The organism is Kitasatospora sp. NPDC114501 (assembly GCF_055633695.1).
The window spans coordinates 63,805-121,475 of sequence record NZ_JBVKDS010000001.1 but is presented as its reverse complement, the minus strand read 5'-3'; the positions used below and the strand labels follow the sequence as shown (position 1 = coordinate 121,475).

Sequence of the window (57,671 nt, the reverse complement as noted above, 5' to 3'; positions counted from 1 at the left end):
CACCGTCCCGAACCACCCACCTGGCCAGGACAGTTGGCCGCCCGGCAGCTCGGCGCCGCGGCGCGCCACCAGGGCGAGCCAGCCGGCCGGCACCCCGGCCGGTTCCGCGAGCAGACGGGCCAGGGCCGGGAGCAGCGGCTGGAGGACGAGCACTCCGAAGCCGAGCAGCGTCGCCGGGGCCACCGCCAGCTCGGCCAGCAGGTTGCAGGGGATGCCGACCAGGCTGATGTGCCCGGACAGCACCACCGTCACCGGCGCGCACAGCGCCTGAGCGGCCGCCGTTGCCGCGAGCGCGCCCGCCAGGTGGTGGGGCCAGCGGCGGGCCCGTAGGGCCTCGGCCCAGTGCGGTCCGAGGATGAGCAGCCCGGCGGTGGCGAGCACCGAGAGCAGGAAGCCGAACGAGCGCGCCAGGAACGGGTCCAGCAGGACCAGTACCAGGACCGCCCCGGCGAGTGCGGGCACCGCCTGGCGGGGACGGCCGGTGGCCAGGGCGAGCATGCCGATCAGCCCCGTCCCGGCCGCCCGCAGCACGCTGGGTTCGGGTCGGCAGACGGTGACGAAGGCCAGCGTGAGCGCGGTGCCGAGCAGGGCGCCGGTGCGCAGCGACAGCCCCAGCATCGCGGCCACCCCGCGCCGCTCCGGGGTGCCGGCCTGCCCGGGCGCGCCCAGCAGCGCGCCGAGGACGATCGCCAGGTTGGCCCCGCTGACCGCCACCAGGTGGACCAGGTCGGTGGCCCGGAAGGCGTCTTCGAGGTCGTCGGGCAGTAGCGAGGTGTCGCCGACGACCAGCCCCGGGAGCAGCCCGCGCGCGTCCGCCGGTAGTCCGTCGGTGGCCGAACGCAGGCCTTCGCGCAGCCGGCCGGCGATCCGCTGCGGCAGACTCGGCGGCGCCAGCTGCCGGGGCGGCCCGTGGACGACCAGCAGCGCGGCGGACTCGGTGTCGTGGCCCTCCCCCGCCGGCTGCACCTCGGCCTCCACCACGACCCGCTGGGACGGGAGCAGCCGTTGCCAGGGCCCGCCCTCCGCTCCTCGGGCCATGACGGTCACCGGCGTACGCGTGCGGGTGGCCGGCCCGGCCGGGAGCAGGGTGACGCGGTCGGCCACCGCGTCGACGGTGAGGAACGGCTGCCCGCCGGCGGGGCCGCCCCGGGAGATGTGGATCTTCGGGTCCCCCGCGACGGTCAGCTCCACCTCCACCGGGGACGGCGCTCGCGGCCCGGCGGCCACGGACGCACGGGCGAGTTCCGGCAGCGGCCCCCGGTGGAGGTCGGCGGTGTGCAGCGGGGTGGCGATCGCGGCCGCCGCGCCGGCGAGCAGGACCGCGGCCAGCGTCGCCGTGGGCCCGCGCCGACGCAGCGCCCCCGGCCTGGTGAGCAGCAGGCCGCCCGCGAGCACGGCAAGGCCCGCCGCGGTGAGGACGAGGGCCTCGGACCCCGGATCCGGGCGCAGCAGCGCCGCCGTGACCGCCCACGCCGAGACGGCCGGCAGCAGCAGCCGGAGGTCGGCGCCGGGCGAGCGGGGCGCCGCGGCCGGACCATCCGGTGTGGTGGCGACGGACACGGTGGCACCTCCCTTCGGTGGCCGGGCGAGCGGAAGCGGGCAAGGAAGCAACGGGCAGAGCCGACGGGCGTGGCAGCGTCAGAGTGTGAGCAGCGGGCGGAGTTCCGCGTACGTGCGGGCGCCGATGCCGCTGACCTGCCGGAGCTGGTCGAGGGAGCGGAAGGAGCCGTGCGAGGTGCGGTAGGCGAGGATGCGCTGGGCGAGGGTGGGGCCGACGCCCGGGAGGGTGTCGAGCTGTTCGAGCGTGGCGCGGTTGAGGCTGACGGGTGGTCGGGGCGCGGCGGGGCCCGGAGGTCCGTTCCCGTTCCCGCTCCCGACGGCCGGGGCGGGGGCGGGGGCGGGCGCCTGTTCGCCGACCAGGATCTGCTCGCCGTCCACCAGGACGCGGGCCAGGTTGAGGTTCCTGGTGTCCGTCTCCGGTAGCGGACCGCCTGCCGCCCGCAGGGCGTCGGCGACCCGGGAGCCGCCGGGCAGGGTGTGCAGGCCGGGGATGTGGACCCGTCCTCCGATGTCCACCACGACGCCCGCCCCGGTAACGGAGGCGGCCTGGGCAGCGGTGCCGGGCCCGGCTCTGGAGTCGACGGCAGCGGCATCGGCGGGGACGGACGGCTCGGCCCCCGACGGTGCCGCGACCGCCGCCAGCGCGGGCACGGCGACCGTCTCCGGCCGGGCCAGCCAGAAGTGCTGCACGGCGTAGCCGACCGCGAACAGCAGCAGGATGGCCAGCCCGGCCACCGCGCGCCGGTCGAGTGCCAGCGCCGAGGCGTACGAGGGCAACCGCGGGCGCGCCCCCGCCGGGGCCGCCGCAGCATCCGCATCCGACGGCACCGGCACGCCAACCGCCGACGGCGACGTCGACGGAGGCCCGGTGGCACCCGCCGCCCCCACCCCCGTCGGCGGCGGGGCCGCCCCCGGCGAGCCACCGCCCGAGCCGCCGCCCGAACCACCGCCCCCACCGTCCGAGCCGCCCTCCGGCTCGTCACCCGCCGCCGGCAGCAGCGCGGCCATCCGCAGCCGTACCGTCTCGTTGATCGCATGGCGCTTCGCCGCGCCCAGGCCCATGGTCGTCATGCCGAGGACGGTAGGAGTCCTCCGACGAGCGCGCGGAGAATAACGAAACCCTGTGGATAACCCAGGGGTTGTGGATAAAAAGTGTCACTCACAGGAGTGAGCGGGACCGCCCCAAATTGACCGCCGCCGGGCAGCCTGACCAACCGGCACCACGGAAACCGCCCCCTCAGCGCGGCGCGACCACCACCGCGAGCAGCCCCGGCCCGACGTGCGCGCCGATCACCGCCCCCACCTCGCCCACGTACAGCTCCCGCAGCCCCGGCACCCGGGCCCGCAGCCGTTCCGCGAGCGGTTCGGCCCGGTCCTCGGCGGCCAGGTGGTGCACGGTGATGTCGACCTCCTGCTCCCCCGACCGCTCGACCGCGATCTCCTCCAGCCGCGCGATCGCCCGCGACGCCGTCCGCACCTTCTCCAGCGGCTCGATCCGCCCGCCGTCCAGGTGCAGCAGCGGCTTGACCGCCAGGGCCGAACCGAGCAGTGCCCGCGCCGCCCCGATCCGGCCGCCCCGGCGCAGGTGCTCCAGGGTGTCGACGTAGAAGAACCCGCTGGTCCCGGCCGCCCGCCGGCCGGCCGCCTCGGCCGCCTCGGCCAGGCCCTGCCCGGCCGCGATCGCCTCGGCCGCCGCCAGCACCCCGTACCCGAGCGCCATTCCGACCAGCCGGCTGTCCACCACCCGCACGGGTACGGGCGCCTCGGCGGCGGCCAGCCGGGCGGCCTCGACGGTGCCGGACAGTTCACCGGAGATGTGCACGGAGACGATCCCCTTCGCCCCGGCCTCGGCGGCCGCCCGGTAGGCGGCGGCGAAGGTCTCCGGGTTCGGCCGGGAGGTGGTCACCCGCTGTCTGCCGCGCAGCGCCTCGGCGACGTCCTTCGGGGAGATCTCGACACCCTCGCTCAGCACCGAGTCACCGACCGCGACGCTCAGCGGGACCACCGTGATCCCGTGCCGGTCGAGGGTCTCCTGCGGCAGATAGGCCGTGGAATCGGTGACAAGCGCGAGGTCGGAGGGCATGAGCCGGAGGTTACTCCCCGTCGGTCCGGGAGGACAGCGCCCGGTCCGGACACCGGCCCGGGGCGCCGCGGCGCACCGCCGGCTCAGCCCGCGGAGGGTCCTGCCGAAGGCCCGGCCGAGGGCTTGCGCAGCCGCTGCGCCAGCTTGGCCAGCGGATCGGCGAGCCCGAGCAGTTCCTCCGCGCTCGGGCGCCCCTTCCCGTCGGTCAGCCCGGCCCGCGCCGCACCCGCGGAACCAGCGGGGCCCGACGAACCCGACACCCCAGAAGCAGACGGAGAGGACGAAGCGGAAGTCCCCGACGACCCCCCGGCCCCTGCGGCATCCCAGTGCCGCAGCGCCCCCGCCTCACTCTCGCACTCCTGGCTCAGCCGGCTCAGCTCGTCGTCCGCGAACCGGTGCATGCGGTCCTGCGCCGCCCAGCGCATGGTCTCCGCCGAGTGCGTGATCCGCTCCGCCCGCTCGCGCAGCTCCGGCAGCTTGGCGGCGACCCGCGCGGTGTCCGGCTCGCGCTCCAGCGTCCGCAGCTCGCCGTCGAGCTCGGCGGCGTGCGCGTCGAGCCGGTTGAGCAGGGCGAGCGCCTCACCGAGCTGGCCGTCCTGGGCGAGGCCGCTCTCCAGCACCTGCCGGGTGCCGTCGAGCGAGGTCCGCAGGCCCAGCCGGACGGAGGCGATCTGGGCGGGCGGGCCGACCTTGGTGTACGTCTTCGCCTTGAGCGTGGCGTTCTCCACGGCGCGCCGGGCGTTGGCCTCGTGCTTCTCGATCTTCGCGCCGACGGCCTTGGCGGCCTTGACCGTACCGACCACGGCCAGGACCATCACCGCGACCCCGAAGAGCAGGACCAGGCCGATCATCACGCCGAACACGTCCATCGCGCGCCACCTTCCGCCGTCGTTCCGGCCCTCACCGGGCCCAACGCGGGCCGACTCGCCGAGGGTTCCACGGTAGCCGCCGGAACCCGCCCGGGGGCAGCCCGAGAGGCCCCGGCGAACGGAGATCAGGGTCAGATCCGGGATCTCCCCGAGGGCCCCCGACCCTCCCGAAAGCCCCGGAGAACACCGAACACCGAACCCCCGAACGCCCGAACCCCCGAACGCCCGAACGCCCCGACGAACACCGAACCCCCGAAAACGCCGGGCGGGCGCCCCGAAGGACGCCCGCCCGGTCACTCCCGGGGCAGCACTCAGCCGGTGACGATGTTCACCAGCTTCGGCGCCCGCGCGATCACCTTCCGCACCTCGGCCCCGCCGATCGCCGCGACGACGGCCGGCTCCGCCAGCGCCAGCGCCTCCAGCTCGGCGTCCGAGATGCCCGGCGCGACCTCCAGCCGCGCCTTGACCTTGCCCTTGATCTGGACCACGCAGGTCACCGTCTCGTCCACCACGTACGCCGGGTCGGCGACCGGGTAGTCGGTGTGCGCCAGCGACTCGCCGTGGCCCAGGCGGCGCCACAGCTCCTCGGCGACGTGCGGGGCCAGCGGAGCGACCATCAGCACCAGCTGCTCGGCCACCGTGCGCGGCGTGGAGCCGCGCTTGACCAGGTAGTTGTTCAGCTCGATGGCCTTGGCGACGGCCGTGTTGAAGCGCAGCCCGGCCATGTCGCCGCGGATGCCGTCGATCGCCTTGTGCAGGGCGCGCAGCGTCGCGTCGTCCGGCTCCTCCTCGGTGACGACCAGCTCGCCGGTGGTCTCCGAGACGATGTTGCGCCACAGGCGCTGCAGGAAGCGGTACGAGCCGACGACGGCGCGGGTGTCCCAGGGGCGGGAGACGTCCAGCGGGCCCATCGACATCTCGTACAGGCGCAGCGTGTCGGCCCCGTACTCGTCGGCGATGTCGTCCGGCGCGACGGCGTTCTTCAGGGACTTGCCCATCTTCCCGGCCTCGCGCTTGACCGGCTCGCCCTGCCAGGAGTACCGGCCGTCGCGCTCCTCGACCTCGGCGGCGGGCACCGGGAAGCCGCGCTCGTCGCGGTAGACGTCGGCGGTGATCATGCCCTGGTTGAACAGCTTGTGGAACGGCTCGACGGACGAGACGTGGCCCAGGTCGTGCAGCACCTTGTGCCAGAAGCGCGCGTACAGCAGGTGCAGCACGGCGTGCTCGGCGCCGCCGACGTACAGGTCGGCGCCACCGGCCGGCTTGGTCTCCGTCGGGCCCAGCCAGTACTTCTCGTTGGCCGGGTCGACGACCTTCGCGGTGTTCGACGGGTCGACGTAGCGCAGCTCGTACCAGCAGGAACCGGCCCAGTTGGGCATGGTGTTGGTCTCGCGGCGGTACTTCCTGACGCCGTCGCCCAGGTCCAGTTCGACGTTGACCCAGGCCTCGTTGCGCGACAGCGGGGTCTCCGGCGAGGAGGCGGCGTCGTACGCGTCGTAGGTGCGCGGCGAGTAGTCGTCGACCTCGGGGACCTCGACCGGCAGCATCGACTCGGGCAGCGCGTGCATGACGCCGTCCTCGTCGTAGACGATCGGGAAGGGCTCGCCCCAGTACCGCTGGCGGCTGAACAGCCAGTCGCGCAGGCGGTAGTTGACGGTGCCCTCGCCGATGCCGCGCTCGGCCAGCCAGGCGGTGGCGGCGGCCTTGGCGTCGACGACGCTCAGCCCGTTCAGCGACAGGTCGCCTTCGGTGCGGGCGGAGTTGACGATGACGGAGTCGTAGGTTTCGAACGCGTCGTCCCACTCGGCCGGGTCGGTGCCGCGGCCGTCGGTCGGCTCGACGACGCAGCGCATCGGCAGCGCGAAGGCGCGGGCGAAGGCGAAGTCGCGGTGGTCGTGGGCGGGGACGGCCATGATGGCGCCGGTGCCGTAGCCCATCAGCACGTAGTCGGCGATGAACACCGGGACGGACGCGCCGCTGACCGGGTTGACGGCGTAGGCACCGGTGAAGACACCGGTCTTGACCTTGGCCTCGACCTGCCGCTCGACGTCCGACTTGGCGGCGGCCGCGGCCCGGTAGGCGGCGACGGCCTCGGCGGGGGTGGCGGCGCCGCCGGTCCACTCGGCGGGCACGTCCTCGGGCCAGGCGGCGGGGACGATCGAGTCGACCAGGCCGTGCTCGGGGGCCAGCACCATGTAGGTGGCACCGAACAGGGTGTCGGGCCGGGTGGTGAAGACGGTGATCTTCCGGTCGCCGGGTGCCGCGAAGTCGACCCGGGCGCCCTCGGAGCGCCCGATCCAGTTGCGCTGCTGGAGCTTGATGGCCTCGGGCCAGTCCAGCAGGTCCAGGTCCTCGATCAGCCGGTCCGAGTACGCGGTGATGCGCATCATCCACTGGCGCAGGTTGGACTTGAATACCGGGAAGTTGCCGCGCTCGGAGCGGCCGTCCGCGGTGACCTCCTCGTTGGCCAGCACGGTGCCCAGGCCGGGGCACCAGTTGACCGGCACCTCCTTGGCGTAGGCCAGGCGGTACTCGCCCAGCACCTCGTCGCGCTCGGCGACGGTCAGCGACGCCCAGTCGCGCCCGCCCGGCAGCTCACGCGCGCCGGACTCGAACTCGGCGACCAGCTCGGTGATCGGACGGGCCTTGCGGGCGTCCGCGTCGTACCAGGAGTTGAAGATCTGCAGGAAGATCCACTGGGTCCAGCGGTAGTACTCCGGGTCGATCGTGGAGATCGAGCGGCGCGGGTCGTGGCCCAGGCCCAGCCGGCGCAGCTGCTGGCGCATGTTGGCGATGTTGGCCTCGGTGGAGACCCGCGGGTGGGTGCCGGTCTGCACCGCGTACTGCTCGGCGGGCAGGCCGAAGGCGTCGTAGCCCAGCGTGTGCAGCACGTTGTGGCCGGTCATCCGCTGGTAGCGGGCGAAGACGTCGGTGGCGATGTAGCCCAGCGGGTGGCCGACGTGCAGGCCCGCGCCCGAGGGGTACGGGAACATGTCCATGATGAAGCTGTGCGGCTTCGCGGCGACGTCGCCGGCCGCCGGGTCGGCCAGCGCACCGGTGGGGTTGGGGGCGTGGAAGGTGCCCTCCTTCTCCCAGATGTCCTGCCAGCGGGACTCGATCTCGGCCGCCAGCGCGGCGCTGTACCGGAACGGCTCGGTCACGGTCTCGGCCGCGCCGGACGCAGGGGTCGTCTCGCTCATGGTCCTTCAAGCTCCATCGATGTCAGTTGGCGAACCGCACAGGCGGCCGGCCCGGAGGACCCGGCCCGGGACGGGGTCGGGGGCGGAAAACAAAAAATCCCCTCGCAGGAGGGGACGCCACGCCGACTCCGGCACCGCCCGAGGGCTCAACCGGTCCTGGTCAGCGCGGCCGGCTAAGGAGCAGGCGCACGGTTCGCATGGGCTCAGGGTACCGCAAGCGGGTCGACGCGCTCCCGGGTGCACCGCCCGGCCGACGCGGCCGCCGCACCGCCGACCACCGACAGCCCCGCACCCGGCCGCCCCACCGCCGACCACCGCCGACGACCGACGGCCCCGCGCCCCCACGCCAGGTCACCGCGCGCCCGCCCGCCCTGCCGCGTCGAACTCCCGCAGCGCCTTCGCCAGCCGCTCGGACTGCATCCCCGCCGCCAGCGAGCGCGCCAGCGCGGCGGTGCGGGCCGCCTCCCGCTGGTCACCGAGCCTGCGGTGGGCCTCGGCGAGGCGCACCATCAGCAGCGCCTTGGAGCGGGCCCGCCCCGGCCCGAGCCCGGCCACGGCCTCGGCGAGCAGCACCTTGGCCAGCCGGTGCTGGCCGAGCGCGAGCCGACCCTCCCCCACCATCCCGGCGAGGGCGGCCCGGGCCTCCTCGGCGCCGGGCAGGCCGTCCAGCTCGGCGAAGGCCCGGGCGGCGGCGGCCTCGGCTCGCTCGGGCTCGCCCCGGCGGCCGTACGCGCGGGCGAGCCGGCCGTACTGGCGGGCCCGGGCGGTGGGGCTGAGCGCGGCGCCGTGGGTGTCCAGGGCGGTGGCGAGCGCGGAGACGGCGTCCAGCCCGCGTCCGCCGGGGCCCTGGGTGGCGAGCACGACCAGCGCGCCGAGCACCGCGACCCCGAGCCGGGGCTCGCCGCCGACGTGGGCGGCGCGCAGCGCGGCGACGAAGGCGCGCTGGGCGGCCGCGTCGTGGCCGAGGTCGTACGCGGCCCAGCCGGCCAGCCGGGCGAGTCTGCTGGCCGTGCCGTACAGCTCGCGGCCGAGCCGTTCGTCGTACGCGCCGAGTTCCAAAAGCTTGGCCAGCATGGCGAGTTCGGCCCGGACGGGGCCGAGGACGAGGCCGCCGCCGCAGGCCCGTTCGAGCTTCTGCTTGCTGCGGTAGGACAGGCCGAGTTCGCCGACCAGTCCGGGTTCGACGCGCAGCGCGCCCTCGCCGCCGCCGACGGGCGGTGGCGGGGAGTCGAGGCGGGCGGCGGCCTGGTCGAGGTCGGCGCCGCGGAACAGGTCGGTGAGGCGGACCGGTCCGGCGTCGGTGGCGGCCTCGCGCAGCGCGGTCTGGGCGGTGTCGGCGGTCCACGGGTCGGTGAGCAGCCGGGGCGAGAGGATCTTGGCGCCGCGGTGGCCGCCCATCCGGCCCCAGAGCTGTTCGTAGGTGACGGCGATGCCGAGGGTGCGGCTGAGCACCTCGCAGACGGCCTGGTCGTGCGGGCTGCGCGGCACCATGCCGCGGTCGCGCCACTTGTACGGGGCGGTGGAGCTGATGGCGAGGCCCGGCGGCAGGGCGAGGCTCACCTCGCGGGCGAGCCGTTCCGGACTCCAGCCGAGCTGGTGGAGTATCCGGGCCAGTTCCTCGTTCCGCCTTCGCTCCAGATCGGCCATGGCACGACGGTAGCGGGATTCCGGGGACGCCGACCGGTGGCACGGGCAGAACGGCGAAGAGCCGCCCCCCGTTTCCGGGAGGCGGCTCTCGACTGCTGTGGAGCTATGGGGAATTGAACCCCAGACCTCTTGCATGCCATGCAAGCGCTCTACCAACTGAGCTATAGCCCCTTGACCTGCGTTGTCACCGTGGTTCCCGGTTGTTTCCGGCCGTTTCCCTCGGCGACATCGACTACTTTACACGGTCCGGGGCGTGCTCCAGAAATCCGTTTCCCGAGGTCCGCACCACACGCCCGGGGAGCCCCGCGCGACCCGTGCCCCGGGCGTACACCTCCCACCCGGGGCGCGCAGCCACGAACATGCGCCCAGCCCGCCCTCCAGCAGCCGCCCCCGCTACCGCACCGCTACCCCACCGCCCGCCGGCTGCGCGCCGCGAAGCCCGCCGCGACCAGCACCGCCGCGGCGTCGACCAGCAGGGTGGTCCGCAGCGCCGCCCCCGACGCCGCGGCCGGCGCCGGCAGGTCGACCTGGCCGAGGAACACCGAGCCCAGCACCGCGACCCCGATCACCTGCCCGAGCTGGATGACCGTCACCATCACGCCGCTGGCGTCGGCCGCGTCCTCGGGCGCCACCCCCGCGAGCGCCCGGGCGAACAGCGGCGCGTAGGCGCAGCCGGCGACCAGGCCGAGCCCGGCCATCTCCACCAGCGGCGCGGCGCCGATCCCCGCCCCGTCGCCGAGCATCAGCCCGAGCAGCAGGTAGCCCCCGCCGAGCAGGGCCCCGGCGATGGCGGGCAGGGCCCGGTGCAGCCGGCCGGGCAGCCGGTGCCAGTGCATGCTGGACAGGCCGAAGCCGACGGCGACGGGCGCCGAGCAGAGCCCGGCCTTCAGCGCGGTGTGGCCGAGCCCGGACTGCTGGTGCAGGGCGAAGGCGAACATGAAGCCCGCGAAGGCCGCCATGATCGCGAACAGTCCGGCGGCCGCGGGCCGCAGCCCGGGGGCGCGCAGCACCCGCCCGGAGATCAGCGGCTGTCCGCCGCGTCGGGCGACCCGGCGCTCGACGGCCACGAACAGGCCGAACAGCAGCACACTGGCCGCGATCATCGCCCAGCCCCAGCCGGGCCAGCCCAGCTCGTGGCCGAGGACGAGCGGGACCACCAGCAGGCCGAGGGCCGCGCCGAGCACCACCAGGCCGGGGAGGTCGAAGCCGCGGGTGGCGTCGCCGGGCAGCCGGGGCAGCAGCCGGGCGCCGGCCGCGAGCAGCAGCACCCCGATCGGCACGTTGACCAGGAACACCGGCCGCCAGCCGCTGCCGAACAGGTCGGCGCTGACCAGGACGCCGCCGAGCACCTGGCCGAGCGCCATGCCGCCGGCCAGCACCGCCGAGTAGAGGCCGAGCGCCCGGGTGCGGGCGGCGCCGGTGAAGGTGCGCTGGAGCAGGCTCATCACCTGGGGCACCATCAGGGCGGAGCCGGCCCCCTGGAGCAGCCGGAAGGCGATCAGCCAGCCGGTGGTCGGGGCGAGGCCGCAGGCCAGCGAGGCGGCGGTGAAGCCGGCCAGGCCGAGCTGGAAGAGCCGGCTGTAGCCGTACCGGGCGCCGAGCCGGGCGCCGGTGATGAGCAGCACGGCGTAGGCGATGGTGTACCCGGCGATGACCAGTTGGAGGGCGGCGCCGGAGGCGCCCAGGTCGGTGCGGATGGTGGGGACCGCGACGTTGACGATGGAGAGGTCGAGCACGGCCATGAACTGCCCGCCCAGGACGAGCGCGAGGAGCAGCCCGGGCCGGATCGCCGGGGCCCCGGTGGTGCGTCCGGCCGCGTCGGGCCGGATCTGAAGGTCCGTCATGGCAGCCAGCCTGGGGCCGTGCCGGTACTGGTGGTTAGAGCCTGCCGATCCTGGTACTGGCAGCACCTGTATCGGTGGGCCCGGCTGCGGCACCATGGGGCCATGACCGTCCTGGAGGAACTGCCCACCGCGACGGGCGGGCGCGACCGCCGCCGCACCGAGCTGGCCCGCTTCCTGAAGGCCTGCCGGGCGCGGGTCACCCCCGAGGACGTCGGGCTGCCGCCGGGGCTGCGCCGCCGTACGCCGGGGCTGCGGCGCGAGGAGGTCGCACAGCTCGCCGGGGTCGGGGTGACCTGGTACACCTGGCTCGAACAGGGGCGGCCGATCAACGCGAGCGAGCAGGTGCTGCTGGCGGTGGCCCGGGCGCTGCGGCTGGACGGCACCGAGCACGAGCACCTGTTCCGGCTGGCCGGGGTGTCCGCCTCGGCGCGGGCGCTGCCGGCCGTACCGGAGCTGTCGCCGTCGATCCAGGTGATCCTGGACTCGCTGGCCCCGCTGCCTGCGGCGGTCTCCAACACCCGGTTCGACGTGCTGGGCTTCAACGGCCCGTACCGCGCGATGTTCGGCACCGACCGGATGCGCCCGTCCCGCGGGGTGGTGTTCAACAGCCTCTGGTGCATGCTGACCGCCCCGCCGTGCTGCAACCCGTGCGAGAACCGGGAGGAGACCCTGCCGCGGATGGTGGCGGTGCTGCGCTCCGCGTACGGCAAGCACGTGGGCGAGCCGGCCTGGGAGGAGCACGTGCAGCGGATGTCGGCGGGCAGCGAGCTGTTCCGGGAGCTCTGGGACCGCCAGGAGGTCGCGCCGCCGGAGGCCTGGCCGCGGGTGTTCCGCCACCCGGAGGTCGGCGTGCTGCGGCTGAACGCGACCTACCTGACGATGCCGGGCGTGCCCGAGTGCTACATCGTGGTGTACGTGCCGGCCTCCCCGGAGGACCGGGCGCGGGTCGAGCTGCTCGACTCGCTGCCGCCCGGCGGCTGGTCCCACACCTGCGAGGCCTGAGGCGCGGAGCCCGGAACGCCGGAAGGCCGCCACCCCTCGGGTGACGGCCTTCCGAACCACTGTGGAGCTATGGGGAATTGAACCCCAGACCTCTTGCATGCCATGCAAGCGCTCTACCAACTGAGCTATAGCCCCGCGACACGGGCGACCCTGGCTGACCACGACCGCCGATGCGGAGTGGAGCTATGGGGAATTGAACCCCAGACCTCTTGCATGCCATGCAAGCGCTCTACCAACTGAGCTATAGCCCCGCACTCACCGGATCTCCCGCTTCCCTTCCGGGCCGCGTTCCTTCCCTGCGAACGAGGAAGACTCTAGCTGGTCAGGGCCGGAACTGCGAAATCCGCTCCCCCGGCCCCGGTCGACGCCCCACCGAACGCCCCACCAAGCACTCCACCGAGCGCCCCGGGAGACCCCCCGCCGGACCGGCGCCGGGACCGGGACCGGCCCCGGGGCCTTCACCCGGTGCCGCCCGGTGCCTTCACCCGGCGCCGTCACCCGGCGCCGTCACCCGGTGCCGTCCGCGCCGGGACCGCTCAGGTGTCGTCGCCGATGACCGGCTGCGGGAGCGTGCCCGCGTTGTGCTCCAGCAGGCGCCAGCCGCGCGCCCCCAGGCCGAGTACCGACCAGCAGCAGTTGGACAGCCCGCCGAAGCGCTCCCACTGGGTCGGCTCCAGGTCGAGCAGCCGCCCGAGCATGGTGCGGATCGTCCCGCCGTGGCTGACCACCACCAGCGTGCCGTTCTCCGGGAGCTTGCCGACGGCGTCCAGGACCACCGGCACCGAGCGGTCGGCGACCTCGGTGGCCAGCTCGCCGCCACCGCCGCGCCGGACCGGCTCGCCGGCCGACCAGGCCTCGTACTCCTCCGGGAAGCGCTCCCGGATCTCTGCGTTGGTCAGGCCCTGCCAGGAGCCCGCGAAGGTCTCCCGCAGGCCCTCGTGGTGCTGCACGTCCAGCCCGGTGACCTCGGCCAGCTCCGCGGCGGTGCGCCGGGCGCGCTGGAGGTCCGAGGAGATCAGCAGGTCGGGACGGAGCCCGGAGAGCAGCCGGGCCGCCCGCTGGGCCTGCAGGACGCCCTGGCCGGTCAGCTCGATGTCCGTGGTGCCCTGGAAACGCGACTCGAGGTTCCAGGAGGTCTGGCCGTGCCGCCAGAAGACGATGCGCGGGCCGCGCGCACCCCGGCTCAGTGCAGGTCCTCGGGCTTGCCGAAGTCGTCGGCGGGGGCGAGGGCGTTGCCGGCCTCGTCGGTGTGCGCGTCCGGACGGTTGCGCGAGGCCAGGGCGTCCTCGGGCAGCGGCAGCTCGGGACAGTCCTTCCAGAGGCGGTCCAGCGAGTAGAAGGAGCGCTCCTCGGAGTGCTGGACGTGCACGACGATGTCCAGGTAGTCGAGCAGGATCCAGCGGCCCTCGCGCTCGCCCTCGCGGCGCACCGGCTTGATGTCCAGCTGCTCGCGCAGCTGGTCCTCGATCTCCTCGGCGATCGAGCGGACCTGGCGGTCGTTGTTCGCGGAGGCGATCAGGAAGGCGTCGGTGATCGACAGCACCTCGCTGACGTCGAAGGCGATGATGTTGTGCGCGAGCTTGTCGGCCGCCGCCTGCGCGGCGACGGTGATGAGCTGCTGGCTGTGGTCGGTGACGGTCACGGTGTTCTTCCGGCTCGGCGGCTTTGGGGCGCCCCGGCACGGGGCCGGGGTCGCCTTCCAGGATCTCACGCCGCCCGGGCGGGCCCGGAACCGTTTTCCGCGCCCGCCCGGGCCACCGCGCCGGGGCTCCCGGGCCGCGCGGGCCCGGGCCACCGCCCTACTGGACCTTCGGCGGCTGGTAGTCCTTGCCCAGCACGACCAGCAGGTCCGCGTTCTGGGTGTCCCCGGTGACCTTCTTCACCACCGTGTCCGGCAGGCCGAGGCTGGTCGCCAGCGACTTCGCCGCGCCCTGCCGGGCGTCGTCGGTGTAGCGGATCTCACTGGTGGGCTGGGGCGCGGCCTTGGCCCCGCCCGGGATGAAGGTCAGGCCGGAGTTGACGATCTGGACCTGCGCGGCGGCCGCCGCGGCGTCGCTGCCGCTGGCGTCCTGGACCGCGACCCGGGCCGGGGCGTCCCCGGCGGCCGCGGACTTCACGGTGCCGCCCAGCACGTCCTTGACCTGCTTGCCCGCGGTCGCCTCGTCCAGACTGCCGTCCGGCTTGACGGTCAGCGCGGCGGTGCCGAAGTGGCCGTCCTTCGCCTGCTGGGCGAGCTGGACGAGCACCCCGGCGAGGGCGTCCTCGGGCAGCGAGGGGTCGAGCACCGCGTTCATCCGGTGCACGTCGTCCTTGGCGTCCTTGAACTCGGTCGGCATGGTGCGCACCACCGCGTCCATGACCTGCCCGAACCGGGCCAGCTGGGCGTCCCGGTTCTCGCCCGGGTTCTGCAGCGTGGCGTACGCGACCGCGGCCTTCCCGCTGAGCAGGGTGTTCTTCCCGGCCGCGGACAGCAGCTTGCCGTCCGGCTTGCCGCCCTCGTGGGTCTCGGCGTTGGTGTCCACCCGGACGCCGCCGAGCTGGGAGACCAGCAGTTCCAGGTACGGGGTGTCCAGCCGCCAGGTGCCGGCCACCGGGGCGCCGAGCACGGTGGACAGGCCCTCCCGGGTCGCCGAGGCGCCGATGCCGTCCATGGACTGGCCGACCGTCGTGACCGGCGGGTCGCCCGGGCCGGGCAGCCGCAGGTTGTCGGGCAGCAGCAGCACCGTGCCCTTCTTCCCGGAGGCGTCGTTGACCAGCAGCGCGCTGGACACCTTGCCCTGGAGGTCGCGCAGGTGGACGACGTTGACCTGGCGCCCGCCGGCGGCGCTGGCCGCGGTCGGCTTGTCACCGGTCAGGAAGAGGTAGCCGCCGACGCCGCCGGCCGCGAGCGCCACCACCACACCGAGGCCGATCAGCCGGTTGCGCAGCTTGCGGCGGCGCTCGGCGCGCACCTCGCTGCGGGACTCGGCGAACTTCAGCCAGTCGATGACGTCCTCGGTCTCCTCCGCCTCCTCGTCGACGAAGGTGAACTCGCCCGTGGTGTAACCGTCCTTGGGCGCCCTGCTCCCGGCCTTCCCGGCCCGCGCCCCGGCGACCTGCTCGGACGGCGGCTCGGCCTTGGCCGGCGCCGGCTCCGTGGCGGGCCGGGGCACCCGCGGCCGCGGCGGCGCGGCAGCAGGGGCGGCGGCGACCGGCGCGGCAGTCTCCGCCTCCGACTGCGGCTCGGCGGCGACCGGCGCGGCGGCCTGGTACGCCTGCTGCTGGTACCCGTCGTACCCCTGGTAGCCCTGCTGCTGGTAGCCGTACGGGTCCTGCCCGTACACCGGCTGCCCGTACTGGTCGTACTTCTGCTCGTACGGCTGCTGCTCGTACGGCTGCGCCTGCTGCTGGAACTGCCCGGCCTGCCCGGACTGCCCGGCCTGGCCGCCCTGCTGGTACCCGTCGTAGCCCTGGTAGCCCTGCTGCTGGTAGCCGTACGGGTCCTGCCCGTACACCGGCTGCCCGTACTGGTCGTACTGCTGCTCGTACGGCTGCTGCTCGTACGGCTGCGCCGGCTGCTGCGGCTGCGACTGCGGCGGCTGCTGCTCGTAGCCCTGGTACGGCTGCTGGTACTGCCCGGTGGACCAGTCCTCCGGCCGCCGGCCGTCGTTGCGATCAGTCATGCACCGCTCCCGGATCAGTCCCCGCGCGGCGCGTACAGCGCCCGCTTGTCGATGTAGCGGACCACGCCGTCCGGGACGAGGTACCAGACCGGCTCGCCCTTGGCGACCCGGTCGCGGCAGTCCGTGGAGGAGATGGCCAGCGCCGGGACCTCCACCAGGGAGACCCGGCCCACCGGGAGTCCGGCGTCCGACAGAGTGTGCCCCGGGCGGGTGCATCCGATGAAGTGGGCCAGCGAGAAGAGTTCGTCGGAGTCGCGCCAGGACAGGATCTGGGCGAGGGCGTCGGCGCCGGTGATGAAGAAGAGGTCGGCGTCCGGGTGCAGCGCGTGCAGGTCGCGCAGGGTGTCGACGGTGTACGTCGGGCCCTCGCGGTCGATGTCGATCCGGCTGACCGAGAACTGCGGGTTCTCGGCGGTGGCGATGACCGTCATCAGGTAGCGGTCCTCGGCCGGGGTGACGTGGCGGTCGCTCTTCTGCCACGGCTGCCCGGTCGGCACGAAGATCACTTCGTCCAGGCGGAACGCGCTCGCGACCTCACTGGCGGCGACGAGGTGGCCGTGGTGGATCGGGTCGAAGGTGCCGCCCATCACGCCGAGGCGCTTCTTCACCGGTTCCGGTCCGCCGGGATTCCCGGCCTGCTCTCCCATGCCGCCACACCTTACGCGACACCCGTTACGGTGCGGGAACGGCCGGGTGGGGGTTCTCGCCGGATGCATGAGGGAGCGGCCGGCCGGCGGCCGGACGCTCCCCGAGCGGCCCCAGGAGCGGGCTCAGCGGTCCCGGTTGAAACGGGTGGTGATGAAGAGCAGGACCAGCAGGATGAACAGCGCGGCGCCACCGGTCAGCGCCGGGTTCAGGCTGTCGTGGTTGCCCCCCTCGCCCTCGGCGAGAAGGTTCAGAACGGGGAGTGCGGCAGCAGTGCTCATGGTCGGCGGGACCTTCTCGGCTCGGTGAACGGACCTGGGGGTGGTTCCGGGCCGGTGAGGGCCCACCCGTCATCGTACGGGGGGTTACACGGCAACCGCTCGGCGGCCCACCGCCGCTGACCGGGCGTGAGCGCGAGCCGGGGGAAGCGCCCGGAACGGGCCGGGGACGGCCGCCCGGGGGCCGGTCCTAGTTGTTCTTGAACGCGCGGGCCATGAGCCAGACCAGCAGGCCGATGCCCACGAAGGACGCGACCACGATGATCCGCAGGAACAGGCCCGGACCGGTCTCGTCGGAGATGGGCGCGGCCAGGCTGACAAGGGTGTCGGTGGACATCTGCGGGGGCTCCTCGAACTGCTCGGTACCGCGGCCGGGTCCGGTCTCGGTCGTCCAGGCCTCAGGTTAAACCGGCCTCACACCGGCGGCGCCCACCGGCCCCGACGGCACGCCCGCCGGGCCCCGAGCCCCGCCTGCACCGCCCGCCGCCCACACGGCGGACCGCGCGTACGCTGACCCCGGGGACGAGTACGCAACCACGCGCGTTGCAAAGACAGTCGTTGCAGGCGAAGACCAACGGGGGGCGGCCCAGCGGGCCGCGGCCGCCGTCGACCAGGAGGTACTCAGACCATGACCGACACGACCGCGAAGACCCCGAGCCGCCGCCGCGAGCGCTTCCCCGGGATCTCCACCCGAGCCTGGGAGCACCCGGCGGACCGCTCGGCCCTGGTGGCGCTGCGCAAGCTGACCGGCTTCGACGACATCCTGAAGAAGCTCGCCGGCCTGGTGTCCGAGCGGGCGATCCGGCTGATGTTCCTGGCCACCGCCGTGAAGACCTCCGAGCGCCAGTTCCCGGAGCTGCACGACATGGTGCGCGACGCCGCCTACGTGCTCGACCTGGAGCAGGTCCCCGACCTGTACGTCTCCCAGGACCCGACGGTCAACGCGTACTGCATCGGCATCGACACCCCGATCATCGTGGTCACCAGCGGCCTGGTCGAGCTGCTCGACGAGGAGGAGCTGCGCTCGGTCATCGGCCACGAGGTCGGCCACGCGATGTCCGGCCACGCCGTCTACCGGACGATGCTGATGATCCTCACCAACATCGCCGCCCGGATCGCCTGGGTGCCGCTCGGCAACCTGGCGATCACCGCGATCATCACCGCGCTCAAGGAGTGGTTCCGCAAGGCGGAGCTGTCCAGCGACCGGGCCGGCCTGCTCGCCGGGCAGGACCTCCAGGCGTCCATGCGGGCCCTGATGAAGTTGGCCGGCGGCCACAACCTGGCCGAGATGAACGTCGACGCCTTCCTGGAGCAGGCCGAGGAGTACGAGAAGGCCGGCGACCTGCGCGACGGCGTGCTCAAGGTGCTCCAGCTGCTGCCGCAGACCCACCCCTTCGCGGTGGTCCGGGTCGCCCAGCTGAAGAAGTGGGCGGAGAGCGACGACTACCGCTCGATCATGGCCGGCGCCTACCCGCGCCGCTCGGACGACCCGGACGCCTCGGTCGGCGAGCAGTGGAGGGCCGCCGCCGAGCACTACACGACCTCGGTCAAGGAGAGCAAGGACCCGCTGATGGGCCTGCTCCGGGACGTCGCCGGCGGCGCCGCGACCGTCGGCGGCAAGCTCCGCGACACCTTCACCGGCGGCGCCGGCCGCAACGGCTCCTCGGGCGACGGCTCCTCCGGCGGCAGCTCCACGGGAGGCGGCTCCACGGACCGCGACGGCAGCTGACCCCACCGGGACCGCTGACCCACCGGGACCGCGACGGCGGCCGGTGTCCCGCCCGGGGCACCGGCCGCCGCGCCGTTCCACCTCCCCGGGGGTGCGCTCAGCCGCCCGCCAGCACCCCGCACACCTGCCAGCCCGGCCGGGCGTGGTTGCCGGGGTCGACCGGCGCCGGCGGCGCGACCAGCGTGCCCTGCCCGGTGGCCAGCACCGGTTGCAGGAAGCCCGCCATCGAGGTGCCGCAGGGTTCCGGCCCGGCCTGCACCACCGAGTCCACCAGCCGCAGCTGCGCCGAGGCCAGATCGACCCGGTCGAACTCGAAGGTCAGCTGCCGCCGCACGGTCTCCAGGGTGACCGGCGCTCCGGCCGGGGCCCCGGCCGGCTTCAGCGCGTAGACGAAGGTGTGGTCGGTGGTGATCCGCAGGGACCCGCTGTCCGCCTCGTCGATCCGCATCGCGCCGGCCACCCGCACGGTGTTCGCGGCCAGCGCGACCTGCGCCGGGTCGAAGCGGACCATCCAGCCGGTCGCCGCGTGGTGCCGGTCGTCCACCGGCTGCGCCACGCTCGCGTCGAACTCCGCCAGCTCACCGGGCGTGACGAAGACCCGTACGTCCGCGGTGGCGCCCCGGACCAGCACGGCCGGGGACATCGAGGAGGCGACCAGGTAGCGCTGGACGGTGTCGAGCGCCTTGGTCACCTCGACCCGGCTGAAGTGCCCGGTGGCGGCCCCGGTCGGGGTGTTCAGTCCGAGCGCGCCGTCCCCGTACCCGGCCGGCAGGGCGGCGAACGGGTCAGCCGGGTCGGCGACCGGGTGGACGGCCGAAGCCGGGCTCAACGCGACCAGGCTGACGGTCAGTTGGCTGCCCTCGGGCCGTACCGCGGTCCCCTTAGGGGAGCTCACCCCGAAGTACACCGCGGTCCCGAAGGCGAGCAGGATGAGCAGCAGCAGGATCAGCGCCTGGCGCGGGACGGTGCCCAGCGGACCGAGCCGCACCCGCGGCCGGGTGGCCTTGCCGGAGGAGCCCGCCAGCCGCTCCCGCGCGGACAGCTCCTGGATCCGGGCAGCCCGCACGAACGATTCGTCGAACACGACGGACCGGAATTCGTCCTCGTTGCCGGAACCGCCCTCGGGCGCACCCTCAGGAGGCTCTCGCGGGTCACCCACACCACCAGGGTAGGCGGACACCAGCGCCGCCACGAGGGTGCGGGCGCACATTCCCGGGAACGCTCCGTGACCACCGCCCGGGGCGTGCGCCCCAGGCGTCCCGGAGCGCACCAGGGCGTCCCAGGGCGCGCCGGGCTAGCCGGCGGGCGCGGTGACCACCAGCGGAGGCTCGGCCGGGGCCTGCCCCGGGTCGACGCCGGCGCTGCTGCTGCCGGACTCGGGGCGCCGGGGCGTGCCGGCGGAGCCGCCCACGCCCTGGTAGACCGCCGCGACCGCGACGGCCACCAGGCTCACGCCCATGATCACCGCGAGCACCCAGGCCACCGGCCGGTGCCAGCGCTGCTGGGCCACGTACCGGCCGCCGGCACGCACCGGGTCGTAGCCGCGTCGCCACCGCCGCCGGACCCGGCGGTCGACCGCCCGGCCCGGCCCCGACCAGGGATCGGGGTAGAGGTGGTCCGCGTCGAGTCCGCTCGGGTACGGGCGAAGCTCCAGCGGGAGCCCGTCCCCGGCCGGAACGTCGTAGCCCCAGCCCGGGCCCGCGGTGTCCGGCTCGAACCGGGCCTCGGCGGCGGCGAGTTGCCGCTCCTTGGCGGTCGGCTCGTGCACGGCGGCGGACCGGACGAAGGCCTCATCGAAGACCACGGTGGCGAACTCGTCGTCCGCACCACCGTGGTCGGCGCCGTCGGGGTACGGAGAGCCCCCCACATCCTCAGCCACGGATTCAGCGTATTACCGGCCGGAGGATTTGTCTGTGGCTCCCGGCAGTTGGTCCGTCACACGTGTGACGGCCGCCCCTCCCGCGCCCCTCACCCGGCGTTCAGCGGGCGTCCGCGTCACCGCCCACGGTCTGCGTCGCCTCGCCCCGGACATGCCCGTCACCAGTGACGATGTACTTGGTGCTGGTCAGCTCCGGCAGGCCCATCGGACCGCGGGCGTGCAGCTTCTGGGTGGAGATGCCGATCTCCGCGCCGAAGCCGAACTCACCGCCGTCGGTGAAGCGGGTGGAGGCGTTGACGGCCACCGTGGTGGAGTCCACCAACCGGGTGAAGCGGCGGGCGGCGGCCTGCGAGGTGGTGACGATCGCCTCGGTGTGGCCGGAGGACCAGCGGCGGATGTGCTCGACGGCGGCGTCCAGCGAGGGCACCACGGCGGCGGCCAGGTCCAGCGAGAGGTACTCGGCGCCCCAGTCCTCGTCGGTGGCCGGCACCACGGTGGCCGGGCCGCCCTCGGCGGCCTTCAGCACCGCCTCGTCGCCGTGGACGGTCACCCCGGCCTCGGCGAGCGCCGCCAGCGCGAGCGGCAGGAAGGCGTCCGCGACGTCCTGGTGGACCAGCAGCGTCTCGGCCGCGTTGCAGACGCTGACCCGCTGCGCCTTGGAGTTCAGCAGGATCCCGACGGCCATCGCCAGGTCGGTCTCGGCGTCCACGTAGACGTGGCAGTTGCCGGTGCCGGTCTCGATCACCGGGACGGTCGAGCCCTCCACCACGGTGCGGATCAGCGAGGCGCCGCCGCGCGGGATCAGCACGTCCACGTGGCCGCGGGCGCGCATCAGCTCGCGCACCGAGTCCCGGCTCTCCCCCGGCACCAGCTGCACCGCGTCGGCGGGCAGCCCGGCCGCGGCGACGGCGTCGCGCACCACGGCGACCAGGGCGGTGTTGGAGCGGTAGGCCGAGGCGGAGCCGCGCAGCAGCACCGCGTTGCCGGACTTGAGGCAGAGCGCGGCGGCATCGGCGGTGACGTTCGGGCGGGCCTCGTAGATGATGCCGACCACGCCGAGCGGCACCCGGACCTGCCGCACGTCCAGGCCGTTGGGCAGGGTGTAGCCGCGCACCACCTCGCCCACCGGGTCGGGCAGGCCGGCCACGTCGCGCACGTCGGAGGCGATCGCGGCGATCCGCTCGCCGGTCAGGGTCAGCCGGTCGATCACCGACTCGGCGGTGCCGGCCGCCCGGGCCCGCTCCACGTCCTCGGCGTTGGCCGCGACGATCTCGGCGCTGCGGGCCACCAGCGCGTCCGCGACCGCCAGCAGCGCGGCGTCCTTCGCCCCGCGCGGCAGCGGGGCGAGCGCGGCGGCGGCCTCCCGGGCTCGGCGCGCTACGGCGAGGACGGGGCTGTCGGCGGTGGCGAGGTCGCTGGTCATGCCGCCAAGGGTAGCGACTTCGCCGGTCCGGCCCGGGCGGTATTTCGCCCGGTGAGACGCCACCGCGACGATCCTGCCCGGCGCGCCCGACCCGCCACAGTCCCGGTCCGACGGGGCTGCCCGACCCGTCGGACCGGCTCAGTACGGGTGCACGCCGCCCGGGTGCGGCGGTGGATCGCCGAAGCCCTCCGTCACCCGCTTGCGGTACGTCGCCCGGTCGACCACCTCCAGCCCGACGATCTCCCAGGGCGGCAGGTTCGCGGTGACCTTGTGCTCGCCCCACAGCCGCAGCGCGATGGCCGCCGCGTCGTGCAGGTCCCGGGCCTGCTCCCAGTAGCGGATCTCGGCGTGGTCGGCCGCGTAACGGGCGGTCAGGAAGAACGAGTGGTCGTGCGCCAGCTGCTCCAGTGAGGCGCGCAGCGACGGTAGCGGGGTGGCCTGCCCGGCCACGCTGAGCACCACGTGCCACAGCCGCGCCTGCTCGGGCACGGTGGGCGGCTGGGCCGCCCGGTCGCGGTCGGGCCGCAGCCTGCGCACCCCGCCGGGCTTCTGCGGCGGCGGACCGGCCGGCTCGGCGGGGCCGTCCCCGCGCCCGCCGTCGATGCTGGTCAGCCGCCGGCCCGCCGTCCCTGCGGTCAGCGCTGCCTCGCGCCTGCGTTCCACCGGCGGCCTCCTGTTCGGCGATGTCGTGTCGTCCCCACCGGCCCCGCCGGCTCCCTGCCGACGGGTTCGGCCGCGCCCCTCCTCGCCCGTGGCCGGGCCGCTCCCGGTACGGAGCGGCCCGCCGTCCGCGCTGCGCCGATCGGCCGGGCGGCCGGTGCCGGCCCGCCGGGCCGGTCAGCCGCGCAGAACGACCAGGTCGTCGCGGTGGACGACCTCGCGCTCGTACGCGGCGCCGAACTCCTGGGCCAGGTCGCGGGTGGACCGGCCGAGCAGGCGGGGCAACTCCCTCGCATCAAAGTTGACCAGTCCGCGCGCCACGATGTGGCCGTTTTCGGCAAGAAGGTCCACCGGATCACCCGCGGCGAACTCCCCGTCGACCTTGGTGACCCCGGCGGGCAGCAGCGAGGCGCCGCCGGAGACGACCGCCCGGACGGCGCCCTCGTCCAGGTGCAGCGTCCCGCGCGGGCTGCTCGCGTGGGCCAGCCAGAGCATCCGGTCGGAGGTCCGGCTGCCGGTGCGCAGGAAGAGCGTGCCGGTGGGGCGGCCGGCCAGTGCGTCGGCGGCCTGGCTGGCGGCGGTGAGCACCACCGGGATGCCCGCGCCGGTGGCGATCCGGGCCGCCTCGACCTTGGTGACCATGCCGCCGGTGCCGACCCCGGCCTTGCCGGCGCTGCCGATCTCGATGCCGTCCAGGTCCTGCGGGCCGCGCACCTCGGCGATCCGGCTGGTGCCGGGGCGGGCCGGATCGCCGTCGTACAGGCCGTCCACGTCGGAGAGCAGCACCAGCAGGTCGGCGCGGACCAGGTGGGCGACCAGGGCGGCGAGCCGGTCGTTGTCACCGAACTTGATTTCGGCGGTGGCGACGGTGTCGTTCTCGTTGACGATCGGCATCGCGCCCATCGCCAGCAGCTGGTCGAGGGTGCGGTAGGCGTTGCGGTAGTGGGCGCGCCGGCTGGCGTCCTCGGCGGTGAGCAGCACCTGGCCGACCCGGATGCCGTACCGGGCGAAGGAGGCGGTGTAGCGGGCGACCAGCAGGCCCTGGCCGACGCTGGCGGCGGCCTGCTGGCGGGCCAGGTCCTTGGGCCGCCGGTCCAGGCCGAGCGGGGCGAGCCCGGCGGCGATGGCGCCGGAGGAGACGAGCACGACCTCCGGTGCCCCGGGGCGGGCGCGCACCTTGGCGAGCGCGTCCACCAGGGCGTCGACGCGGTCGGCGTCCAGGCCGCCGGCCGCCGTGGTCAGGGAGGAGGAGCCGACCTTGACGACGATCCGCCGCGCGGTCAGCACCTCCTCGCGCAGAGAGTCCTCGCTCATCTCGCTGTACGCCCTTCCGGTGTGGTGCGGGTACGGCTGGCCCGGGCCCGGCCGTCACCTCCGAAATCTACGCGATCCGCGCAGGTCGCCCGCAGGGTGTTTCACCGGCTGGACCCGGGCCGGTCACGGGCTCGCCACAGCCCGTCCAGCAATCCGGATGACTGGTATGGTCCCTGACCGCAAGCCAGATCGGGGGACGGCTTCTTGCCCGCTGGACCCATGTCGTCATCGACCCTTCCTGTCACGACGGGCGGCGCCGCACTGGGCAAAGGCCGGCAACGGCCGCGGCCGCGCGCCCAGGAGAAAAGCGCATCATGCGTTCGTACACCACCAAGCTGACCGTCGCCGCGCTCGCGGCGGCCACCGCCCTGTCGCTCGCCGCCTGCGGGCCGGAGAACGCGGACACCCCGGCCGGTACCGGCGGCGCCACCGGCGCGGCCCCGGCCCAGACCGGTGCCACCCCCGGGGCCACCGCCGGGGGTGCGGCCGCGGGCGGCGCGGCCGGCGGTTCCACCGCGGCCCCGTCGGGCGCGGCGAGCGGCGGCGCGACGGCCGGCGCCACGGGCGGTGCCGGCACGGCCGGGGCCGCGGGCGGCGGTGCCGGCGCCGGGGCCGGGGCGGGGGCCGTCCCGGCGGCCGCCACCAGCGTGAAGATCGGCCAGAGCGCCACCGTGGACTTCGCCGACAAGACCGCCAAGGTCGCCACCAAGCTGGAGATCACCGTCACCGGCGTCGAGGTCGGCTCGCTCCAGGAGCTCACCGCCGCCAAGGTCAACACCGTCGGCCTGGACGGCCGCACCCCGGTGTACGTCAGCTACACCATCAAGAACGTCGGGGACGCCAGCCTCTCCTTCACCGCCCCGGACTCGAAGTTCGTCCTCTTCGACAGCTCCGGCAAGAAGGGGCTGAACGTCATGTCCGCCGCCAACCCGCTGCCCAAGTGCACCAGCGCGAAGGTCCAGGGCGTGACCAAGGGTGCCGAGACCAAGGGCTGCACCATCATCTCCATCGCCGGGAACACCCCGGCCGCGGTCGGCTACACCGACCTGGTCGACCCGCTGAAGCTCCAGGCCTCCTGGACCAAGTGACGCGCCGTCACCGACGGGCACGCCGAACGGCCCCCGCCACCTGTGGAGGTGGCGGGGGCCGTTCGGCGTGCGGAGCTCACCAGGCTCAGTGGTCCTCGTCGTCCTCGCCCTCGATGGCGGCCTGGCGGCCGCTGGAGAGCGCCTCGAAGGCGAGGAACTCGGCCTCGGCCGCGTCCCGGCCCTTCTGCTTGTCGCGGCGGCGGTCGACCGCCGGGCGGGGGGAATCGAGGCGGTGGTCCTCACCGCGACGGCCGAGCATCTCGGCGCCGGCGGCCATGGTCGGCTCCCAGTCGAAGACGACGGCGTTCTCGTCCGGGCCGATGATGACGGTGTCGCCCTCGTGCGCCCCGACCTTCCACAGCTTGTCCTCGACGCCGAGGCGGGCCAGCCGGTCCGCGAGGTAGCCGACGGCCTCGTCGTTGCTGAAGTCGGTCTGGCGGACCCAGCGCTCCGGCTTGACGCCGCGGATGCGGTAGGCGCCGTCCTCCTCGGTGATGGTGAAGCCGGCGTCGTCGACGGCCTTGGGACGCAGCACGACCCGGGTCGACTCCTCGACCGGCTTGGCGGCGCGCGCCTCGGCGACGATCCCGGCCATCGCGAAGCTCAGCTCGCGCAGGCCCTTGCGGGAGGCGGCGGAGACCTCGAACACCCGGTAGCCGCGCTCCTCCAGGGAGGCGCGGGTCAGGTCGGCGATGTCCTGGCCGTCCGGGACGTCCACCTTGTTGAGCGCGACCAGGCGCGGGCGGTCGTCCAGGCCGCCGTACTCGGCGAGCTCGGCCTCGATGGTCTCCAGGTCGGTCAGCGGGTCGCGGCCGGGCTCCAGGGTGGCGCAGTCCAGCACGTGCACCAGCACCGAGCAGCGCTCGACGTGCCGCAGGAACTCCAGGCCCAGGCCGCGGCCCTGGCTGGCGCCCGGGATCAGGCCGGGCACGTCGGCGACGGTGTAGACGGTGTCGCCCGCGGTGACCACGCCGAGGTTGGGGATCAGGGTGGTGAACGGGTAGTCCGCGATCTTCGGCTTGGCGGCGGAGAGCACCGAGATCAGGGAGGACTTGCCGGCGCTCGGGTAGCCCACCAGGGCCACGTCGGCGACGGACTTGAGCTCCATCACGATGTCACGGGCCTCGCCGGGCTCGCCGAGCAGCGCGAAGCCGGGCGCCTTGCGGCGGGCCGAGGCCAGCGCGGCGTTGCCGAGGCCGCCGCGGCCGCCCTGGGCGGCGACGAAGCTGGTGCCGTGCCCGACCAGGTCGGCCAGCACGTTGCCCTGGCGGTCCAGCACGACGGTGCCGTCCGGCACCAGCAGGACGAGGTCCTCGCCGTCCGCGCCGGTGCGGTTGGCGCCCGCGCCCGGCTTGCCGTTGGTGGCCTTGCGCTTGGGCGAGTGGTGGTACTCGAGCAGGGTGGTGACCTGCGCGTCCACGGTGAGGATGACGCTGCCGCCCTCACCGCCGTTGCCGCCGTCCGGGCCGCCGAGCGGCTTGAACTTCTCGCGGTGCACGGAGGCGCAGCCGTGGCCCCCGTTACCCGCGGCGACGTGAAGTTCGACGCGGTCCACGAAGGTGGTCATGGGTGTGCCTCCAGTGCGCGAGAGTCTGCTTGCTACCTGCGTAAAGCGTGAAGGGTGGACCGGAGAATTCCGGCCCACCCTTCACTGTGAGTCTTCTCAGACCCGGTGAGTCCGTTCGGACCCGGCCGGGTCCGTCCGGACTCGGGAGTCCGCGGGGACTCAGGCCTCGACGGCCACGATGTTGACGACCTTGCGGCCGCGACGGTTGCCGAACTGCACCGCACCGGCGGTCAGCGCGAACAGCGTGTCGTCGCCACCGCGACCGACACCGGCACCCGGGTGGAAGTGGGTGCCGCGCTGGCGGACGAGGATCTCGCCGGCGGAGACGACCTGGCCACCGAAGCGCTTCACGCCGAGGCGCTGGGCGTTCGAGTCACGGCCGTTACGAGTAGAGCTTGCGCCCTTCTTGTGTGCCATTTTTCGCTATCCCCTTACTTGCTGACCGAGTCGATGCTGGTGATGCGCACCGCGGTGTGCTGCTGACGGTGACCCTGACGACGGCGGTAGCCGGTCTTGTTCTTGTAACGCAGGATGACGATCTTGTCACCCTTGGTCTGGTCGACCACCTCGGCGTGAGCCTTCACGCCGGCCAGGACCCACGGGTCGGAGGTGACGGCGTCACCGTCGACGACGAGGATGGTCGAGAGCTCGACCGAGTCACCCGGCTTGGCCTCGATACGGTCGATCTCCAGCACGTCGCCCACGGCGACCTTGTGCTGGCGGCCGCCTGCGCGAACGATCGCGTACATGCGGTACCTGCTTTCCTTGCTCGGTCGGAACCCCCGACGCCAGCCACCTGGGTACGGACACAGGAGCCTCTCCCCGGCCCTCCGCGCGAACGCGGCGACCCCGGGAAGGTGATGTGCTCGGGAGCAATGGCGTAGACACGCCGATGGTCAAGAATACGGACCGGCCGCCCAGGGGGCAAACCGGCCCGTACGGCCCGGGGCGGGATCGCTCCCGCCCCGGGCGTGGGCACTACTCGGACGCCGTATCACCCTCGGCGGCCGCGGCCTTCTTGGCCGCCGCGCTCGTCCGCTTGGTGGCGGTCTTGCGGGCGGTGGTCTTCTTGGCCGCCGTGGTGGTCTTCTTGGCGGCGGTCTTCTTGGCGGCGGTCTTGCGGGCGGCCCGCTTCTTCGGCGCCGGCGCCTCCTCGGCGGCCTCGGCGGCGGCCTCGGTGCCCTCGGTGTCCTCGGTGTCCTCGGTGGCCTCAGCGACCTCCGGGGACTCGGCGACGACCGCGGCCTCCGCGACCACGACCGGCTCGCCCGGCGCCTCGGTGACGGCCTCGGCGGCGGCTTCCGCGACCGCCGGGGCGGCGGCCACCAGGGCCGCCTCCAGCGCCGCCTCGGCCTTGGCCTGGAGCACCACGATCTCCGCGGTGTCCGGGGAACCGGCCGGAGCCGTCGCCTTGCGCACCGCCCGGCGACGCGGACGGCCCGCCGGAGCGGCGGCCGGGGCCTGCGCCACGGGAGCCTCCACGACGGGGGCCGGCACGGCCTCCGCGGCGGCCTCGGCCTCGACGCCCGGGACCTCCAGGGCCAGCTGGCCCTCGATCTCCTCGCGCACCGGCTCGGCCAGCTCGGCGAGGTCCTCCACGGTCAGCGGCCCGGCCTCGGCGGCCACCACGGCCTCGACGGCCTGCGGCTCCTCGTGGCCCGCGCCGCCCTTGCCCCGGCGGCGGCGCTTGCCGCCCGAACCGGCCTCGCCGGCCGCCACGGGGGCGTGGACGTGGGCGCTCGGCTGCTCCATGTGGACGATCACGCCGCGGCCGTTGCAGTGCACGCACGGCTCCGAGAAGGACTCCAGCAGGCCCTGGCCGACCCGCTTGCGGGTCATCTGCACCAGGCCCAGCGAGGTGACCTCGGCCACCTGGTGCTTGGTCCGGTCCCGGCCCAGGCACTCCAGCAGACGGCGCAGCACCAGGTCGCGGTTGGACTCCAGCACCATGTCGATGAAGTCGATCACGATGATGCCGCCGAGGTCGCGCAGCCGCAGCTGGCGCACGATCTCCTCGGCCGCCTCGATGTTGTTCCGGGTGACCGTCTCCTCCAGGTTGCCGCCCTGGCCGACGAACTTCCCGGTGTTGACGTCGATGACGACCATCGCCTCGGTGCGGTCGATCACCAGCGAACCGCCGCTGGGCAGCCAGACCTTGCGGTCCAGCGCCTTCATCAGCTGCTCGTCGATCCGGTAGGTGGCGAACACGTCCACCTCGGAGGTCCACCGCTGGAGCCGCTCGGCGAGGTCCGGGGCCACGTTGGTGACGTACTCGTGGATGGTCTTCCACGCCTCGTCGCCGGAGACGATGACCTTGGTGAAGTCCTCGTTGAAGATGTCGCGGACGACCCGGACGGTCATGTCCGGCTCGCCGTACAGCAGCGCCGGGGCGTTGCCGGTCGCGGCCTTCTTCTGGATGTCCTCCCACTGCTGCTGGAGGCGCTGGACGTCGCGGGTCAGCTCGTCCTCGGAGGCGCCCTCGGCGGCGGTGCGCACGATGACGCCCGCGTCGTCCGGGACGATCTTCTTGAGGATCTGCTTCAGCCGGGCGCGCTCGTTCTCCGGGAGCTTGCGCGAGATGCCGGTCATCGAGCCCTCGGGCACGTACACCAGGTAGCGGCCGGGCAGCGAGATCTGGCTGGTCAGTCGGGCGCCCTTGTGGCCGATCGGGTCCTTGGAGACCTGCACCAGCACGGACTGGCCGGACTTCAGCACCGACTCGATCCGGCGCGGGCCGCCGTGGCCGCCCAGCGCGCCGAAGTTGACCTCACCGGCGTACAGCACCGCGTTGCGGCCCTTGCCAATGTCGACGAAGGCGGCCTCCATCGACGGCAGCACGTTCTGGACCTTGCCCAGGTAGACGTTGCCGACGTACGAGGTGGCCTGCTCCTTGTTGACGTAGTGCTCGACCAGCACGCCGTCCTCGAGCACGCCGATCTGGGTGCGCTGGCCGCTCTGGCGCACCACCATGACGCGCTCGACCGACTCGCGGCGGGCCAGGAACTCCGCCTCGGTGATGATCGGCACCCGGCGGCGGCCCAGCTCGCGGCCCTCGCGGCGGCGCTGCTTCTTGGCCTCCAGACGGGTCGAGCCCTTGATGGACTGCACCTCGTCCGGGTCGAAGGACGGCTCGGTGGAGCGGCGGCGCGGCTCGCGCACCTTCACCACCGTGCGGACGCCGTCCTCGGTGGTCTCGGCGGTCTCGACGGCGCCGGCCTCACCGCTGCGGCGGCGACGGCGACGGCGGCGGCGCGACGAGGACAGGCCGGCGGCCAGGTCGTCGTCCTCCTCGTCCTCCTCCTCGGCGACGGCCTCGGCCGGCTCCTCGGCGGGCTGCTCGGTCTCGACGGCCTCGAAGTCCTCGGCCTCGCCACGGCGACGGCGGCGGCCGCCCCGGCGGCGACGGCGCGACGGACGGCCGTCCTCCTCCCACTCGCCCTCGGTCTCCGGACCGGCGGCGGCGGGCGCGGGGGCCTCCACCGCAGGGGCCTCGACGACGGGCGCGGGGGCCTCGACGACGGGCGCGGCGACCGGCGCGGCGGCCTGGGCCTTCGCGGGCGCCTTCGCCTTCGCCTGGGCGCCCTTGCGGCGGCTCGGCTCGACCCGGGTACGGACCCGGCGACGGCGGCCGACACCGCTGTACTCGAACTCGTCCTCGTCCTCGCGCTCGGCCTCGACCTTGGCCTCGGCCGGGGCCTCGACCTGCGCGGGGGCGGCGGCGGGCTGCTGCGGCGCGGCGGGCGCCACGAACGGGGCCGGCTCCTGGAACACCGGGGCCTGGAAGACCGCGGTGGCCGGGCGGACGGCGCGGCGGCGCACCCGGTGCGTCGGCTCGGCCTCGGCGGCCGGGGCGGGCGCGGCGGCGGGGGCCTCGGCGACGGCCTCGGCGGCCTCCTCCTCGGGCTCCTCGGCGACGGCGGGCTCCTCGGCCTGCGGCTGCTCGACGACGGGCTCCTCGACCGGCGCCTCGACGACCGGCGCGGCCTCGACCACCCGACGGCGGCGGGGGCGACGGGCCGGAGCGGCGGGGGCCTCCTCGGCCGCCGGCTCGGCGACGGCGGCGGGGGCCTCGGCAACCGGCGCCTCGGCGGTCGGGGTCGCCGCGGCGGCCTCGGCCTCGACGGCGGGGGCACCGGCGGGCGCCTCGGCGCGCTTGCGGGTCCGGCGGGCCCGGGCGGGCTTCTCGGCCGGCTCCGTGGTCTCCGCCGTCTCGGCCTTGTCGGCCTTCGCGGCCCTGGCCTTCGCCGGGGCCTTCGCGGCGGTCGGCGCGGCCGGTTCGGCGGCGGCGTCCGGCGCGGTCACCACGATCGCGGTGGCCTCCGGCGCCCCGGCCGGGGCCTCGGCGCGCTTGCGGGTCCGGCGGGCCCGGACCGGCTTCTCGGCGACCGGCTCGGCCGCCGGCTCCACGGCCGGAGCCGGGGCGGCCTCGGCCGCCGGCGTCTCGGCCGGCACGACCGTCTCGGCCGCCTCGGCGGCCGCACCCTGCGGGGTGCCCGCCGGGCGGGACACCGCGCGGCGACGGCGGCGCGGCGGCGCGGCGGACGCGCCCTCACCACCGGTCGCGGCGGTTTCGTTCTGTTCCGTGGCCGCAGTCTGCTGCGGATCGGTGTTATCGAGCATGCGGGTGGATCTCCCGTCAGGCCCCCGGGCTCCGCATCCGGGCACGGCGCGGCACCGCTGGGCGGCCGGCATCGAGACGATGCCTGGACCGGACCCTTGGACGGTGCCGCCGCGCGGACGCGAGGCCGCACAGGGGCTCGTAGTCTCGCTCGGCGCCCCGCGCTCGGCGGGGTGTCGAAAGTCTTCTGGTCTGACCAGTCTTCTGAGGTTTTCCCAAGCTGCGCCGTCCCCCAACCCCGGGTGGCTCCCGGACGGGGTCCCGGGCCGGCCGACCTTCCTGGTCGGCAGGCCCCGGATGACGGGCCTGCGCTGCGACGACGCTCGCTCCCCTGGGGAGCCGCGGGAACCCTGGAGGACCATCGGGCCCAGTGAGGCACTGGACCCGGCCTCCCCCCGCTAGGCGGACGCGGTAGCGTGCGGCCCTGCGGCAGGCTCCGAGCCGGCCGGGGCCGCGGCGCGGTCGAGCGCCAGCGGGTCGGTCACCGTGCCGGCCTCCTCGTCGAGCGGCCCCTGCGCCAGCCTGGTCACCTCTGCGGGGACCGGCGGCGCCAGGTCGGCCGTCGCACGGAGACCGGACAATACGTCGTCGGGTCGTACGGCGGGTGTGGCGTGTCGTACTACCAGGCGCAGTATCGCACAGGGACGGCCGGTCCGAACATCGTGGTCGGTTCCGGCCCCGCCGTCCGCACCGGCCTCGACCTGCGCCGAGACGGCTTCCAGCGCCGCCACCGCGCCGCGCGCGTCGAAGACCCGCAGGCCGTTCTTGGTGCGGCGCTCGACCTCGACCCGCTCGGCGGCGAGGAACCGCGCGACCGCGTCGGCGGCCACATCCGGCTCGACGCCGTCCAGCCGGACCAGCCACTCGGAGGCCTCCAGACGCTCCACGAAGTTCGGCGTGCGCACCTCGACCGCGTCGATCACGTCCAGGCCGGCCGGCAGCGACTCGTCCAGCTGCGCCCGCAGCTGCTCGGGGTCGCGGACGGCGGCCAGGCCGATCTCCAGGTACTCCGCCTCGCTCGCCACCCCGGTGGGGGCAGCGTTGGCGTAGGAGACCTTCGGGTGCGGGGTGAAGCCGGCCGAGTAGGCCATCGGAACGGCGGACCGGCGCAGGGCGCGCTCGAAGGCGCGCTGGAAGTCGCGGTGGCTGGTGAAACGGAGCCGGCCGCGCTTGGTGTAGCGGAGACGAATCCGCTGCACCGTCGGCGCGGGCGGCGGACCGTCGGGCGTACGGCGTGCCAGGGTCGCTCAGTCCTTAGTCAGTTGTCCCCGTCCGGCGTGGCGTCTTCCCGCCACTGCCCGGACTCTGTCACCTCAAAGGGTACGCGCCCCGCCACCCGCCTCGCTCCGCCCCTGGTCAGCTCGCCCCCGCCGCACGCCGCGACCCCAGCAGATCGTTCCGGCCGGGGTCGCGGATGTGAGACGCGCTACTTGTCGACGACCGTCAGGGGGAGCAGCTTCTCGCCGACCGCGCCGCTCTGGATGTAGGTGTCCATCCGCGGACAAAAACCGACACGACCACATCCGGCGCCCGGCTGCCTCGTTGGTCGGGCTATGAACACGGAACCGATGCGGTCCGCCCCGCAGGTGCACTGGCGCGAGAACGACCTCGCGCTCCGCGACGAATTGCTGGAGGAGGAAGAGCGACTGCCACGAAACGCACCTCGCGCTCTTCTCTCGGTGAGGCTCTCGGCCTTCACCACCGACACCACGTCACCGGTACGCCAGGAACTCGATCTACGGCTACTGGCCCGGGAGCGTGGTTTCCGCGTCGTCGGGGTCGCCAGTGACCTGAACGCCTCCGCGACCCGGGTCTCGCCGTGGAAGCGTCGGCAGCTGGGACTCTGGCTGAATGATCGGGCCCCCGACTTCGACATCCTGCTCTTCTGGAAACTGGACCGCTTCGTCCGCCGTCTGAGCGACCTCGACGTCATGATCACGTGGTGCGCGGATCACGGGAAGAACCTGGTCTCCAAGCACGAGGCCATCGATCTGTCCACGGCCGCGGGCAGGGAACTCGCCAAGGTGATCGGCGAAATGGCGGAGCTCGAGGCGGGCGGCACCAGCACGCGCATCACCAGTCTCTGGGCGTACGCAAAGACCCAGTCCGACTGGCTCGTCGGCAAACCCCCCTACGGCTACACGACGAACGCCACCGGGAAGCTCGTCGTGGAGAGCGAAGCCCACCGCGTGCTGCACTGGTGCTATGGCGCGGCTCTGCGCGGGGTCTCGGCACGGCGGATGGCCGCAGTACTCCTCCGGGCCGGGATCCCCACCGGCGGCGGAGGCCGATGGACTGCCGCAACACTCCTGCGGCGGTTGCGGAACCCGGCGCTGCGCGGGTGGCGGGTCGAGATGGACGCCGAGGCGCGCACCCGCCAGTCGAGAATCGTGCGTGATCGGCACGGCGCCCCCGTCCGGGTGGCAGAACCGATCTTCAGCGAGCCGGAGTGGCAGGCGCTACAGGCGGCTCTCGACCGTAGGGCCACCCCTCAGCCGCGCCGGAGCCCCGGCGGCGCGACCGAGTTCCTGGGGGTCTTGGTGTGTGCTGACTGCGACACCAACATGACGGTCCAGCGAACGCGGACGAATCAACGCACGTATGCCTACCTGCGCTGTCGCACCTGTCCGAGCGGAGGTCTGGGAGCTCCGCAACCGGGCGCCGTGTACGAAAGGCTCTTCGCCGACGTCATGACCAGGCTGGGGGCTCTTCCCGTCCATGTTCGGGAGTATCAGGTCGGGACGGGCGGGGAGGACGGGCCCACGCGACCCTGCTGGACGCTGTCATCGAGCGGCGAGACCTTCCGCGACCGGTGGCAGCGGGAGGGAACCGCGACGATGGCGGGCGACCTTCGCCGGGCGCGGGTCATCTGTCGTGTCCGCCGGACGAAGATCTCCGGACAGCGAGCGCCCGAGGTGGGACTGGAGCTGGTCGTCCCGCCGGACGCGGAGGAGGGCCTGATCGTCAAGCGGGACGCGTTCGCGGATGGTCCCGCCGACGCCGTCGGCCCCGCATCGGGACGGGGCCGACGGAACGGGCACAGCACTACTTGTTGACGACCGTCAAGGGGAGCAGCTTCTTGCCGGTGGGGCCGATCTGGATGTCGAGGCCGAGCTGCGGGCACACGCCGCAGTCGAAGCACGGGGTCCAGCGGCAGTCGTCGACCTCGACCTCCTCCAGGGCGTCCTGCCAGTCCTCCCAGAGCCAGTCCTTGTCGAGGCCGCTGTCCAGGTGGTCCCAGGGCAGCACCTCCTCGTAGGAGCGCTCGCGGGTGGTGTACCAGTCGACGTCGACGCCGGTGCCGGCCAGGCCCTTCTCGGCGCAGGCCATCCAGCGGTCGTACGAGAAGTACTCGCGCCAGCCGTCGAAGCGGCCGCCGTCCTCGTAGACCTCGCGGATGATCGCGCCGACCCGGCGGTCACCGCGGGAGAGCAGGCCCTCGACGATGCCGGGCTTGCCGTCGTGGTAGCGGTAGCCGATGTTCTTGCCGTACTTGCGGTCGCCGCGGATCGAGTCGCGCAGCTTGGCCAGGCGGGCGTCGGTGGCCTCGGCGGACAGCTGCGGGGCCCACTGGAACGGGGTGTGCGGCTTGGGCACGAACCCGCCGATGGAGACGGTGCAGCGGATGTCGTTCTGGCCGGTGACCTCGCGGCCCTTCTGGATGACGTTCTTCGCCATCTCGCCGATCTGGAGCACGTCCTCGTCGGTCTCGGTGGGCAGGCCGCACATGAAGTACAGCTTCACCTGGCGCCAGCCGTTGCCGTACGCGGTGGCGACGGTGCGGATCAGGTCCTCCTCCGACACCATCTTGTTGATCACCTTGCGCATGCGCTCGCTGCCGCCCTCGGGGGCGAAGGTGAGGCCCGAGCGGCGCCCGTTGCGGGACAGCTCGTTGGCGAGGTCGATGTTGAAGGCGTCGACGCGGGTGGACGGCAGCGACAGGCCGATCTTGTCCTCGGTGTAGCGGTCCGCCAGGCCCTTGGCGATGTCGCCGATCTCGGTGTGGTCGGCGCTGGACAGCGACAGCAGGCCGACCTCCTCGAAGCCGGTCGCCTTGAGCCCGCGCTCCACCATCTCGCCGATGCCGGTGATGCTTCGCTCCCGCACGGGGCGCGTGATCATGCCGGCCTGGCAGAAGCGGCAGCCGCGGGTGCAGCCGCGGAAGATCTCCACGGACATCCGCTCGTGCACCGTCTCCGCGAGCGGGACCAGCGGCTGCTTCGGGTACGGCCACTCGTCCAGGTCCATCACGGTGTGCTTGGACACCCGCCACGGCACGCCCGGGGCGTTCGGCACGACGCGGCCGATCCGGCCGTCGGCCAGGTACTCCACGTCGTAGAACTTCGGGACGTAGACCCCGCCGGTGCGGGCCAGGCGCAGCAGCAGCTCGTCCCGGCCGCCCGGGCGGCCCTCGGTCTTCCAGGCCCGGATGATGTCGGTGATGTCGAGCACGGCCTGCTCGCCGTCGCCGACCACGGCGCAGTCGATGAAGTCCGCGATCGGCTCCGGGTTGAAGGCCGCGTGGCCGCCGGCCAGGACGATCGGGTCCTCGTCGGTGCGGTCGCGGGCCTCCAGCGGGATGCCGGCCAGGTCGAGGGCGGTCAGCATGTTGGTGTAGCCGAGCTCGGTGGAGAACGACAGCCCGAACACGTCGAAGGCCTTCACCGGGCGGTGGGCGTCGACGGTGAACTGCGGGACGCCGTGCTCGCGCATCAGCGCCTCGAGGTCCGGCCAGACGCTGTAGGTGCGCTCGGCGAGTACGCCCTCGCGCTCGTTCAGCACCTCGTAGAGGATCATGACGCCCTGGTTGGGCAGGCCGACCTCGTAGGCGTCGGGGTACATCAGCGCCCAACGGACGTCGCAGGCGTCCCAGTCCTTGACGGTCGAGTTCAGCTCGCCGCCGACGTACTGGATCGGCTTCTGGACGTGCGGGAGGAGTGCCTCCAGGCGTGGGAAGACCGATTCGACAGTCATGTACTAGGAACCCTTACGACGTGATTCGGTGCCGCGAGTCGGCACGGGAGGGGTGACCCTCAAGGGTAGCCCAATCCGGGGAACGGCCCGTCAGCCCGGTCCGGGGGCACTCCGCGCTCCGGCGCGACCCGGCCGGCGTCCGCCCGCACCCCCGGTGTCCGCCGCCGTCCCCCGGTGTCCGCCGCCGTCCGCCGGTCTCCGCCCGCACCCTACGGCGCCCGCCCCGGCACGCGCGGTGCGCGCCCGCCGGCCGGCGCCGTCCGCCGTTGACACGCCCGAACGGGCCGTGCGGTACTGACAGGGCTCCGCCAAAGACACCTGCACCCCTTCCGGACAAGGAAGTTGAGTCGTACGCTCGGCCCTCGTCGGTTTTCCGGCCGGCACGACCCTCCCTCACCACGGGCCGCCCCGGCGCGGCCCCGTCCGCCCCTGCCAGGCCCCGCCCCTGGTCCGCTCGGCCGCCGTTCCCCGGCCCGCGGTGCCACGCCCCAGCCCGTCCCGCCCCCGTCCCCCGCCCGCACGCCGTGCACGCTGTGCCCGGCGGCGCACCCGCACGCCCGCGCCCCGGCGGCCGTACGACCGGCGCAAGGAGAACCATGGCCGACACCGGTCGGCGGATCCGCCCCCTCCGGCCCCTCGACGCCCGGCCGGCCCGCTACCCGACGCCGGCCCAGGCCGAGTCCGCCGCGCGGCGGCTCGCGCTGCGGCACCCGGACCGCTGTCGGCTGCGCGAGGTGGGCCGCTCCAGGGCCGGGCGCCCGCTGATGCTGCTCTCGGTGGACCGCGGGCCGCGCGCGGTGCTGGTGGTCGGCGGCCCGCACCCCAACGAGCCGATCGGCACCGCCGGGACGGTCCGGCTCGCCGAGGTGCTGCTGGACCGCCCCGCCCGCCCCGGGCTCTCCTGGCACCTGCTGCTCTGCCTCGACCCGGACGGCGCCGCGCTCAACGCCGGCTGGCTGGACGGCCCGCTCACCATGCGGCGCCACTACGAGCACTTCTTCCGCCCCTCCTTCGAGGAGCAGCCCGAACTGCTGCCCGCCCCCGGCTCCGGCCGCCCTCCGATGCCGGAGAGCCTGGCGCTGACCGGCCTGATCGACGAGCTGCGCCCGTTCCTCCAGTGCTCGCTGCACGGGGTGGACTTCGGCGGGGCGTTCGTCCAGCTCACCCGCCCGGTCCGGGGCCTGGCCGGGCGGTTCGCCCGCTCCGCGGAGCGGGCCGGCGTCCCGCTCGACGTGGACTCCTTCGACGCGGTCGGCTGGGCCAGCCCGGACCCCGGCACCTATCTGATGCCGGCCCCGGGCGCCGGGGGCTCCCGCGCCCTGCCGGACGAGCCCGAGCTGTCCACCTGGTCCTACGCGACCCGGTACGGCGCGGTCACCGCGGTGCTGGAGGTCCCGATGTGGGCCGTCGACGCGGTCGCTGACTCCCGGCTCCACCCGGCCGGGGCGCAGGCCCTCGCGGCGGCCGCCCGGGACCTCACCGCGCGTGCCGCGGAGCTCGCCGCCCTGCTCCCGAGCGTCCCCGCGGACGGCCACGAGGCGGGCGGGGCGCTGCTGCGCACCGCCGGGTTCAGCCTGGCGGTCGCCCCGCGGGTGGCCGAGGAGTGGCTGGAGCGCTGGGGCGCCGAGCCGCTCACCGTCTCCCGGGTGACCACCGCCGGGCTGGTCGCGGCCCGCGTGCCCCTGCGGGTCGCGTCGGTGCTGCTGCGGCTGCTCGCCGACGCCCGCGGTCCGGCCGCCGAGGCCGCTCGGGACCGTGCCCGCGCCGTCGTCGCCGACAGCCTGGACCGGCTGCGCCTGCGCTTCGGCGCCCGCTGGGTCCCGGTCCAGGAGCAGCTCGCCCACCAGACGCGCGCCGTCCTCACCACCGCCGACTGCCTCGTCCAGGAGCTCTCCCGGGCCCCGGGCCGGCCGCCGACGACAGAGCGGGGCCGGCCCGGGGAGAGTCCCGGACCGGCCCCGCCGTGAAGCGCGGGTCAGGCCGCTATCGGCCGCTGGCTGCGCACCGCCTGGAGCAGCCCGATGGCCATCCAGTTGGCGAACATCGAGGAGCCGCCGTACGAGACGAACGGCAGCGGGATGCCCGCGACGGGCATGATGCCCAGGCACATCCCTATGTTCTCGAAGGCCTGGAAGGACAGCCAGGCGATGACCCCGGCCGCCACGATCGTCCCGTACAGGTCGGTCGCCTGCCGGGCGATCCGGCAGGCCCGCCAGAGGATCACGCCGACCAGCGCGATGATCGCCAGCGCCCCGACGAAGCCCAGCTCCTCGCCGGCCACGGTGAACACGAAGTCGGTCTGCTGCTCCGGCACGAACTGCCCGACGGTCTGGGTGCCGTGGAACAGCCCCTTGCCGGTCAGTCCGCCGGAGCCGATCGCGATCCGGGCCTGCGCGGTGTTGTAGCCGACGCCGTTCGGGTCCAGCTGGGGGTTGGCGAAGGCGGCGAAGCGGTCGATCTGGTACTGGCTCAGCAGCCCGAACTTCCAGATCGCCACGCACCCGGCGGCGCCCGCCATCAGCAGGCCGAGCACCCAGCGGTTCGCCGCGCCGGAGCCGAGCAGGATGCCCAGCACGATCGCGGCCATCACCATCACCGAGCCGGCGTCGGGCATCAGCATCACTATGGCCATCGGCAGCCCGGCCCAGATCAGCCCCCGGAACACCGCCCGGTGCGAGGGGAACTCCCGCTCCCCCGCGTCCACCTGGTCCGACAGCACGACCGCCATCGCCAGCACGATCGTGAGTTTCGCGAACTCGGCGGGCTGGATCGAGAAGCCGCCGCCGAGCTGGATCCACGAGTGGGCGCCGTTGATGGTCGAGCCCAGCGGGCTGAGCGTCGCCAGCAGCAGCACGATCACGCCGACGTACAGGAACGGCACGATGGTGCGGAACCGCCGGCTCCCTATGGCTATCACCACGGAGCACAGCACCAGCCCGACCACGAAGTTGGTCAGGTGCCGGTACAGGAAGTACTGCGGGTCCCCGTGGGTCAGCGAGTCGCGTCCGCGGGTGGCCGACCAGACCAGCAGTGAGCTGCCGGCCGAGAGGGCCAGCGCGGCCAGCAGCAGTATCCAGTCCAGCCGCCAGAGCGGGGAGTCCTTGGCCAGGGCCTTGGAGACCCCGTGGCGCTGCGGGGCCAGCCGCAGCTGCCGGTACGAGCCGTAGGAGGTCATGCCCGTCCCCTTCCCGGTCCGCGCGTGGGTTCGAGCGCGGCGTTCGCCGCGGTGTACGCCGCCGGACGGTCGGCCGGCGGCGCCTGGTCCAGGAAGGCCGTCGCGGGGGCCGGCGGCGCCTGGTCCAGGAACGCCGTCGCGGGGGCCGGCCGCGCCGTGGCCGTGTCGAGCGTCGCCGCGGCCGCCGCGGCGGCCGGGGCCTGGGCGCCCCGGGGCGCGTCGGCGCCGTACGAGACCGGCTTGATGATGGCGGTGCCGTCCGGGTTGAACTTCGGCAGCTCGGCCTGCGGCGCGGGCAGCAGCGCCTTGGCGTTGTCGATGACGCCCTTGTCGTCCACGCCGTACAGCGCCTGGTAGATCCGGCGGACGGCGTCGCCGGAGCCGCCGGAGCCGGTGCCGCCCTGGCTTATCGTCATGACGACGGCGTAGTCCTTGCTGTACGTGGTCAGCCAGGAGGTGGTCTGCTTGCCCTCGACCTCGGCGGTGCCGGTCTTGGCGTGCAGCGCGATCTTGTCCTGCGGCCAGCCGGCCTGCGCGAACTTCCAGGCCGCGGTGCCGCTCTTGACGACGCCCTCGGTGGCCTGGTTGATGTAGCTGAGCAGCTTCTCGTCACCGGGGAACTTGGCGTCCGCCTGCGGGGCGATCTCGCGGACGAGGTCCCCGCTCGGGCTTATCACCGCCTTGGCGACGGTCGGCCGGTAGAAGGTGCCGCCGTTGGCCAGCGCCGAGTAGATCCGGGCCATCTGGACCGGGGTGACGAGGGTGTCGCCCTGGCCGATCGCGAAGTTGACGGCGTCACCGGCGCGCATCTGGTAGCCGTCGACGCAGTTCTCCCGGGCGATCTGGTCGGAGTAGCTGTTGCCGCCCTTCTGCCCCTGGGCGCACCAGGCGTCCTTGTTGTTGTCGTAGAAGGACTGCTTCCACTGCCGGTCCGGCACCCGGCCGGGGACCTCGGACGGCAGGTCGATGCCGGTCTTGGCGCCGAGGCCGAACTCGTGGGCGGTCTTGAAGAACCAGTCGGCCGGCTCCTTCTTCGGCTTGATGCCGCCGTCCTTCAGCCACTGGTCGTTCGCCAGGCCGTAGAAGACGGTGTCGCAGGAGACCTCGAGCGCCTTCTCCAGCGTGATGGAGCCGAAGCTCTCGCTCTCGAAGTTCTTGAACTCGCGGCCGCCGATGACCAGGCTCTTCGGGCACGGGTAGGTGCCGTCGAGCGGGTAGCCGGCCTGCACCGCGGCGGTGGTGGAGATGACCTTGAAGGTCGAGCCGGGGGCGGACTGACCCTGTATGGCCCGGTTCAGCAGCGGGAAGTTGGACTCCTTGCTGGTCAGCGACTGGTAGTCCTTGCCGCTGATGCCGCCCACCCAGAGGTTGGGGTCGTAGGTCGGGGCGCTCGCCATCGCGACGATCCGCCCGGTGTGCACGTCCATCACCACGGCGGCGCCGGAGTCGGCCTCGTAGTTGCGGTTGGTGACCTTGTCGAAGGTCTTCCGGGCGTCGGCCATGGCCTGCGCCAGGTTGTCCTCGACCACCTTCTGCACCCGGGCGTCGATGCTGGTGACCAGGTTGTCACCGGTCTGCGGGGCGACGGTGCCGGCGTTGCCGATCACCCGGCCGAGGTTGTCCACCTCCAGCTTGGTGATGCCCGCGGTGCCGCGCAGGTCGCGGTCGTACACCGACTCCAGGCCGGCCCGCCCGATCTGGTCGGCCGGCAGGTAGCGGTCCAGGCCGGTCTTGCCGGCGGTCTTGCTGACCTCCTCGTCGGTGACCGGCGAGAGGTAGCCGAGCACCTGGGCCATGTTGGCGCCCTCGGCGCCGGTGTAGCGGCGCACGGCGGTGGGCTGCGCGGTGACTCCGGGGAAGTCCTCGCGGCGCTCCATTATCTGCATCGCCTGCTGGGTGGTCGCTTCCTTGGTGACCGGGATCGGCTGGTATGGCGAACCGTTCCAGCAGGGCTGCGGGGTCTTGGCGTCGCAGAGCCGGACCTTCTCCTGCACGTCCTTGGCGGGCATCCCCAGCACTTCGGCCAGCCGGGCGAGCACCGCCTTGCCGCCGTCCTTCTGCTGGAGCAGCGAGGTGCGGCTGACCGAGACCACCAGCCGGGTCTCGTTGCCGGCCAGCACCCGCCCGGAGGCGTCCAGGATCTCGCCCCGGACGGCCGGTTCGACCACCTCGCGGATGTGGTTGCCGGTCGCCTTCGCGGTGTACTCCTTGGCGTTGCGGATCTGCAGGTACCACAGCCGCCCGCCGAGGGTGGCGAGCAGCGACAGCACCAGGATCTGCAGCACCACCAGACGGATCGTCACCCGTCGGGTGCGGCCGGTCTCGGGGATGTTGCTCACGTCTCGTGCGCTCCAGGATGCGGGGAGGTCGGGTGGTGGGGGCCGGGCCGGCTACGGGCGGCGGACGAAGCCGGGCACGCGCCGCTTCTTGTACGACGGGCCGGTGGAGGCCTCGCGGGTGGTGCGGTAGCGGGCCAGCGTGCCCAGGCCGGAACCGTTCTCGTCGTCGTCCGCGGCGGCCACCGGGTCACGCCCGAAGCGGCGGCCGAGGTACATCACCAGCGGCACCACGAAGGGCGCCAGCAGCAGGTCGTAGAGCAGGGCGCTGATCACCAGTCCGCCGAGGCCGACGTGCCGGGCCGCGGTGTCGCCGACCAGGGCGCCGACCATCGCGTAGAGCAGGGTGGAGGCGATCGCCGCGGCGCCGACCACCACCAGGGAGCCGCCGACGGAGCGCTGGCGGCCGTGGTCCGGGCGCAGCAGCCCGGCGGCGTAGCCCATCAGGCAGAGGACCAGCGCGTAGCGGCCGATCGCGTGGTCGGAGGGCGGCGCGAGGTCGGCCAGCAGGCCCCCCGCGAAGCCGACCAGGCAGCCGCCGGTGGGTCCGTAGACCATGGCCAGGCCGACCACGACGAGCAGCAGTATGTCCGGGGTGGCTCCCGGGAGCTGGAGCCGGCCGAACACGCTGACCTGGAGGATCAGGCCGAACAGGACGAGGCCGGCGGAGACGGGGATGCGGGCGAGGCGCATGGCTCAGTTCCCCCCAGTGGGCTTGGCGGGCGGGGCGGCGGGCGCGGCGGCCTGGACCTGGCCGGGTGCGGCGGCCGGGCCGGGTGCGGCGGCCGGCTGGCCCGGGGCGGGCGCCGGCGGCAGGACGGCGTCGCGCGGGTCGGCGCGCGGCGGCACGACCACCACGCCGACCAGGTCCAGCCGGGTGAACTGGACGAAGGGCTCGACCAGGACGGTCTTGGTCAGCTGGCCGGCGTTGGCCTGGACCTCGACGACCTTGCCGACCGGGACGCCGGGCACGAACGGGCGGCCGCTCTGCGAGCCGAAGGTGACCAGCCGGTCGCCGGCCTTGACCTGGGCCTTGCCGTTGAGCAGGGAGACCTTCATCGGGCTGTCGCCGCCGCCGGAGGCGAAGCCGATCTCGCCGGTGCCCTCCAGCCGGGTGCCGGCCGAGAAGCCGGGGTCGGAGGCGAGCAGCACGGTGGCGGTGGTCGGGGCGACGGTGGTGATCCGGCCGACCAGGCCCTGACCGTTGATCACCGTCATGTCGCGGGTGAGGCCGTCGTCGCTGCCGGCGTCGACGGTGATCGTCCAGGAGAAGCCCTGGGCCGGGCCGATCGCGATGACCTGGGCGGCCTTGACGGTGTAGCCGCCGGCGCCGGCGGTGCGCAGCAGGTCGTCCAGCTGTTTGGTGCGCCCGGTGGCCATGTCGGAGGAGGCGAGCTTCTGCCGCAGTTCGGTGTTCTCGCGGGCGAGCTGGTCGGTGCGGCCGCTGTCGGTGGCCGCGTCCCGGAAGGCGCGGACGGTGTCGGCGACCGGGTCGACGACGGTGGCGGCTCCGCGTTCGACCGGTCCGAGGACACTGGCGGCGGCGTGTCGGGCCGGGCCGAGCGGGGAGTCCTCGCCGCCCTTGATGTCCACGGTGATCAGCGCGAACGCGACGGCCACCAGCAGGATCAGCAGCAGCCGGCTCTCTCGGGTGTCCCTCACGGTGCTGGTACTGCCCCTTCGTACCTGGCCGCCGGCCCGGGCCGTGGGGCCCGGGCGGCGGCCCGTTCGGTCGAGTGTCGGATGTGGCGCGTGGTGCCGGCGGTGCGGCGACCTGTCAACGACGCGGCGAGGCGTCGAGTACCTGCTGGAGCGCCTCGAACTCCTCGACGCACTTGCCGGAACCGAGTGCGACGGAGTCCAGCGGGTTCTCCGCGATGTGGATCGGCATGCCGGTCTCGCGGCGCAGCCGCTCGTCCAGGCCGCGCAGCAGGGCGCCGCCGCCGGTGAGCACGATGCCCCGGTCCATGACGTCGCCGGCCAGCTCGGGCGGGCACTGGTCGAGGGTGGTCTTGACCGCGTCGATGATCGCGTTGACCGGCTCGTCGATGGCCTCGCGGACCTCGGCGGCGGAGATGACCACGGTCTTGGGCAGACCGCTGACCAGGTCGCGGCCGCGGATCTCGGCGTGCTCGTCCTTCTCGCCCTCCAGGCCGAAGGCGCTGCCGATGCTCATCTTGATCTGCTCGGCACTGCGCTCGCCGAGGAGCAGCGAGTACTCCTTCTTGATGTGCTGGACGATCGCGTTGTCCAGCTCGTCGCCGGCCACCCGGATGGACTGGGCGGTGACGATGCCGCCGAGCGAGATCACCGCGACCTCGGTGGTGCCGCCGCCGATGTCGACGACCATGTTGCCGGTGGCCTCGTGGACGGGCAGGCCGGCGCCGATCGCGGCGGCCATCGGCTCCTCGATGATGTGCACCTGGCGCGCGCCGGCCTGCGAGGAGGCCTCGATGACGGCACGGCGCTCGACGCCGGTGATGCCGGAGGGCACGCAGACCACGACGCGCGGGCGGGCGAGGTAGCGGCGGCGGTGGATCTTGAGGATGAAGTACCGCAGCATCCGCTCGGTGATCTCGAAGTCGGCGATCACGCCGTCCTTGAGCGGGCGGATGGCGACGATGTTGCCCGGGGTGCGGCCGATCATCTTCTTGGCCTCGGCGCCGACGGCGAGGATCCCGCCGGTGTTGGTGTTCACCGCGACGACGGACGGCTCGTTCAGGACGATGCCCTTGCCCCTGACGTACACCAGCGTGTTGGCTGTTCCGAGGTCGATCGCCAAGTCGCGGCCGATGAACGACAGGTTGCTCGCCATGGGGTGTGGGTGCCTTCCCGGGCTCGGAGTCATGGGGGGTGGACGAATGTGCGCCCACGCTTGGGCGGAGACCAGCTGAGCTGCCTTACCGGGCCCTAAGTCGCGTCCATCGTAGTCACGCCGCGCGGCACGGACGTCGACGTGGGGCATACCGTCCATTGTCCGGGGCGTGATCGCATCTCCGAGGATTGGGACGCCGTGTCGGCGTCGCCAGTTCCCTATTTCACGATAAGAATGCCCCGGCCGGGCCAATGGTCCCGACCGGGGCGGTACGAACGTCCCCCGGGCGTGTCGCCCGGCCCCGCTCGTCGAATCAGGCGTGCGCGGGGAAGAAGATCTTGATCTCGCGCTCGGCGGACTCCGGGGAGTCGGAGGCGTGGATCAGGTTCTCGCGGGTGATCGTCGCGTAGTCGCCGCGGATGGTGCCGGCCCCGGCCTCCAGCGGGTTGGTGGCGCCGGCCAGCATGCGGATGCCCTTGACGACCTCCTCGCCCTCGACGATCAGCGCGATCGACGGACCGGAGGTCATGAACTCCAGCAGCGGCTCGTAGAACGGGCGGCCGACGTGCTCCGCGTAGTGCTGCTCCAGCGTCGCCCGGTCGAAGGTGCGCAGCTCGATGGCGGCGAACCGCCAGCCGGCCTTGCGCTCGATGCGGCTGATGATCTCGCCGGCCAGGCCGCGGCGGACGGCGTCGGGCTTGAGCAGGACGAGAGTGCGCTGGGACACGGTGCGTCTCCTGGGGATTCGGTTCGGCAGACAGTCGGGTCGACAAGGGTGCCGACACGGCAGAGATTACCTCGCGTACACGGCGTGTCGGTCCGCCGGTCCGGGCCTCAGACCTGTACTGCGGCGGCCTCCGCGGCCGCCCGGGCGGCCTTGAACTCGTCCACCTTGCGGCCGTAGTGCACCGAGCACCACCACAGGCCGGCGAAGACCACGCCGAGGCCGAACATGGTCGGCAGGATGAAGCCGCTGGCGATCAGGCCGATCTGCAGCGCCCAGCCGATCTGCACCGCGCCGGGGCGGTTGATCATGCCGCAGAGCAGGACGCACAGCGCCATCGCGATGCCGCTGACCGTCCAGATCTCCGCGTCGGAGACGTCGGAGAGCCGCATCGCGACCAGCGCGGCGAAGAGGACCAGCAGCGCTTCGCCGATCAGCGTCGAGGAGCAGAGCGTCCTCATGTCACTTCCTTCCGAGCAGCAGGCGGGCCTCGCCCACCGTGATGACCGAACCGGTGACCAGCACCCCGGCGCCGCCGAGGTCGCCCTCCTCCTCGGCGAGGGTGACGGCGGCGGCGATGGCGTCGTCGAGCCGGGGCTCGACCTGGACGCGGTCCTCGCCGAAGACCTCGACGGCCAGGGCGGCGAGCGCGTCGGCGTCCATCGCGCGGTGGGTGGAGTTCTGGGTGATGACGACCTCGGCCAGGATCGGCTCGAAGGCCTCCAGCACGCCGGCCACGTCCTTGTCCCCGGAGGTGCCGATCACGCCGACGAGCCGGGTGAAGCCGAAGGACTCGGTCAGCGCGGCCACGGTGGCGCGGGCGCCGTGCGGGTTGTGGGCGGCGTCCAGGACGATCGTGGGGCTGCGGCGGACGACCTCCAGGCGGCCCGGCGAGGAGACGCCGGAGAAGGCCTGGCGGATCTTGTCCACGTCCAGCTGCCCGCCGCGCGCGCCGCCGACGCCGAAGAAGGCCTCGACCGCGGCCAGCGCGAGGGCCGCGTTGTGCGCCTGGTGCTCGCCGTGCAGCGGGATGAAGACGTCCTCGTACTCCTCGCCGCCGAGGCCGCGCAGCGTCACCAGCTGGCCGCCGACGGCGAGTTCACGGCGGATCACGCCGAACTCCATGCCCTCGCGGGCGACCGTGGCGTCGATCTCGACGGCGCGGCGCAGGATGGTCTCGGCGGCGTCCAGCTGCTGCTGGGCGACGACCGCGACGGAGCCGGTCTTGATGATCCCGGACTTCTCGACCGCGATCTCGCCGGTGGTCTCACCGAGCTTGTCGGTGTGGTCCAGCCCGATCGGGGTGATCACCGCGACGGCGGCGTCGATGACGTTGGTGGCGTCCCAGGAGCCGCCCATGCCGACCTCGACCACGGCGACGTCCACCGGGGCGTCGGCGAAGGCGGCGTAGGCCATGCCGGTCAGCACCTCGAAGAAGGACATCGGCACCGGCTGCGCCGCGTCGACCATCCGCACGTAGGGCTCGATGTCGCGGTAGACCTCGACGAAGCGCTCGGGGGTGATCGGGGCGCCGTCCAGGCTGATCCGCTCGGTGACGGACTCCACGTGCGGGCTGGTGTAGCGGCCGGTGCGCAGCTCGAAGGCGTTGAGCAGCTGCTCGATCATCCGGGCGGTGGAGGTCTTGCCGTTGGTGCCGGTGATGTGGATGGAGGGGAAGGACCGCTGGGGCTGGCCCAGGATGTCCATCAGCGCCTCGATCCGGTCGAGCGAGGGCTCCAGCTTGTTCTCCGGCCAGCGCTCGGAGAGCTCCGCCTCGACGTCACGCAGGGCGTCTCCGGTGCCGCCGTCGGCGGGGCGGATGGTGTACGGGTTCGGGTCGGCCTTGTCGCTCACGACCACAGTCTACGGAGCGCTGGCCGGTCCTCCTCACGGGGTGAGAACGACCACTTTGCCCGTTCTTTCCCATGATCATCTAGTTTCCTCCCTTTACTATTGATTTGGCGATTACGAACCGCAACGAAGCATCGATTCGCAGCCGATAGGGGTCTCTAGCCTTTGATCACGAGGAGCACTGCGCCATGTCCGACGCCCTGCACGAGTGGATCGTGCTTCACCGGGACGCCGTCGTCTGGCTCGCCGGACTGATCTCCCTGGCCCTCGTCGGCTACCTGGCCCTGGTCTTCGGACGCTTCCTCGTGTACTGGGCGGGCTCCCGGCACGCCTTCCGGCACAACCGGCCCGCCGAGCCCGGCGACCCCGCCGCCCTCCAGTGGCACCTGGTGATCCCCTGCCGCGACGAGGAGGCCGTGGTCACCCAGACCCTGGACGGCCTGCGGACCAGCGCGCCCGAGGCCCACCTCTGGGTGATCGACGACGACAGCGAGGACGCCACCCGCGAACTGGTGCTCGCCGCCGCGGCCCGCGACCCGCGGGTCCACCTGGTCCAGCGCCGCCGCCCGCACGCCCGGATCGGCAAGGGCGCCGCCCTCAACGCCGCTTACCGGGAGATCTCCGCCTGGCTGCCCGAGGACACCGACCGCTCCCGGGTGGTGATCGGCGTGGTCGACGCCGACGGACAGCTCGACCCGGGCACCCTCGCCCAGGTCTGCAACGCCAAGGCGCTCGGCCGGCCGGACACCGGCGCCGTCCAGATCGGCGTCCGGATGCGCAACGCCGACGACGAGCTCCCGCTGCCCGGCCGCGGCCGGGCCGCCAACGCCCTGGCCCGCGCGCTGGTGCGGATGCAGGACGTCGAGTTCCAGGCCAACAACGCCGGCATGCAGCTGCTGCGCCGCCGCACCGGCAGCGTCGGCCTCGGCGGCAACGGCCAGTTCGTCCGGCTCACCGCCCTCGACTCGCTGACCGCCGAGGAGGGCCGGGCCGGGCGCCCCTGGCCGGAGCGCGCCCTGCTGGAGGACTACGAGTCCGGCCTCGACCTGCGGCTGGCCGGCTGGCGGCTCACCCACGTCACCGAGGCCCAGGTCTCCCAGGAGGGCCTGATCTCGCTGCGCCGCTTCCTCACCCAGCGCACCCGCTGGGCCCAGGGCAACATGCAGTGCCTGCGCTACACCGGCCGGGTGCTGCGCTCCCCGCACTACACCGTGGCCGGCAAGGCCGAGGTGCTGTACACCTTCCTCCAGCCGGTGGTCTGCGTCCTGCTGGTGCTGCTCTTCCCGCTCTCGCTCGGGATCACCGGCGCCGGGCTGGTGCTCTTCCCGGAGGAGACCGCCGAGTTCCAGCTCAGGTTCGGCCCGTGGATGCTGCTCGTCTTCGTGCTCGCCACGCTGCCGATGGTGTTCTGGGGCTTCGCCTACCGCCGGCTCGTCCACGCCGACCGCGGCCGGCTCACCGGCCTGCTCTGGGGCGTCCTGGTCTGGCTCTACGCCTACCACCTGTTCGTGGTCGCCACCCGGGCCGCCGTCCGGATGCTGCTCGGCCGCAACGGCTGGGCCAAGACCCGCCGCAACGCCGAGAAGGTCTCCCTGGGCGCCCCCACCGCGCTCGAGTCGTGAGCCCCGCGCCCGCGCCCCCACCCCCTCGCCTCCCCTCCCCCACCGCCTCCGGAGTTCCCGCATGAGCCCGTGCCTGCCCCCGTCCAGCGTCGCCGTCGTCCTGGGCACCCGCCCCGAGCTGGTCAAGCTCGCCCCGCTGATCCACGAGCTCGGCGACGCCACCCGGCTGGTGCACACCGGCCAGCACTGGGACGAGGCGATGTCCGGCCGCTTCCTGCGCGACCTCGACCTGCCCGAGCCCGAGCTGCTCACCGGTGTCGGCGGCCGCCCCCGGGCCGGCCAGATCGCCCAGTCGCTGGGCCAACTGGACGCCGCCTTCGCCGAGGACCGCCCGGTCGCCGTGGTCGTCCAGGGCGACACCAACGCCACCCTGGCCGGCGCGCTGGCCGCCAACGCCCGGGAGATCCCGCTGGTCCACGTCGAGGCCGGGCTGCGCAGCTTCGACCGGGCCATGCCCGAGGAGCACAACCGGGTGATGGTCGACCACGTCTCCGACCTGCTCTGCGCCGCCACCGGCGAGAACGTCGCCAACCTGCGCGCCGAGTCGCTGGCCGAGGAGCGGATCGAGCTCACCGGCAACACCGTCGTCGAGGTGGTCCGCCGTCAGCTGCCGGACGCGCCCGCCCGCGCCGCGCTGCTCGCCGCGCACGGGCTGCGCCCGGACGCGTACGTGCTGGCCACCGTGCACCGCCCGGAGAACACCGACACCGCCGAGGCGCTCGGCGCGGTGCTCGCCGAGCTGGACCGGATCGCCCGGGCCGGCACCCCGGTGCTGTTCCCGATGCACCCGCGCACCCGGGCCGCCGTCGAGCGCTTCGGCCTGGACGGCCTGCTGGAACGCCTGGCAGTCACCGGTCCGGTCGGCTACGGCGACTTCCTGGGCCTGGCGAGCCACGCGGCGCTGCTGGTCTCCGGCTCCGGCGGAGTGCAGGAGGAGTGCACCGTGCTCGGCCGCCCGCTGCTGGTGGTGCGCCGCTCCACCGAGCGCCCGGAGGCGGTGGCGGCCGGCTTCGCCGCGCTGGTGCGGCCCGGCGATGAGCTGGGCACCCTGTCCCGCGCCTGGCTCTCCGACACCCCCGAGCGCCTCGCCCGGCTGGCGGCCACCCCCAGCCCGTACGGGGACGGCCTGGCCTCGGCCCGGATCGCCGCGCTGACCGCGGCGATCGCCGAGTCGGCCGGGATCGAGTCCGAGCTGCTGGCCGCCTGAGGCCCCCTTGACAGCAGAATTGGTCTACTCCACCTTGTGAGGCAAGTCTCCTTTCCCGACAGGGACTTGAGTTGTCGGTAGCTCCCACGCGCACCATCGACACCCCGGACGGCGCTCCTCCCCCACGAGGCGCCGCCGGGCCTCCCCCACTGGAGATGGAGTCATGCCACCTGCCCGACACCGGCGCCCGCGCGCCGTCCACTCACTGCTCGCCGGAGCGAGCGCCCTGGTCATCGGCCTGGGCGGACTCGTCCTGGCCGGCGGCACCGGCGCCCACGCCGCCGACACCGACCTGATCACCAACGGCGGCTTCGAGAGCGGGAACCTGACCGGCTGGACCTGTTCGAGCGGCACCGTCCAGAACACCACCCCCCACTCCGGCGGCTACGCCCTGCGGTCCACCCCGGCCGGGAGCGACACCGGCGAGTGCACCCAGACCGTCGCGGTGAAGCCCTCCTCCTCGTACACCCTGAGCTCCTGGGTGCAGGGCTCGTACGTCTACCTGGGTGCCCGCGGCACCGGCGGCACCGAGCCCAGCACCTGGACCCCGGGCGGCACCGCCTGGTCCCAATTGAGCACCGGCTTCACCACCGGCCCGAACACCACCAGCGTCACGGTCTACCTGCACGGCTGGTACGGGCAGCCGGCCTTCGCCGCCGACGACGTCTCGCTGCTCGGGCCCGGCGGACCCCAGCCGTCCCCGAGCCCGACCGCGACCAGCACCGCGACCGCCTCGCCGAGCCCGACGGCCACCGGGACCGGCAGCTCCTCCCCGACCGCGACGACGACGGCGACCCCGACCAAGCCCCCGGGCCTGCCCAAGCACATCCTCACCGGCTACTGGCAGAACTTCGACAACGGCGCCACCGTCCAGCGGATCAGCGACGTCCCCGCCGCCTACGACATCATCGCGGTCTCCTTCGCGGACGCCACCGCCACCCGCGGCGGCCTGAGCTTCACCCTCGACCCCGCCCTCTCCTCCCGCCTCGGCGGCTACACCGACGCCCAGTTCAAGGCCGACATCGCGGCCAAGCGGGCCGCCGGGAAACGGGTGGTGCTCTCGATCGGCGGGCAGAACGGCACGGTCTGGGTGGGCGATTCCGCCTCCGCCGCGAACTTCACCAGCACCGCCTGGGCGCTGATGCAGGACTACGGCTTCGACGGGATCGACATCGACCTGGAGAACGGCATCAGCTCCACCTACATGGGCCAGGCGCTGCACGCCCTGGCGGCAAAGGCGGGGAGCGGATTCGTCCTCACCATGGCGCCGCAGACGATCGACATGCAGTCGACCGGCATGGAGTACTTCAAACTGGCGCTGAACGTGAAGGACATCCTCACCATCGTCAACATGCAGTACTACAACTCCGGTGCGATGAACGGCTGCGACGGGAACGTCTACTCCCAGGGCACCGAGAACTTCCTCACCGCGCTGGCCTGCATCCAGCTCAAGGGCGGGCTGCGGCCCGATCAGGTGGGCCTCGGAGTGCCGGCCTCCACCAGCGCCGCGGGCGGCGGGTACATCTCCGCCGGCACCGTCAACAACGCGCTGGACTGCCTGGCCTCCGGCACGAACTGCGGCAGCTACCGGCCGGACACCACGTGGCCGGGCATCGGCGGCGCGATGACCTGGTCGACCAACTGGGACGCCAAGGCGGGCAACCCGGTCGCCAACACCATCGGCTCGCACCTGCACGCCATGCCGTGACCGGCGCGTCCGGCCTGCCGGCGGCCCGGGCTCAGACCCCGGCCCGGGCCTCCGGCACATGCGCGGCGCCGCCGTGCCGACGGCGCAACTCGGCCGTGATCTCGGCCAGTTCACCGTCCGGCAGCAGCGGCAGCATCATCGCGACGCCCTGCAGCAAACCGCCCAGCAGGAAGGTGGTGTCGGGCGTCGCCGCCACCAGGCCGCGGACCTCGGCCACCTCGCCGGCCGCCACCGCCTCGATCAGCTGGGCGGCGCTCGCGGTCTCCTCGTCCACCTCGACCCCGCCGGTGTCGTCCGGGGCGCGCCGGGCCATCGCCCGCAGCACCCGGTCGCCGACCTCGGGGGCGTACGCCTTGCGGACGGCCTCGGCGGCGATCCAGGTGAGCAGGGTGGTCACCTCCCGCTCGGCGTGCTCGGCGAACAGCAGGTCCAGCTCGTGGTCGAACGCGAGCTGGTTCCCGTGCCGGAACGCGAGCAGCAGGGTCGCCGCCCTGGCCTTGGCCTCCTCGACCACCTCGGCAGGCAGTTCGTCGGCCAACTCCTCGGTCACCACCACGCCATGCCCTCCCGTCCGTCGCTCAGCAGGAACGCTCAGCGGAAACGCCCATTCGGAAACTCCGTGCACACGGTACACAGCGGACCTGCAAACTTCCGCGAACGCGCGCGGGCAAGACCGGAATCAATTCGCTCGGAATAGGACCTCACCCGGTCGCAGGATGATAATTCGCCGGAAGGGAGCAATGTTCCTGGGCTATTCGGTGTAGTGAATGCACCCGGGAAGCCGTTCCGGAAGCGGGCCCCGGAAAAAAGCCCGAGGGGCCGCACCCCGCGTGTCGCGGTGTGCGGCCCCTCGGGACCGGTCCGGGCTCAGCCCTGCGGCAGCGCCGCGAGCTGGGCGGTGATCCGGGCGATGTCGGCCTCGGCGGCCTCCTGGCGGCCACGGATCTTGGCGACCACCTCGTCCGGCGCCTTGGCGAGGAACGCCTCGTTGCCGAGCTTGGCGGTGGTCTGGGCCTTCTCCTTCTCGGCCGCCGCGAGGTCCTTGGCCAGGCGCTTGCGCTCGGCCTCGACGTCGATGGTGCCGGAGAGGTCCAGCGAGACGGTGGCACCGGCCACCGGCAGCGAGGCGGTGGCCGTGAAGCCCTCCTCGGGGACGGTCAGCCGCAGCAGCGAGCGGATCGCGTCCTCGTGGGCGGCCAGCACGGTGGCGCCCAGCTCCAGCCGCGCCGGGACGCGCTGGCCCGGCTTGAGCCCCTGGTCCGAACGGAACCGGCGGACCTCGGTCACGACCTGCTGCAGCGTGGCGATCTCGGCCTCGGCCGCGGCGTCACGGTAGCCGCTGTCCTGCGGCCAGTCGGCGATGACCACCGACTCGGCGCCGGTCAGCGTGGTCCACAGGGTCTCGGTGACGAACGGCACGATCGGGTGCAGCAGGCGCAGCGTGACGTCCAGGACCTCGCCGAGCACCCGGCGCGCGGCGTCGGCCTGCGGGCCGCCCTTGGCCAGGGTGGTCTTGGAGAGCTCGACGTACCAGTCGAAGACCTCGTCCCACGCGAAGTGGTACAGCGCCTCGGAGAGCTTGGAGAACTGGTAGTCCTCGTACAGCCCGTCCACCTCGGCGACGGTGCTGTTGAGGCGCGACAGGATCCAGCGGTCGGTCGCGGTCAGCTCCTCCGGCGCGGGCAGCGGGCCCTCGACGGTGGCGCCGTTCATCAGCGCGAAGCGGGTCGCGTTCCAGATCTTGTTGGCGAAGTTGCGGGCCGCCTGGACCCAGTCCTCGCCGATCGGCACGTCGACGCCCGGGTTGGCACCACGCGCCAGCGTGAAGCGCAGCGCGTCGGAACCGTACTTGTCCATCCAGTCCAGCGGGTTGACCACGTTGCCGAAGGACTTCGACATCTTCTTGCCGTTCTGGTCACGGACCATGCCGTGCAGCGCGATGGTGTGGAACGGCGGGGTGCCGTCCATCGCGTAGAGGCCGAACATCATCATCCGGGCGACCCAGAAGAACAGGATGTCGTAGCCGGTGACCAGGACGGAGTTCGGGTAGAACTTCGCGAGGCTCTCGGTCTGCTCCGGCCAGCCGAGCGTGGAGAACGGCCACAGGCCGGAGGAGAACCAGGTGTCCAGGACGTCGGTGTCCTGGTGCCAGCCCTCGCCGGTCGGCGGCTGCTCGTCGGGGCCGACGCAGACGATCTCGCCGTTCGGGCCGTACCAGACCGGGATGCGGTGGCCCCACCACAGCTGGCGCGAGATGCACCAGTCGTGCAGGTTGTCGACCCAGTCGAAGTACCGCTTCTCCATCTCCTGCGGGTGGATCTTGACCTTGCCGTCGCGGACCGCGTCACCGGCGGCCTGGGCGAGCGGGCCGACCTTGACCCACCACTGCATGGACAGCCGCGGCTCGATGGTGGTCTTGCAGCGCGAGCAGTGGCCCACCGAGTGGACGTACGGGCGCTTCTCGGCGACGATGCGGCCCTCGGCGCGCAGCGCGGCGACGATCGCCGAGCGGGCCTCCAGGCGGTCCAGGCCGAGGAAGGGGCCGTGCACGGTGATGACGGCGTGCTCGTCCATGACGGCGATGTTCGGCAGGTTGTGCCGCTGGCCGATCTCGAAGTCGTTCGGGTCGTGCGCGGGCGTCACCTTGACGGCGCCGGTGCCGAACTCCGGGTCGACGTGGGAGTCGGCGACGATCGGGATCCGGCGGCCGGTCAGCGGCAGCTCGATCTCGGTGCCGACCATGTGCTTGTAGCGCTCGTCCTCCGGGTGGACGGCGACCGCGGTGTCGCCCAGCATCGTCTCGGCGCGCGTGGTCGCGACGACGATGGAGTTCTCGCCCTCGCCGTAGCGGATCGAGACCAGCTCGCCGTCGTCGTCCTGGTACTCCACCTCGATGTCCGAGATGGCGGTCAGGCAGCGCGGGCACCAGTTGATGATGCGCTCGGCGCGGTAGATCAGCTCGTCGTCGTAGAGCTTCTTGAAGATGGTCTGGACGGCCTGGGACAGGCCCTCGTCCATGGTGAAGCGCTCGCGGGACCAGTCCACGCCGTCGCCGAGCCGGCGCATCTGGCCGGAGATCTGGCCGCCGGACTCCGCCTTCCACTTCCACACGCGCTCGACGAAGGCCTCGCGGCCCAGGTCGTGGCGGGACTTGCCCTCCTTGGCGAGCTCGCGCTCGACCACGTTCTGGGTGGCGATGCCGGCGTGGTCCATGCCGGGCTGCCACAGGGCCTCATAGCCCTGCATGCGCTTGCGGCGGACCAGGGCGTCGATCAGCGTGTGTTCGAAGGCGTGGCCCAGGTGCAGGCTGCCGGTGACGTTCGGCGGGGGGATGACGATGGTGAACGGCGGCTTGTCGCTCTTCGCGTCCGCCGTGAAGTACCCACGCTCTACCCAGCGCTCGTACAGCTCGCCCTCTACGTCCGCGGGGGTGTAGGTCGTCGGGAGGGTTGCTGCTTCGTCCCCGGCAGAGGTGCTCACGGGGCGCTGGTTCGTCGTGTCGGTCACGACGCACAGTTTACGTAACCGGGGGGTGGGTCACGAACCGCTTTCGGTCCGCGGACCCGCCGCGCCCGGACGGGCCCCGGCCGGGCGCCGTGCGGTACCGTGCCCGGGCACTCGTCCGGCGGAACGGACGGGTACGGAACGACCGGACACCACGACAGGCCGCGGATGCGGCGGGGGAGCGCAGACGCAGATGTACGGCCAGGGACAGCAGTACCCGCAGGGACAGCCGCAGCCCTACGGGGGCCAGCCGCAGTACGGCCAGCCGCAGCCGCCCTACGGCGCGCCCCAGCCCCAGTACGGCTATCCGCAGCAGCAGCCCTACGGCGCGCCCCAGCAGCCGTACGGCGTGCCGCCGCAGGCCCCGTACGGGCAGCCGGGCTACCCGCCGCCGCCCCAGCCCAAGGGCAAGGGCGGCCTGGTCATCGGCCTGGTGATCGGCGCGCTGGTGCTGGGCGGCGGCGGCTTCGCGGCGTGGAAGTTCCTCGGCGGCAGCGACGCGGGCGGCCAGTACAAGCTCAGCGCCCCGCAGACGCTGCTGGACGGCTACGTCCAGAAGTCGGCGAAGGAGGAGGCCGCCGACATGAGCAAGCCCGACGTCGCGAAGGTCGGCAAGGACCTGCACGCGCTGGTTGCCAGCTACAGCAAGGGCACCGACGTCAAGAACGTGGACTCGCTGTCGGTGGTCGGCATCTACGGGGACATCAACGACCCGGACCAGATCATCACCGAGTCGAAGTCCTCGAGCGGCGCGGCGACCTGGACCACGCCGATGGCCGACTACCCGGCGAAGGACAGCCGTGCCTCCGCGGGCAAGCTCAGCTGCGGCGTCATGAGCGTCCTCGCCGGCAAGACCGGCTCGACGGTCTGCGTGTGGGCCGACAAGTCCACCTACGGCCGGGTGACCTTCACCAAGATGAGCCTGACCGCCACCGGTGACACCGGCGGCCAGGGCATCACCCCGGACCAGGCCGCGGAGAAGACCCGGGCGATCCGCGACGCCATGAAGGTCGCCAAGTAGGGCGCAGCACGCGAAGGGGCCCCGCACCGGATCCGGTGCGGGGCCCCTTCGGCGTGCGGAAGGCCCGGGTCAGGCGCTCTTCTCCCGGCGCTCGCGCTTGATCATGTCGCGCGGCACCAGGGTGGGGATGGCGTGCTTGGAGACCACGTCACCGGTGACCACCACGCGGGCGACGTCCTGGCGCGAGGGGACCTCGTACATCACGGACATCAGCACCTCCTCCATGATGGCCCGCAGCCCGCGCGCGCCGGTGCCGCGCAGGATCGCCTGGTCGGCGATCGCCTCCAGCGCGTCCCGGGAGAACTCCAGCTCCACGCCGTCCAGTTCGAACAGCTTGCGGTACTGCTTGACCAGCGCGTTGCGCGGCTCGGTGAGGATCTGGAGCAGCGCCTCGCGGTCCAGGTTGTGGACGCTGGTGATCACCGGCAGACGGCCGATGAACTCGGGGATCATGCCGAACTTCACCAGGTCCTCGGGCATCACCTGGCGGAAGTGGTCGCTGGCGTCCGACTCCCGCTTGGAGCGGATGTTGGCGCCGAAGCCGATGCCCTTGGCACCCGCGCGGCCCTCGATGATCCGCTCCAGGCCGGCGAACGCCCCGCCGACGATGAACAGCACGTTGGTGGTGTCGATCTGGATGAACTCCTGGTGCGGGTGCTTGCGCCCGCCCTGCGGCGGCACCGAGGCGGTGGTGCCCTCCAGGATCTTCAGCAGGGCCTGCTGCACGCCCTCGCCGGAGACGTCCCGGGTGATCGACGGGTTCTCGCTCTTGCGCGCGACCTTGTCGATCTCGTCGATGTAGATGATCCCGGTCTCGGCCTTCTTGACGTCGTAGTCGGCCGCCTGGATCAGCTTGAGCAGGATGTTCTCGACGTCCTCGCCGACGTAGCCGGCCTCGGTCAGCGCGGTGGCGTCCGCGATCGCGAACGGCACGTTCAGCATCCGGGCCAGGGTCTGCGCCAGCAGCGTCTTGCCGGAGCCGGTGGGGCCCAGCAGCAGGATGTTCGACTTGGCCAGCTCGATGGCGTCCTCGCGGCCGTTGCCACCGCTGCGGCCCGCCTCGCCGGCCTGGACGCGCTTGTAGTGGTTGTAGACGGCGACCGACAGCGCCTTCTTGGCGAGGTCCTGGCCGACCACGTACTGGTCCAGGAACTCGTAGATCTCGCGGGGCTTCGGGAGCTCCTCGAAGCGCACCTCGGAGGTCTCGGCGAGTTCCTCCTCGATGATCTCGTTGCACAGGTCGATGCACTCGTCGCAGATGTACACGCCTGGGCCGGCGATCAGCTTCTTCACCTGCTTCTGGGACTTGCCGCAGAACGAGCACTTGAGCAGGTCGCCACCGTCTCCGATGCGTGCCACGAGGTGCTTCCCCTTCGCCAGGGGCCCCGCAGGGGTTCCGGGGCCTGGTGCTGTGGACCGTCAACGCCGACGGCGCTCGGTCTCGCTATCCGACGGTACTCTGCCGGGCCCGTGATTCCGGCCTCTTCGCCAGGTCTGCCCTACGCCCTGGGCGAATTGATACCGAACAGATGCCGTCGCGCGGGCCCGCGGATGGGCCGGGGCGGGGGGGGGGGCCCGGGGGGGCCGCCGTGCCCGCGGGGGCGCCCGCTACAGTTTGCGGAGGGGGTGGGGGGCCACCCCAAGGGGACGCGGGGGCTTTCCGGGG

44 protein-coding genes and 3 tRNA genes (1 of these 47 running past the window's edge) are annotated in these 57,671 nt (G+C 73.3%); 9 read left to right on the top strand and 38 right to left on the bottom strand.

The features are described 5' to 3' along the window. The 8 genes from ACZ7RU_RS00540 to ACZ7RU_RS00505 form a co-directional block, all read right to left on the bottom strand. Positions 1-1,560 carry the 5' portion of a ComEC/Rec2 family competence protein gene (locus ACZ7RU_RS00540; RefSeq protein WP_470338762.1) on the bottom strand. The gene continues 1,083 nt to the left of window position 1, outside the view, so only the first 1,560 of its 2,643 coding nucleotides appear in the window; it begins with the start codon at positions 1,558-1,560; the stop codon falls past the left edge of the window. A gap of 78 nt (positions 1,561-1,638) precedes the next feature. Further along, positions 1,639-2,631 carry a ComEA family DNA-binding protein gene (locus ACZ7RU_RS00535; protein WP_470338761.1) on the bottom strand — a complete coding sequence of 331 codons (993 nt, stop codon included), beginning with the start codon at positions 2,629-2,631 and terminating at the stop codon, positions 1,639-1,641. A gap of 166 nt (positions 2,632-2,797) precedes the next feature. Beyond that, on the bottom strand, positions 2,798-3,643 hold the full coding sequence (locus ACZ7RU_RS00530; protein WP_470338760.1) for a DegV family protein: 846 nt from the start codon (positions 3,641-3,643) through the stop codon (positions 2,798-2,800). Positions 3,644-3,726: 83 nt separating this feature from the next. Beyond that, on the bottom strand, positions 3,727-4,512 hold the full coding sequence (locus tag ACZ7RU_RS00525) for a hypothetical protein (RefSeq protein WP_470338759.1): 786 nt from the start codon (positions 4,510-4,512) through the stop codon (positions 3,727-3,729). 311 nt (positions 4,513-4,823) lie between these two features. Continuing rightward, a complete protein-coding gene (gene leuS / locus ACZ7RU_RS00520; RefSeq protein ID WP_470338758.1) occupies positions 4,824-7,712 on the bottom strand; it encodes a leucine--tRNA ligase in 2,889 nt (962 codons plus the stop codon). A gap of 351 nt (positions 7,713-8,063) precedes the next feature. After that, positions 8,064-9,359, bottom strand: a complete 1,296-nt coding sequence (locus ACZ7RU_RS00515; protein ID WP_470338757.1) for a hypothetical protein — start codon at positions 9,357-9,359, stop codon at positions 8,064-8,066. Positions 9,360-9,457: 98 nt separating this feature from the next. After that, a tRNA-Ala gene (locus tag ACZ7RU_RS00510) sits at positions 9,458-9,530 on the bottom strand. A 233-nt stretch (positions 9,531-9,763) separates the two neighbouring features. Continuing rightward, complete coding sequence (locus tag ACZ7RU_RS00505; RefSeq protein ID WP_470338756.1) at positions 9,764-11,203, bottom strand: MFS transporter; 1,440 nt, start codon at positions 11,201-11,203, stop codon at positions 9,764-9,766. A gap of 102 nt (positions 11,204-11,305) precedes the next feature. Between ACZ7RU_RS00505 and ACZ7RU_RS00500 the strand changes: the two genes are divergently transcribed. Beyond that, positions 11,306-12,205 (top strand): helix-turn-helix transcriptional regulator, encoded by a 900-nt coding sequence (locus ACZ7RU_RS00500; protein WP_470338755.1) that lies wholly within the window; start codon positions 11,306-11,308, stop codon positions 12,203-12,205. A 62-nt stretch (positions 12,206-12,267) separates the two neighbouring features. Here ACZ7RU_RS00500 and ACZ7RU_RS00495 read toward each other — a convergent pair. From ACZ7RU_RS00495 to ACZ7RU_RS00460, 8 genes are all read right to left on the bottom strand, one after another. Further along, positions 12,268-12,340: transfer RNA gene (locus ACZ7RU_RS00495), tRNA-Ala, on the bottom strand. A gap of 43 nt (positions 12,341-12,383) precedes the next feature. Next, positions 12,384-12,456 (bottom strand) — tRNA-Ala (locus ACZ7RU_RS00490). 285 nt (positions 12,457-12,741) lie between these two features. After that, positions 12,742-13,392, bottom strand: a complete 651-nt coding sequence (locus tag ACZ7RU_RS00485; protein ID WP_470339293.1) for a histidine phosphatase family protein — start codon at positions 13,390-13,392, stop codon at positions 12,742-12,744. Beyond that, positions 13,389-13,847: a ribosome silencing factor gene (gene rsfS / locus ACZ7RU_RS00480; RefSeq protein WP_387748248.1), complete on the bottom strand. Its 459-nt coding sequence runs from the start codon at positions 13,845-13,847 to the stop codon at positions 13,389-13,391. The genes ACZ7RU_RS00485 and rsfS overlap by 4 nt, the downstream gene beginning before the upstream one ends. Before the next feature lie 157 nt (positions 13,848-14,004). Further along, complete coding sequence (locus ACZ7RU_RS00475) at positions 14,005-15,867, bottom strand: LCP family protein (protein WP_470338754.1); 1,863 nt, start codon at positions 15,865-15,867, stop codon at positions 14,005-14,007. A 14-nt stretch (positions 15,868-15,881) separates the two neighbouring features. Next, entirely contained in the window at positions 15,882-16,514 is a 633-nt protein-coding gene (nadD, locus tag ACZ7RU_RS00470; RefSeq protein WP_470338753.1) for a nicotinate-nucleotide adenylyltransferase, read from the bottom strand. Positions 16,515-16,637: 123 nt separating this feature from the next. Further along, positions 16,638-16,793 carry a hypothetical protein gene (locus ACZ7RU_RS00465; protein ID WP_359910967.1) on the bottom strand — a complete coding sequence of 52 codons (156 nt, stop codon included), beginning with the start codon at positions 16,791-16,793 and terminating at the stop codon, positions 16,638-16,640. A gap of 187 nt (positions 16,794-16,980) precedes the next feature. Further along, positions 16,981-17,127 (bottom strand): hypothetical protein, encoded by a 147-nt coding sequence (locus tag ACZ7RU_RS00460; RefSeq protein ID WP_470338752.1) that lies wholly within the window; start codon positions 17,125-17,127, stop codon positions 16,981-16,983. A 291-nt stretch (positions 17,128-17,418) separates the two neighbouring features. On the opposite strand from ACZ7RU_RS00460, the gene ACZ7RU_RS00455 reads away from it, so the two are divergent. Further along, complete coding sequence (locus ACZ7RU_RS00455) at positions 17,419-18,519, top strand: M48 family metallopeptidase (RefSeq protein WP_470338751.1); 1,101 nt, start codon at positions 17,419-17,421, stop codon at positions 18,517-18,519. A 97-nt stretch (positions 18,520-18,616) separates the two neighbouring features. Here the strand turns inward: ACZ7RU_RS00455 and ACZ7RU_RS00450 are convergent, their stop codons facing one another. From ACZ7RU_RS00450 to proB, 5 genes are all read right to left on the bottom strand, one after another. After that, positions 18,617-19,678 carry an SCO2583 family membrane protein gene (locus ACZ7RU_RS00450; protein WP_470338750.1) on the bottom strand — a complete coding sequence of 354 codons (1,062 nt, stop codon included), beginning with the start codon at positions 19,676-19,678 and terminating at the stop codon, positions 18,617-18,619. Between the two features lie 135 nt (positions 19,679-19,813). Continuing rightward, a complete protein-coding gene (locus tag ACZ7RU_RS00445) occupies positions 19,814-20,398 on the bottom strand; it encodes an SCO2584 family spore wall biosynthesis protein (protein WP_470338749.1) in 585 nt (194 codons plus the stop codon). Positions 20,399-20,498: 100 nt separating this feature from the next. Further along, positions 20,499-21,821 (bottom strand): glutamate-5-semialdehyde dehydrogenase, encoded by a 1,323-nt coding sequence (locus tag ACZ7RU_RS00440; RefSeq protein WP_470338748.1) that lies wholly within the window; start codon positions 21,819-21,821, stop codon positions 20,499-20,501. Between the two features lie 138 nt (positions 21,822-21,959). Continuing rightward, complete coding sequence (locus ACZ7RU_RS00435; RefSeq protein WP_470338747.1) at positions 21,960-22,484, bottom strand: hypothetical protein; 525 nt, start codon at positions 22,482-22,484, stop codon at positions 21,960-21,962. Positions 22,485-22,658: 174 nt separating this feature from the next. Then, the gene (proB, locus tag ACZ7RU_RS00430) at positions 22,659-23,795 is read right to left on the bottom strand and encodes a glutamate 5-kinase (protein ID WP_470338746.1); all 1,137 of its coding nucleotides are present in this window, start codon (positions 23,793-23,795) and stop codon (positions 22,659-22,661) included. A gap of 314 nt (positions 23,796-24,109) precedes the next feature. On the opposite strand from proB, the gene ACZ7RU_RS00425 reads away from it, so the two are divergent. Continuing rightward, positions 24,110-24,883, top strand: coding sequence for a hypothetical protein (locus tag ACZ7RU_RS00425; RefSeq protein WP_470338745.1), 774 nt, complete (start codon positions 24,110-24,112; stop codon positions 24,881-24,883). 85 nt (positions 24,884-24,968) lie between these two features. Here ACZ7RU_RS00425 and obgE read toward each other — a convergent pair whose 3' ends face one another. The 5 genes from obgE to ACZ7RU_RS00400 form a co-directional block, all read right to left on the bottom strand. Beyond that, positions 24,969-26,450, bottom strand: coding sequence for a GTPase ObgE (gene obgE, locus ACZ7RU_RS00420; protein WP_470338744.1), 1,482 nt, complete (start codon positions 26,448-26,450; stop codon positions 24,969-24,971). Between the two features lie 159 nt (positions 26,451-26,609). Beyond that, positions 26,610-26,867, bottom strand: a complete 258-nt coding sequence (rpmA, locus tag ACZ7RU_RS00415) for a 50S ribosomal protein L27 (RefSeq protein WP_030058248.1) — start codon at positions 26,865-26,867, stop codon at positions 26,610-26,612. Positions 26,868-26,881: 14 nt separating this feature from the next. Beyond that, positions 26,882-27,199 (bottom strand): 50S ribosomal protein L21, encoded by a 318-nt coding sequence (gene rplU, locus ACZ7RU_RS00410; RefSeq protein WP_045696828.1) that lies wholly within the window; start codon positions 27,197-27,199, stop codon positions 26,882-26,884. Positions 27,200-27,428: 229 nt separating this feature from the next. Further along, entirely contained in the window at positions 27,429-31,070 is a 3,642-nt protein-coding gene (locus ACZ7RU_RS00405; RefSeq protein ID WP_470338743.1) for an Rne/Rng family ribonuclease, read from the bottom strand. 396 nt (positions 31,071-31,466) lie between these two features. Continuing rightward, positions 31,467-32,267, bottom strand: a complete 801-nt coding sequence (locus tag ACZ7RU_RS00400; RefSeq protein WP_470338742.1) for a TIGR03936 family radical SAM-associated protein — start codon at positions 32,265-32,267, stop codon at positions 31,467-31,469. A gap of 354 nt (positions 32,268-32,621) precedes the next feature. On the opposite strand from ACZ7RU_RS00400, the gene ACZ7RU_RS00395 reads away from it, so the two are divergent. Then, positions 32,622-34,124 (top strand): recombinase family protein, encoded by a 1,503-nt coding sequence (locus tag ACZ7RU_RS00395; protein WP_470338741.1) that lies wholly within the window; start codon positions 32,622-32,624, stop codon positions 34,122-34,124. On the opposite strand, the gene ACZ7RU_RS00390 is transcribed toward ACZ7RU_RS00395, so the two are convergent. After that, positions 34,114-36,042, bottom strand: coding sequence for a TIGR03960 family B12-binding radical SAM protein (locus ACZ7RU_RS00390; RefSeq protein ID WP_470338740.1), 1,929 nt, complete (start codon positions 36,040-36,042; stop codon positions 34,114-34,116). The two genes, ACZ7RU_RS00395 and ACZ7RU_RS00390, sit on opposite strands and share 11 nt — an antisense overlap. A 596-nt stretch (positions 36,043-36,638) precedes the next feature. Between ACZ7RU_RS00390 and ACZ7RU_RS00385 the strand changes: the two genes are divergently transcribed. Next, positions 36,639-38,009, top strand: a complete 1,371-nt coding sequence (locus ACZ7RU_RS00385) for a M14 family zinc carboxypeptidase (protein WP_470338739.1) — start codon at positions 36,639-36,641, stop codon at positions 38,007-38,009. A gap of 8 nt (positions 38,010-38,017) precedes the next feature. Here ACZ7RU_RS00385 and rodA read toward each other — a convergent pair whose 3' ends face one another. The 8 genes from rodA to folC form a co-directional block, all read right to left on the bottom strand. Next, the gene (rodA, locus tag ACZ7RU_RS00380; RefSeq protein WP_470338738.1) at positions 38,018-39,217 is read right to left on the bottom strand and encodes a rod shape-determining protein RodA; all 1,200 of its coding nucleotides are present in this window, start codon (positions 39,215-39,217) and stop codon (positions 38,018-38,020) included. Then, positions 39,214-41,556 carry a penicillin-binding protein 2 gene (gene mrdA, locus ACZ7RU_RS00375; protein ID WP_470338737.1) on the bottom strand — a complete coding sequence of 781 codons (2,343 nt, stop codon included), beginning with the start codon at positions 41,554-41,556 and terminating at the stop codon, positions 39,214-39,216. Before mrdA ends, rodA begins: the two co-directional genes overlap by 4 nt. 51 nt (positions 41,557-41,607) lie before the next feature. Beyond that, positions 41,608-42,246, bottom strand: a complete 639-nt coding sequence (gene mreD, locus ACZ7RU_RS00370) for a rod shape-determining protein MreD (RefSeq protein ID WP_470338736.1) — start codon at positions 42,244-42,246, stop codon at positions 41,608-41,610. A 3-nt stretch (positions 42,247-42,249) separates the two neighbouring features. Next, positions 42,250-43,215, bottom strand: coding sequence for a rod shape-determining protein MreC (mreC, locus tag ACZ7RU_RS00365; protein ID WP_470338735.1), 966 nt, complete (start codon positions 43,213-43,215; stop codon positions 42,250-42,252). A 115-nt stretch (positions 43,216-43,330) separates the two neighbouring features. Next, on the bottom strand, positions 43,331-44,356 hold the full coding sequence (locus tag ACZ7RU_RS00360; RefSeq protein WP_049648984.1) for a rod shape-determining protein: 1,026 nt from the start codon (positions 44,354-44,356) through the stop codon (positions 43,331-43,333). 325 nt (positions 44,357-44,681) lie between these two features. Further along, a complete protein-coding gene (gene ndk / locus ACZ7RU_RS00355) occupies positions 44,682-45,095 on the bottom strand; it encodes a nucleoside-diphosphate kinase (RefSeq protein ID WP_224277488.1) in 414 nt (137 codons plus the stop codon). Between the two features lie 107 nt (positions 45,096-45,202). After that, positions 45,203-45,553, bottom strand: a complete 351-nt coding sequence (locus ACZ7RU_RS00350) for a DUF4233 domain-containing protein (protein ID WP_470338734.1) — start codon at positions 45,551-45,553, stop codon at positions 45,203-45,205. A gap of 1 nt (position 45,554) precedes the next feature. Next, complete coding sequence (gene folC, locus ACZ7RU_RS00345; RefSeq protein ID WP_470338733.1) at positions 45,555-46,946, bottom strand: bifunctional tetrahydrofolate synthase/dihydrofolate synthase; 1,392 nt, start codon at positions 46,944-46,946, stop codon at positions 45,555-45,557. 185 nt (positions 46,947-47,131) lie between these two features. On the opposite strand from folC, the gene ACZ7RU_RS00340 reads away from it, so the two are divergent. The 3 genes from ACZ7RU_RS00340 to ACZ7RU_RS00330 all read left to right on the top strand — a co-directional run bounded on the left by ACZ7RU_RS00340 (position 47,132) and on the right by ACZ7RU_RS00330 (position 51,480). Continuing rightward, entirely contained in the window at positions 47,132-48,565 is a 1,434-nt protein-coding gene (locus ACZ7RU_RS00340) for a glycosyltransferase family 2 protein (RefSeq protein WP_470338732.1), read from the top strand. Positions 48,566-48,626: 61 nt separating this feature from the next. Beyond that, a complete protein-coding gene (gene wecB, locus ACZ7RU_RS00335) occupies positions 48,627-49,772 on the top strand; it encodes a non-hydrolyzing UDP-N-acetylglucosamine 2-epimerase (RefSeq protein WP_470338731.1) in 1,146 nt (381 codons plus the stop codon). 163 nt (positions 49,773-49,935) lie between these two features. After that, entirely contained in the window at positions 49,936-51,480 is a 1,545-nt protein-coding gene (locus tag ACZ7RU_RS00330) for a chitinase (RefSeq protein ID WP_470338730.1), read from the top strand. 31 nt (positions 51,481-51,511) lie between these two features. Here the strand turns inward: ACZ7RU_RS00330 and ACZ7RU_RS00325 are convergent, their stop codons facing one another. Both ACZ7RU_RS00325 and ACZ7RU_RS00320 read right to left on the bottom strand, forming a co-directional pair. Continuing rightward, the gene (locus tag ACZ7RU_RS00325; protein ID WP_470338729.1) at positions 51,512-52,036 is read right to left on the bottom strand and encodes a hypothetical protein; all 525 of its coding nucleotides are present in this window, start codon (positions 52,034-52,036) and stop codon (positions 51,512-51,514) included. A gap of 311 nt (positions 52,037-52,347) precedes the next feature. After that, positions 52,348-54,987 (bottom strand): valine--tRNA ligase, encoded by a 2,640-nt coding sequence (locus tag ACZ7RU_RS00320; protein ID WP_470338728.1) that lies wholly within the window; start codon positions 54,985-54,987, stop codon positions 52,348-52,350. Between the two features lie 190 nt (positions 54,988-55,177). Here ACZ7RU_RS00320 and ACZ7RU_RS00315 point away from each other — a divergent pair, with 190 nt between their 5' ends. Beyond that, on the top strand, positions 55,178-56,005 hold the full coding sequence (locus tag ACZ7RU_RS00315; RefSeq protein WP_470338727.1) for a hypothetical protein: 828 nt from the start codon (positions 55,178-55,180) through the stop codon (positions 56,003-56,005). A 69-nt stretch (positions 56,006-56,074) separates the two neighbouring features. On the opposite strand, the gene clpX is transcribed toward ACZ7RU_RS00315, so the two are convergent. Beyond that, positions 56,075-57,364: an ATP-dependent Clp protease ATP-binding subunit ClpX gene (gene clpX, locus ACZ7RU_RS00310; protein ID WP_045696864.1), complete on the bottom strand. Its 1,290-nt coding sequence runs from the start codon at positions 57,362-57,364 to the stop codon at positions 56,075-56,077. Positions 57,365-57,671: the final 307 nt, after the last annotated feature.

Coding starts and splice junctions, on each gene's coding strand:
- ACZ7RU_RS00535 (WP_470338761.1), bottom strand. CDS start 2,631: ATGACGACCATGGGCCTGGGCGCGGCGAAGCGCCATGCGATCAACGAG.
- ACZ7RU_RS00530 (WP_470338760.1), bottom strand. CDS start 3,643: ATGCCCTCCGACCTCGCGCTTGTCACCGATTCCACGGCCTATCTGCCG.
- ACZ7RU_RS00525 (WP_470338759.1), bottom strand. CDS start 4,512: ATGGACGTGTTCGGCGTGATGATCGGCCTGGTCCTGCTCTTCGGGGTC.
- leuS (WP_470338758.1), bottom strand. CDS start 7,712: ATGAGCGAGACGACCCCTGCGTCCGGCGCGGCCGAGACCGTGACCGAG.
- ACZ7RU_RS00515 (WP_470338757.1), bottom strand. CDS start 9,359: ATGGCCGATCTGGAGCGAAGGCGGAACGAGGAACTGGCCCGGATACTC.
- ACZ7RU_RS00505 (WP_470338756.1), bottom strand. CDS start 11,203: ATGACGGACCTTCAGATCCGGCCCGACGCGGCCGGACGCACCACCGGG.
- ACZ7RU_RS00500 (WP_470338755.1), top strand. CDS start 11,306: ATGACCGTCCTGGAGGAACTGCCCACCGCGACGGGCGGGCGCGACCGC.
- ACZ7RU_RS00475 (WP_470338754.1), bottom strand. CDS start 15,867: ATGACTGATCGCAACGACGGCCGGCGGCCGGAGGACTGGTCCACCGGG.
- nadD (WP_470338753.1), bottom strand. CDS start 16,514: ATGGGAGAGCAGGCCGGGAATCCCGGCGGACCGGAACCGGTGAAGAAG.
- ACZ7RU_RS00465 (WP_359910967.1), bottom strand. CDS start 16,793: ATGAGCACTGCTGCCGCACTCCCCGTTCTGAACCTTCTCGCCGAGGGC.
- ACZ7RU_RS00460 (WP_470338752.1), bottom strand. CDS start 17,127: ATGTCCACCGACACCCTTGTCAGCCTGGCCGCGCCCATCTCCGACGAG.
- ACZ7RU_RS00455 (WP_470338751.1), top strand. CDS start 17,419: ATGACCGACACGACCGCGAAGACCCCGAGCCGCCGCCGCGAGCGCTTC.
- ACZ7RU_RS00440 (WP_470338748.1), bottom strand. CDS start 21,821: ATGACCAGCGACCTCGCCACCGCCGACAGCCCCGTCCTCGCCGTAGCG.
- proB (WP_470338746.1), bottom strand. CDS start 23,795: ATGAGCGAGGACTCTCTGCGCGAGGAGGTGCTGACCGCGCGGCGGATC.
- ACZ7RU_RS00425 (WP_470338745.1), top strand. CDS start 24,110: ATGCGTTCGTACACCACCAAGCTGACCGTCGCCGCGCTCGCGGCGGCC.
- obgE (WP_470338744.1), bottom strand. CDS start 26,450: ATGACCACCTTCGTGGACCGCGTCGAACTTCACGTCGCCGCGGGTAAC.
- rpmA (WP_030058248.1), bottom strand. CDS start 26,867: ATGGCACACAAGAAGGGCGCAAGCTCTACTCGTAACGGCCGTGACTCG.
- rplU (WP_045696828.1), bottom strand. CDS start 27,199: ATGTACGCGATCGTTCGCGCAGGCGGCCGCCAGCACAAGGTCGCCGTG.
- ACZ7RU_RS00405 (WP_470338743.1), bottom strand. CDS start 31,070: ATGCTCGATAACACCGATCCGCAGCAGACTGCGGCCACGGAACAGAAC.
- ACZ7RU_RS00395 (WP_470338741.1), top strand. CDS start 32,622: ATGAACACGGAACCGATGCGGTCCGCCCCGCAGGTGCACTGGCGCGAG.
- ACZ7RU_RS00390 (WP_470338740.1), bottom strand. CDS start 36,042: ATGACTGTCGAATCGGTCTTCCCACGCCTGGAGGCACTCCTCCCGCAC.
- ACZ7RU_RS00385 (WP_470338739.1), top strand. CDS start 36,639: ATGGCCGACACCGGTCGGCGGATCCGCCCCCTCCGGCCCCTCGACGCC.
- rodA (WP_470338738.1), bottom strand. CDS start 39,217: ATGACCTCCTACGGCTCGTACCGGCAGCTGCGGCTGGCCCCGCAGCGC.
- mreD (WP_470338736.1), bottom strand. CDS start 42,246: ATGCGCCTCGCCCGCATCCCCGTCTCCGCCGGCCTCGTCCTGTTCGGC.
- ACZ7RU_RS00350 (WP_470338734.1), bottom strand. CDS start 45,553: ATGAGGACGCTCTGCTCCTCGACGCTGATCGGCGAAGCGCTGCTGGTC.
- ACZ7RU_RS00340 (WP_470338732.1), top strand. CDS start 47,132: ATGTCCGACGCCCTGCACGAGTGGATCGTGCTTCACCGGGACGCCGTC.
- wecB (WP_470338731.1), top strand. CDS start 48,627: ATGAGCCCGTGCCTGCCCCCGTCCAGCGTCGCCGTCGTCCTGGGCACC.
- ACZ7RU_RS00330 (WP_470338730.1), top strand. CDS start 49,936: ATGCCACCTGCCCGACACCGGCGCCCGCGCGCCGTCCACTCACTGCTC.
- ACZ7RU_RS00315 (WP_470338727.1), top strand. CDS start 55,178: ATGTACGGCCAGGGACAGCAGTACCCGCAGGGACAGCCGCAGCCCTAC.